Source organism: Saccharothrix sp. BKS2 (assembly GCF_047689505.1).
Classification (GTDB): domain Bacteria; phylum Actinomycetota; class Actinomycetes; order Mycobacteriales; family Pseudonocardiaceae; genus Actinosynnema; species Actinosynnema lopnurensis.
The window spans coordinates 1-57,671 of record NZ_JAUQOL010000021.1; the positions used below are offsets into that span (position 1 = coordinate 1).

The 57,671-nt window shown below is 67.2% G+C and carries 48 protein-coding genes (1 of these 48 running past the window's edge); 27 read left to right on the forward strand and 21 right to left on the reverse strand.

Going from position 1 to position 57,671, the window contains the following annotated elements:
- The 3 genes from Q5530_RS33585 to Q5530_RS33595 form a co-directional block, all read right to left on the reverse strand.
- On the reverse strand, positions 1-215 hold a 215-nt coding region (locus Q5530_RS33585), incomplete at its 3' end, for a hypothetical protein (RefSeq protein WP_415366833.1).
- Between the two features lie 372 nt (positions 216-587).
- A complete protein-coding gene (locus tag Q5530_RS33590; RefSeq protein ID WP_415366834.1) occupies positions 588-863 on the reverse strand; it encodes a hypothetical protein in 276 nt (91 codons plus the stop codon).
- Positions 864-892: 29 nt separating this feature from the next.
- Positions 893-1,042 carry a hypothetical protein gene (locus tag Q5530_RS33595; protein ID WP_415366836.1) on the reverse strand — a complete coding sequence of 50 codons (150 nt, stop codon included), beginning with the start codon at positions 1,040-1,042 and terminating at the stop codon, positions 893-895.
- A gap of 416 nt (positions 1,043-1,458) precedes the next feature.
- On the opposite strand from Q5530_RS33595, the gene Q5530_RS33600 reads away from it, so the two are divergent.
- The 5 genes from Q5530_RS33600 (at position 1,459) to Q5530_RS33620 (ending at position 6,925) form a co-directional block, all read left to right on the forward strand.
- Positions 1,459-2,106: a helix-hairpin-helix domain-containing protein gene (locus Q5530_RS33600; protein WP_415366837.1), complete on the forward strand. Its 648-nt coding sequence runs from the start codon at positions 1,459-1,461 to the stop codon at positions 2,104-2,106.
- A 143-nt stretch (positions 2,107-2,249) separates the two neighbouring features.
- On the forward strand, positions 2,250-2,909 hold the full coding sequence (locus tag Q5530_RS33605) for a Crp/Fnr family transcriptional regulator (RefSeq protein ID WP_415366924.1): 660 nt from the start codon (positions 2,250-2,252) through the stop codon (positions 2,907-2,909).
- Between the two features lie 91 nt (positions 2,910-3,000).
- Positions 3,001-3,879 carry a hypothetical protein gene (locus Q5530_RS33610; RefSeq protein WP_415366838.1) on the forward strand — a complete coding sequence of 293 codons (879 nt, stop codon included), beginning with the start codon at positions 3,001-3,003 and terminating at the stop codon, positions 3,877-3,879.
- Positions 3,876-5,795 carry a hypothetical protein gene (locus Q5530_RS33615; RefSeq protein ID WP_415366839.1) on the forward strand — a complete coding sequence of 640 codons (1,920 nt, stop codon included), beginning with the start codon at positions 3,876-3,878 and terminating at the stop codon, positions 5,793-5,795. Before Q5530_RS33610 ends, Q5530_RS33615 begins: the two co-directional genes overlap by 4 nt.
- Positions 5,792-6,925: a hypothetical protein gene (locus Q5530_RS33620; RefSeq protein ID WP_415366840.1), complete on the forward strand. Its 1,134-nt coding sequence runs from the start codon at positions 5,792-5,794 to the stop codon at positions 6,923-6,925. The genes Q5530_RS33615 and Q5530_RS33620 overlap by 4 nt, the downstream gene beginning before the upstream one ends.
- A 157-nt stretch (positions 6,926-7,082) precedes the next feature.
- Here the strand turns inward: Q5530_RS33620 and Q5530_RS33625 are convergent, their stop codons facing one another.
- Both Q5530_RS33625 and Q5530_RS33630 read right to left on the reverse strand, forming a co-directional pair.
- Positions 7,083-7,964 (reverse strand): IS3 family transposase, encoded by an 882-nt coding sequence (locus Q5530_RS33625; RefSeq protein WP_415366841.1) that lies wholly within the window; start codon positions 7,962-7,964, stop codon positions 7,083-7,085.
- Positions 7,961-8,254 carry a transposase gene (locus Q5530_RS33630; RefSeq protein WP_415366842.1) on the reverse strand — a complete coding sequence of 98 codons (294 nt, stop codon included), beginning with the start codon at positions 8,252-8,254 and terminating at the stop codon, positions 7,961-7,963. The genes Q5530_RS33625 and Q5530_RS33630 overlap by 4 nt, the downstream gene beginning before the upstream one ends.
- Positions 8,255-8,414: 160 nt before the next feature.
- Between Q5530_RS33630 and Q5530_RS33635 the strand changes: the two genes are divergently transcribed.
- The 6 genes from Q5530_RS33635 (at position 8,415) to Q5530_RS33660 (ending at position 12,455) form a co-directional block, all read left to right on the forward strand.
- Positions 8,415-8,582 carry a hypothetical protein gene (locus tag Q5530_RS33635; RefSeq protein WP_415366843.1) on the forward strand — a complete coding sequence of 56 codons (168 nt, stop codon included), beginning with the start codon at positions 8,415-8,417 and terminating at the stop codon, positions 8,580-8,582.
- A gap of 241 nt (positions 8,583-8,823) precedes the next feature.
- Positions 8,824-9,132 (forward strand): transposase, encoded by a 309-nt coding sequence (locus Q5530_RS33640; protein WP_415366844.1) that lies wholly within the window; start codon positions 8,824-8,826, stop codon positions 9,130-9,132.
- Positions 9,129-10,049, forward strand: coding sequence for an IS3 family transposase (locus Q5530_RS33645; RefSeq protein WP_415366845.1), 921 nt, complete (start codon positions 9,129-9,131; stop codon positions 10,047-10,049). Before Q5530_RS33640 ends, Q5530_RS33645 begins: the two co-directional genes overlap by 4 nt.
- 602 nt (positions 10,050-10,651) lie before the next feature.
- Entirely contained in the window at positions 10,652-10,930 is a 279-nt protein-coding gene (locus Q5530_RS33650) for a hypothetical protein (RefSeq protein WP_415366846.1), read from the forward strand.
- 236 nt (positions 10,931-11,166) lie between these two features.
- Complete coding sequence (locus Q5530_RS33655) at positions 11,167-11,664, forward strand: SigE family RNA polymerase sigma factor (protein ID WP_415366847.1); 498 nt, start codon at positions 11,167-11,169, stop codon at positions 11,662-11,664.
- Complete coding sequence (locus Q5530_RS33660; protein ID WP_415366848.1) at positions 11,661-12,455, forward strand: hypothetical protein; 795 nt, start codon at positions 11,661-11,663, stop codon at positions 12,453-12,455. Before Q5530_RS33655 ends, Q5530_RS33660 begins: the two co-directional genes overlap by 4 nt.
- A gap of 249 nt (positions 12,456-12,704) precedes the next feature.
- Here the strand turns inward: Q5530_RS33660 and Q5530_RS33665 are convergent, their stop codons facing one another.
- Positions 12,705-12,914, reverse strand: coding sequence for a hypothetical protein (locus Q5530_RS33665; protein ID WP_415366849.1), 210 nt, complete (start codon positions 12,912-12,914; stop codon positions 12,705-12,707).
- 905 nt (positions 12,915-13,819) lie between these two features.
- Between Q5530_RS33665 and Q5530_RS33670 the strand changes: the two genes are divergently transcribed.
- Entirely contained in the window at positions 13,820-15,436 is a 1,617-nt protein-coding gene (locus Q5530_RS33670) for an HsdM family class I SAM-dependent methyltransferase (protein ID WP_415366850.1), read from the forward strand.
- Here Q5530_RS33670 and Q5530_RS33675 read toward each other — a convergent pair.
- The 4 genes from Q5530_RS33675 to Q5530_RS33690 are packed head-to-tail and all read right to left on the reverse strand — an operon-like array spanning position 15,433 to position 30,814.
- The gene (locus Q5530_RS33675; RefSeq protein WP_415366851.1) at positions 15,433-17,571 is read right to left on the reverse strand and encodes a UvrD-helicase domain-containing protein; all 2,139 of its coding nucleotides are present in this window, start codon (positions 17,569-17,571) and stop codon (positions 15,433-15,435) included. The two genes, Q5530_RS33670 and Q5530_RS33675, sit on opposite strands and share 4 nt — an antisense overlap.
- Before the next feature lie 6 nt (positions 17,572-17,577).
- The gene (locus Q5530_RS33680; RefSeq protein WP_415366852.1) at positions 17,578-21,696 is read right to left on the reverse strand and encodes an Eco57I restriction-modification methylase domain-containing protein; all 4,119 of its coding nucleotides are present in this window, start codon (positions 21,694-21,696) and stop codon (positions 17,578-17,580) included.
- On the reverse strand, positions 21,696-24,578 hold the full coding sequence (locus Q5530_RS33685) for a helicase-related protein (RefSeq protein ID WP_415366853.1): 2,883 nt from the start codon (positions 24,576-24,578) through the stop codon (positions 21,696-21,698). The genes Q5530_RS33680 and Q5530_RS33685 overlap by 1 nt, the downstream gene beginning before the upstream one ends.
- 23 nt (positions 24,579-24,601) lie before the next feature.
- Complete coding sequence (locus Q5530_RS33690; RefSeq protein WP_415366854.1) at positions 24,602-30,814, reverse strand: protein kinase domain-containing protein; 6,213 nt, start codon at positions 30,812-30,814, stop codon at positions 24,602-24,604.
- Positions 30,815-31,388: 574 nt separating this feature from the next.
- Here Q5530_RS33690 and Q5530_RS33695 point away from each other — a divergent pair.
- Positions 31,389-32,786, forward strand: a complete 1,398-nt coding sequence (locus tag Q5530_RS33695) for a hypothetical protein (protein ID WP_415366855.1) — start codon at positions 31,389-31,391, stop codon at positions 32,784-32,786.
- A gap of 29 nt (positions 32,787-32,815) precedes the next feature.
- A complete protein-coding gene (locus tag Q5530_RS33700; protein WP_415366856.1) occupies positions 32,816-35,380 on the forward strand; it encodes a hypothetical protein in 2,565 nt (854 codons plus the stop codon).
- A gap of 30 nt (positions 35,381-35,410) precedes the next feature.
- Here the strand turns inward: Q5530_RS33700 and Q5530_RS33705 are convergent, their stop codons facing one another.
- Both Q5530_RS33705 and Q5530_RS33710 read right to left on the reverse strand, forming a co-directional pair.
- Complete coding sequence (locus Q5530_RS33705; protein ID WP_415366857.1) at positions 35,411-38,707, reverse strand: type ISP restriction/modification enzyme; 3,297 nt, start codon at positions 38,705-38,707, stop codon at positions 35,411-35,413.
- A gap of 710 nt (positions 38,708-39,417) precedes the next feature.
- Complete coding sequence (locus Q5530_RS33710) at positions 39,418-40,929, reverse strand: helix-turn-helix domain-containing protein (RefSeq protein ID WP_415366859.1); 1,512 nt, start codon at positions 40,927-40,929, stop codon at positions 39,418-39,420.
- A gap of 230 nt (positions 40,930-41,159) precedes the next feature.
- Here Q5530_RS33710 and Q5530_RS33715 point away from each other — a divergent pair, with 230 nt between their 5' ends.
- The 8 genes from Q5530_RS33715 to Q5530_RS33750 all read left to right on the forward strand — a co-directional run bounded on the left by Q5530_RS33715 (position 41,160) and on the right by Q5530_RS33750 (position 46,422).
- Positions 41,160-41,405, forward strand: coding sequence for a zinc finger protein (locus Q5530_RS33715; protein ID WP_415366860.1), 246 nt, complete (start codon positions 41,160-41,162; stop codon positions 41,403-41,405).
- A complete protein-coding gene (locus Q5530_RS33720; protein ID WP_415366861.1) occupies positions 41,402-42,319 on the forward strand; it encodes a helix-turn-helix domain-containing protein in 918 nt (305 codons plus the stop codon). Before Q5530_RS33715 ends, Q5530_RS33720 begins: the two co-directional genes overlap by 4 nt.
- Positions 42,320-42,344: 25 nt before the next feature.
- Positions 42,345-42,593: a transcriptional regulator gene (locus Q5530_RS33725; protein WP_415366862.1), complete on the forward strand. Its 249-nt coding sequence runs from the start codon at positions 42,345-42,347 to the stop codon at positions 42,591-42,593.
- Positions 42,594-42,977: 384 nt separating this feature from the next.
- Complete coding sequence (locus Q5530_RS33730; protein WP_415366863.1) at positions 42,978-43,598, forward strand: hypothetical protein; 621 nt, start codon at positions 42,978-42,980, stop codon at positions 43,596-43,598.
- Positions 43,599-43,832: 234 nt separating this feature from the next.
- Positions 43,833-44,075 (forward strand): helix-turn-helix domain-containing protein, encoded by a 243-nt coding sequence (locus tag Q5530_RS33735; protein WP_415366864.1) that lies wholly within the window; start codon positions 43,833-43,835, stop codon positions 44,073-44,075.
- 105 nt (positions 44,076-44,180) lie between these two features.
- The gene (locus tag Q5530_RS33740; RefSeq protein WP_415366866.1) at positions 44,181-45,365 is read left to right on the forward strand and encodes a tyrosine-type recombinase/integrase; all 1,185 of its coding nucleotides are present in this window, start codon (positions 44,181-44,183) and stop codon (positions 45,363-45,365) included.
- A 257-nt stretch (positions 45,366-45,622) separates the two neighbouring features.
- Positions 45,623-45,937, forward strand: coding sequence for a DddA-like double-stranded DNA deaminase toxin (locus tag Q5530_RS33745; RefSeq protein ID WP_415366867.1), 315 nt, complete (start codon positions 45,623-45,625; stop codon positions 45,935-45,937).
- A complete protein-coding gene (locus Q5530_RS33750; protein ID WP_415366868.1) occupies positions 45,934-46,422 on the forward strand; it encodes an Imm1 family immunity protein in 489 nt (162 codons plus the stop codon). Before Q5530_RS33745 ends, Q5530_RS33750 begins: the two co-directional genes overlap by 4 nt.
- 139 nt (positions 46,423-46,561) lie before the next feature.
- On the opposite strand, the gene Q5530_RS33755 is transcribed toward Q5530_RS33750, so the two are convergent.
- Together Q5530_RS33755 and Q5530_RS33760 are read right to left on the reverse strand one after the other, a co-directional pair.
- Entirely contained in the window at positions 46,562-47,074 is a 513-nt protein-coding gene (locus tag Q5530_RS33755; protein WP_415366869.1) for a hypothetical protein, read from the reverse strand.
- Positions 47,071-47,670 carry a NucA/NucB deoxyribonuclease domain-containing protein gene (locus Q5530_RS33760; RefSeq protein ID WP_415366870.1) on the reverse strand — a complete coding sequence of 200 codons (600 nt, stop codon included), beginning with the start codon at positions 47,668-47,670 and terminating at the stop codon, positions 47,071-47,073. Before Q5530_RS33760 ends, Q5530_RS33755 begins: the two co-directional genes overlap by 4 nt.
- 196 nt (positions 47,671-47,866) lie before the next feature.
- On the opposite strand from Q5530_RS33760, the gene Q5530_RS33765 reads away from it, so the two are divergent.
- The 4 genes from Q5530_RS33765 (at position 47,867) to Q5530_RS33780 (ending at position 48,702) form a co-directional block, all read left to right on the forward strand.
- The gene (locus Q5530_RS33765; RefSeq protein WP_415366871.1) at positions 47,867-47,989 is read left to right on the forward strand and encodes a hypothetical protein; all 123 of its coding nucleotides are present in this window, start codon (positions 47,867-47,869) and stop codon (positions 47,987-47,989) included.
- Between the two features lie 6 nt (positions 47,990-47,995).
- Entirely contained in the window at positions 47,996-48,253 is a 258-nt protein-coding gene (locus Q5530_RS33770; RefSeq protein WP_415366872.1) for a transposase family protein, read from the forward strand.
- Between the two features lie 94 nt (positions 48,254-48,347).
- Positions 48,348-48,557, forward strand: coding sequence for a hypothetical protein (locus Q5530_RS33775; RefSeq protein WP_415366873.1), 210 nt, complete (start codon positions 48,348-48,350; stop codon positions 48,555-48,557).
- 55 nt (positions 48,558-48,612) lie between these two features.
- Positions 48,613-48,702 (forward strand): Imm1 family immunity protein, encoded by a 90-nt coding sequence (locus Q5530_RS33780; RefSeq protein ID WP_415366925.1) that lies wholly within the window; start codon positions 48,613-48,615, stop codon positions 48,700-48,702.
- Between the two features lie 82 nt (positions 48,703-48,784).
- On the opposite strand, the gene Q5530_RS33785 is transcribed toward Q5530_RS33780, so the two are convergent.
- The 7 genes from Q5530_RS33785 to Q5530_RS33815 all read right to left on the reverse strand — a co-directional run bounded on the left by Q5530_RS33785 (position 48,785) and on the right by Q5530_RS33815 (position 56,354).
- Positions 48,785-49,126: a hypothetical protein gene (locus Q5530_RS33785; protein ID WP_415366874.1), complete on the reverse strand. Its 342-nt coding sequence runs from the start codon at positions 49,124-49,126 to the stop codon at positions 48,785-48,787.
- Positions 49,113-49,646 carry a hypothetical protein gene (locus Q5530_RS33790; RefSeq protein WP_415366875.1) on the reverse strand — a complete coding sequence of 178 codons (534 nt, stop codon included), beginning with the start codon at positions 49,644-49,646 and terminating at the stop codon, positions 49,113-49,115. Before Q5530_RS33790 ends, Q5530_RS33785 begins: the two co-directional genes overlap by 14 nt.
- Positions 49,615-50,436, reverse strand: a complete 822-nt coding sequence (locus Q5530_RS33795; RefSeq protein ID WP_415366876.1) for a DNA-3-methyladenine glycosylase family protein — start codon at positions 50,434-50,436, stop codon at positions 49,615-49,617. Before Q5530_RS33795 ends, Q5530_RS33790 begins: the two co-directional genes overlap by 32 nt.
- Positions 50,437-50,632: 196 nt before the next feature.
- The gene (gene fxlM / locus Q5530_RS33800) at positions 50,633-51,847 is read right to left on the reverse strand and encodes a methyltransferase, FxLD system (RefSeq protein WP_415366877.1); all 1,215 of its coding nucleotides are present in this window, start codon (positions 51,845-51,847) and stop codon (positions 50,633-50,635) included.
- Complete coding sequence (locus Q5530_RS33805) at positions 51,844-53,067, reverse strand: lanthionine synthetase C family protein (protein ID WP_415366878.1); 1,224 nt, start codon at positions 53,065-53,067, stop codon at positions 51,844-51,846. The genes fxlM and Q5530_RS33805 overlap by 4 nt, the downstream gene beginning before the upstream one ends.
- On the reverse strand, positions 53,064-56,123 hold the full coding sequence (locus Q5530_RS33810) for a lantibiotic dehydratase (protein WP_415366879.1): 3,060 nt from the start codon (positions 56,121-56,123) through the stop codon (positions 53,064-53,066). The genes Q5530_RS33805 and Q5530_RS33810 overlap by 4 nt, the downstream gene beginning before the upstream one ends.
- A gap of 69 nt (positions 56,124-56,192) precedes the next feature.
- Positions 56,193-56,354, reverse strand: a complete 162-nt coding sequence (locus tag Q5530_RS33815; RefSeq protein WP_344042613.1) for an FxLD family lanthipeptide — start codon at positions 56,352-56,354, stop codon at positions 56,193-56,195.
- Positions 56,355-56,544: 190 nt separating this feature from the next.
- Here Q5530_RS33815 and Q5530_RS33820 point away from each other — a divergent pair, with 190 nt between their 5' ends.
- On the forward strand, positions 56,545-57,671 hold the 5' portion of the coding sequence (locus tag Q5530_RS33820; RefSeq protein WP_415366880.1) for a peptide deformylase. 391 nt of this gene lie beyond the right edge of the window; only the first 1,127 of its 1,518 coding nucleotides appear in the window; the start codon lies at positions 56,545-56,547; its stop codon lies off the right edge, out of view.

Sequence of the window (57,671 nt, forward strand, 5' to 3'; positions counted from 1 at the left end):
GACTGGCGCAAACCCAGCGAGGTATTCACCGAACTCCTCGAACTGGATGCTTCCACCGCCTGAACTCGCCCTCCCCTGTGCCCGACAACCTCCCCGTCTGAACTCCCCACACCCGCCCAGACCGCGAACCGAAGCTGATCGGCGAACTTGTCGACCTCGTCGTCGGGGATATCCCGATCGATCGCCGCGCGACGGAATTGCCCGTAACGGTCCATGACGCAGCATGATCTCAGATCGGTGCGAGCGTTCTCCCGGACCGAGACCGGAACCGAACGACCTAATGCTCCACATCGGCAACCCCACGGCCACCGCACCGCTCCGGCAACCAACGGCCGGAGTCACCCCAATACGCAACTCGGCCACTGCTCCCGCCGACGTCAACTGCCCCCCCACATCGCTCCCGCACCACTGGTAGGTCGACGCGATCTGGGCGAAACCGAGTGCCGCGACCCCGAGGAGGGACGAGAAGACCAGCGCGCACGCCACCGCGAGGTCGCGCTCGTTCAGGAGTGGTCGTGACATGTCAGCGCAGCTGACTCCGGTTCTCGAACCACTCGTCGTCAGGGCCACGTGCGGTGCGGTGTCGGTCAAACCGACGATGACGTCCACGATGACACCGGCGATCCCGAGCGTGAACCCGAGGGCGATTCAGGTGTTGTTCCACATGTTGACGCCTTGAACTCGAAGCCGTCGGCGATGTCGACCAGAGCCGGACCGACGTCGTGGGCGGGCTTGCGCATCTCACCCAGCGCCTGCTTCATCCGGTTGATGCGCTCGGTGCAGGCGTTGCTCGCCTCACCGGTCCAGGCCGAAGCCTGGTTGGTCGCCGTCTCCAAACCCTTGAGGCAGCTGTCGATCGCCAACTGACGCAGTTAACCGCCGTTCGAAGCCGTCACTCAATCGTCGAACGAATGTCCCACGGAGTTTGGAACTCGTCGCCCCACACGTCGATGGCCATGACGAGGTTCATGGGTAAGTCGAAGTCATCCGCCAGCCGCTCAGCCGAGCAGTTCGCCGGGATCGGATCATCGACCTTGCGCACCTACAGCGGGTCGGTGCTCCACTCGGGTGCCAACCGGATCGAGATCACACCACCCATCGTTCCCCTCCGCCCGCATCGGTAGGCCATGTCCGTAGACTTGTCCTACACACTCCCGAGCGCCACCACCCGTCACTCCCAGTATCAGAGCTTCGCTCCGGCGAACTGTACGAGCAAGTGGCCCTTGTGGAGAGCGCGGAGCAGTCCTCACGGCAATAGCACTGCGTCCGGAATCGACACTTCCACATCGGACACCGAAAGTAACGGCCAGTTAACCGGTAGTCACATGAGCGAACCGCGTATTGGTGAAACCCTTTGGAGCCATCCTGCGATATGCCGTTGGTAGGGACCTCGTCTGCCCTGAAAGGCCCACCGTCATGAACCTTGCTCGACTCGCACGTGGCAGGTGGTACTTCGTCGTGGTGATCGCGAGCGCCGGCGTCTTCGCCGCTGTGCCCTTTGCCCACGCCGCCCACCGACTGCGAAGGCCATCACTCTGGCGGTGGACCGCGCTCTACGCAGCAGCGACCATCGCGCTGATGCTCATCATGCCGCCCTCACAGGGGCAATCCGCAGCGTCGACCACGGACGTGCGCAGCACGATCGGTGCTCTCGGCGCCATCGCGATCATGGTCGCTGCCTGCATCCAGCTCAGCGGTATCCGGCGCGACGTCTACGGGCTCCCTCAAGCCGTCCGACCGCCCGTGCAGCCGCCACAGCCCTGGGAAGCAGACCCGGCTGTCGCGGCGGCGCTGACGCTGCGGGCCAAACGAGAGGAAGCCCGCACGCTCGTCGCACGCGACCCGGCACTCGCGCGAGACCTCCGGATCGGCCGACCCGATCTGCCTCGGCAGTACGACGACGGCGGCCTGGTCGACATCAACACCGCACCACCGTCCGTCATCGCGCAGTGCTGCGGACTCGACGACCGCGCCGCCGAACAGATCGAACGCGCCCGCCAACAGCACCCATTCCCCTTCCACTCGGTCGACGAACTGCTCGTCTTCGCCGAGCTGGACGTCAGCACGTGGGACCTGATCCGCGAACGGGCGGTCGTCTACTCCTGAACACCTCACACAGCGGGTCAGCACCGAGTCGGGCCGACGGAGGAGCACCCGCGACGAGGAGGTCCGTGGCGATCGAGTGATATGCCGATGACGTAGCGCTTCCGGTCCGACACTTGCGGTATGCATCCATCGTGCGAATCGTCATGCCACGGCCCCCCAGGGGCTTCCGCAGTTTGCTCGGAGAGCGGAAGTGGGCACGCCTGCTCGAGCAGGGCGTGGATCGCGTTCACGGCCCCGGGGTCCCGCTACTACGACAGGGAGACCCTGGGACGACGGTCTTGGCGGTGGTGTCCGGACGAGTGAAGGTCTTCGGCACCGAGCGGAACGGAGGACGCGCGCTGCTCGCCTTGCGCGGCGCAGGAGACCTCTTGGGTGAGATCGCGGCGCGCTCCGCTTCACCCCGCACGGCGACCGTGGAGACGATCGATCGTTGTACGGTCCGCATGCTGTCGGCCGATCGCTTCAAGACCTTCCTCCGGGAACACGACGGCGAAGCCGCTCTCACCGACTATTCGATCGCAAAACTGTCCCAAACCGTTCCTTACCAGGTAGAACTGGTTCATTTCAGCCCCGAGCGCAAGATCGCGCGTCTGTTGCTGGAAGTCGTCGCGCTGGCCGACGAAGCATCCCCGGACCCCGAACGGGTGCCGTTCTCCCAGCAGGAGGTCGCCGACTCCCTGGGCATGGCTCGCAGCACCGTCGCGCACTACGTGCGACATCTCAAAGCCTGCGGAGCTCTGCGAGCCGGCCCGCGCCTCTCCGTGGCGAACCCGGACCACCTGAGAGCCATTGCCGGACTGTGACTCACGTCACATCCAAACTGTCCGACGGCGGACACCACTCCCGATCCACGATCACCAAGCTCCTCGCCAAGCACACAACGAGGAGGAAGACGTGGTCCACAAGGCGTCCGAACTGCCGCCCTACCGCGCTCTGCTGGTGGTGGACATCAAGGACTTCAGCGGTGTGCCGGGGCGGTACCAGGCTGACGTGACCGACCTGGTGCCGGTGGTTCTGCGGTCGGCTTTCGAACGCTGCGGCTTGACCGAGGTGTGGTCCGGGAAGCGCTTCATCATCAGCACCGGTGACGGTTGTGCGCTGGGCTTCCCGTCCACGGTGCTTCCGCTGTTGCTGACCCCGTTCCTCCAAGCCCTGCAGGACGAGTTGGACTACCGCGCCCAGGTGCACGCCGACCCGGTGCCGCTTCGGATGCGGGTCAGCGTCAACGTCGGCGCAGTCACCGATTCGGGTCGTGAGCTGATCAGCGAGGGCAGCGGGGCGTCGCGGGTGGAGACCCACCGACTGCTGGACGCCGAACCCGTGCGCGACCTGCTGGCCCGTTCCGGACCCGCTACTCGCGTTGCGGCGATCGTATCCGCCCGCGCCTTCCACGACGTCGTGGCCAGCGGCTACACCGCAGAACCCCAGGACCTCTACGTACCGGCGCCGGTGCAGGTCAAGCAGCTGGCCGACCTGGCGTACCTGAGGGTTCCGTCACCGACCGGCGACCTGCTGCACAGCGGGTTCCTTCCACGCGCCGAACCAGGTGGAAATGGCGTCGACGAGCACGTGAGCACCGAAGACCGCCCGCACGGAGCCGGTTCCACGGCCAACAACGCCCAAGACGTGCAGGGGAACCTCAACCAGAGCGGCGACCACGTCAACCAGGGGAACACCAACTACACCTTCCACGGCACGGGCAACGTCAACAGCGGTCCGGGCACCCAGTTCAACGGCGCCGATACCCGGTACTACGACAAGCGCAGGTCGTGATGACCGACATCGGCACGCCGAGGACCACCAGCTACGACTTCCACAGCACGGGCAACGTCAACAGCGGCAACGGCACGCAGATCAACCACATCCACGTCCCCCTGCGGCGACGTCGCGAGTCGCGCGTCGTCGCGGACGAGGAGATCCGCCGCTTGGCCGATCGGTTCGTCCGACCGAAGCGGTTCCCGTTCGACGTGTTCACGCGGTCCAGCACGGCCGTGCTGACCGGGCAGGACGGATCAGGTAGGCGCACCACGGCGCTGATGTTGCTGACCGACGTCGGCAAGAACGACGTGGACCGGCTGCGGGTGCTGGACGACAGGACCGACGATCCGGACAACCCCGCCTTCGACGTCGAGGAACTGCGCCCCGGTGAGCCGCTCCTGCTCGACTTGTGCGAGACGGACGAGGGCCGCGTTCGCGAACTTCAGCCGCAGCTGGAGTTCTACCGCACGGCCGTGGCCGACAAGAGGGCCCGCTTGGTCGTAGTGGTGCGCCCCGACCAGGTCGAGCACTTGGCGGAGTCCTTGGCCGCGCTCGTCGTGAGGTTCGAGCGCCCCGACGGCACCGCGGTCCTGCGGGCGCACCTGGCTCCCGACCACATCAGCCTCCCGGACCCACTACCCGCCGCGGACCGGCTGCGGGAGTACCTGCGGGATTCCGCAGTCGGCAGTATCGCGGCCCTGGCCCGGCTGACTGTCGAAGCACGTGACACGGGACGCGGCGCGAGCCTGACGGAGTGGCTGTCCGCAGCGCTGGGAGCCCGGCTCGAACGGGCTGCCCAGGCGGCGAAGCTGTTCACCGACCAACAACGGGCTTCGGTGCGAGCCCTGCTGGTGGTCGCTGCCTTCCTCCCCGGAGCACCGCTGGAAGCCATGGTCTCGGCCGAAGCTGTCTTCGGCGGAATGGTGAAGCTCCCCCGCGAGGACCTGCACGTCCTGGACGGCGCCCACCTGGCCGAGCGCATGGCACAGGTGAGCCTGCGCGTTGACGGGCGCCGCACGGTGGAGTTCACCGACCTCGCCATGGACAGTGCCCTGCGCACCCATTTCTGGACCTACTTCCCGCATCTACGGGAACGGGTGGAGCAATGGGTGCAGGCCGTCCCCTCGTTGCCGACCATGCCGTACCAGGCCGCCGCCGACCTGCTGGACCGGTTCGCCGAACTGCTGCTGGTCACAGGTCCCCCCGAGCCGCTGATGAAGTTGGCACGCAGGTGGACCGGCGACGACGCCAAGCGCAAGCCGGAGTTGGCGGCACAGGCACTGGCGATCGGACTGCGCCACGACAGGTGGTCGAAGAGGTTCAGGGATTACGTCTACCTCCGCTCCCGCGAACACAACCTGCCGGTTCCGTTCGCCCAGGTGCTGATAGCCGTGTGCGTGGACGACATCGCTCCGAACCAGCCACCACAGGCGCTGGTCCGGCTGCACCACTTCACCCGTCACAACGACAGGTCGGTGCGGTCTGCCGCGCATGACGCGCTGATCGGTTCGGTGGAGCGCTACGGGTTCCAGCGCTGGTTGCTCTACCGGTTGGTCCGAGGTGACCTGAGAGAAACCGACCGCAACATCCTGCTCGACCTCGTCGTGCCCTCACACATGGCCAACGAGCACCACATGAGGCGCAATCTGTTGAACCTGTGGCGGCGGTTGTTCAGCGTCACCACGCACGACGTCCCGACCGCGAAGTTGTGGGAGTGGATCGGCAGGGATCCGGCACTGGTGGTGGAGGCATGTGGCGGTCGGGCGGCTCTGCTCAATGAGCTCTTCGTGCTGGCCCGGACCCAAATACGGCACGCCGAGGACCCGGGGGCACTGCGCACGGCCGTCGAAAGTGCCCAAACGCTGTTGCGGCACATCAACACGGCACTGCACATCGGTGGATCGAAGGGACAGGGATGGACAGGAGCATGAAGGAGGCGGCAACGGGCGCGGCGGTCTCCCTGTTGTTGCCGATCTGTGCAGGTGCGATCTTCGGGTGGGTTGCCTGGGTCACCACCGTGGTGGTAATCGTCTTGCTCACCGCCACCGCGGTAGTGGTGCTGCGTCGTCACCAGCACCACGTCCAGCAGCGCGTGCTGGCCGAGGAGTGGCGGTATGAACGCGAACAGGAACGCGTCGAGCAGCAGGCGCCGCCGCCCGAGCCACCCCCGGCGCCCGACCCCCCTGCCACTGCGGCGATCACCCCCGTGCGCCTGCCCAGTTCGGTCGACGAAATCCCGTTCGCCTTCGCCTGCACCGTGTACTGGCTCCCACAGGGATACCGCTCCGGGACCACGCATGCGGAACCCGCAGCTCTAGCCGTCCAAGCGGTGCTCAAGAGGGCCCGCCAGGTGACCGAACTGCACCACCCGGAGGACAGCGTCGCCGCTGCGCACGTGTTGGCATCCGCACTGGGCCATCCGGCGTCCGACGGGACGAACGCGGTCACGGCGTGGGCAAAGTCGATCAAGTTGACCGTTGGCGAGGAACACCGCGCCCACCTGCAGGACTTGTCGGCTTTGCGCAGGCAGCGGCAGCTCGACGTGCTACGGATCGACAACGAGCGAATGGTGCGCTCGTACCTGGGTGAGGAGGTGCTCACCAGCGTGGGCAGCACGGTGGTGTGGTGGCTGGCCCAGGACCGGACGAGGGTCCGGGAGACAGTTGACCTGATCGGCACACTCGCCCAACTGTCGGCTGCGGCCAACGACGCGAAGGTGGACCGCGCGTTCCAACACCTGCTGCCCGAGCACATGCGGCCAACACCGGCACAACACGAAATCCCCTTTGAACCGACCAACGGCAGCTCGGCCGATTCCAACGGTCAGGCGGTGTTCGTTGTGGACAGTTCGGGCGTGGTCGACAACCACGCCGAGCCGGTGAACGGCCCAGGTGACTTGCTCCCCAATCCAGGCGACGAGCACAACACCCTGTTCGGCCACCACCTGGCAGATCTGCTGGATCGCCACGAGCACTCGGACCTCGCCGATGAAGCACGCCACCGATACGGTGTGCACGAGTGGCCTGTGGAAGGCACGCGCGAAGCGGGCACGAGCGACTAGCAACAGCGGAGCAGCGGTCGCAGTCGTAAAACCGCAGACCGCCGCTCCGCTTTCCGACCGTATCGGCCGAATCCACCTTGCGAAGCCACTGAGGCCAATAGGTCAAGAGGCTGAATGATGTGCCCCGAGAAATCCGGACTGTGCCGAACGAAGGCTATCAAGCCGCTTTCTGGTTCGCAAACCACTCATCGAGGACTTCTGAAGGCGGACGGTAGTCCAGGCCTGAATGCAGACGCCGCTTGTTGTAGAAGCCTTCGATGTACCTCACGATCTCATGTCGGGCCTCGGCGCGGGTGGCGAATGTCCGGTGATGCGTCCACTCGGTCTTGAGCTTTCCGAAGAACGACTCGGCCATCGCGTTGTCGAAACAGATGCCGGTGCGCCCGGCCGATTGCCGGACCCCATGACCGCGGAGGGTGGCGTCGAAATCGTGTGACAGATATTGACTGCCTCGGTCGGAATGGAACACGGCACCGTCGGGCAGTGGAACGCGCCGCGCCGCCATGGCCAACGCCGCGCACACCAGCGAGGCCGGATACCGGATGTCGACCGCCCAGCCGATCACGCTTTTCGAGAAACAGTCGATGACCGACGCCAGATACAGCGGTCCCTCGCCGGTGTCGATCCTGGTGATGTCGCCTACCATCTTCTCTCCCGGTCGGGCCGCGGTGAAGTCGCGTCCGACCAAGTCGGGCACGGGCCCGGCCGCCAGGGCGGCCACGGTGAGCCCGCGACGGCGTCTGACCTGCACCGGGACCAGTCCAGCCGCGCTCATCAACCGGCGCACCAGCTCGTCGTCGACCCGCACACCCCGACGCGCGAGTTCGGCGTGGACTCGTCGATAACCGTAGGTGCGACCCGATTCCGCGAACACGGCCCGGATCCGTTCGGTCAATTCCTTCCGGCGCAGCGCCCGTGCCGACGCCGGACGCGCCATCCAGTCGTAGAAGCCCGATCGGGACACCCGCAACAACCGGCACATCATGGAGACGGTGAAGTGGGCCTTCTCCGCGGCGATGAACGCGTACCGTTCGCTCACCGTTGCTCGCGCGCAAAGAAGGCCGCGGCTTTTTTCAGGAAGGCGTTCTCCTGCTCCAACTCCCGGACACGCCGCTCCAACTCCGCGGTACGCGCCCGGTCGATCGCCCCGGCCGCCTCGTCGCCGCCACCGGCATTCTTTTTCCTCTCCGTGACCACCCAGTTGCGAACGGTCTCGGCAACCAGGCCGAAATCACGGGCCACCTCGGCATAGGTACGCCCGCCTTCGATCACGGCCGCGACCACTTCGGCCCGCAACTCCGGCGAATACTTCCCCGACTTCCTTGCCACGCAACCGATCCCTTCCGAACTTCCCTCAGCCTACTTGGGGACGTGTCCGGAGAACTCGGGGCACCTCAGAGGCATTCCTGCCACACCACACGGCCAGCAAGCACCGCGTCATGGCCATCACCCGCCACCCGGCCACACCCAACTCCACGCTCTGGCCACCGTGTCCGACGCCATCGCCGCACGACGCCTGGCCGACGCGCTCAACTCACGCCTGCTCGGCCGCCGCAACCACACCCAACGGCTCGACGCCGCATTGGTCGGCATGCCCGACAACGTCATCGCCGCCATCCGGCAACCGCCGATCGATCCTCCCGAGGTCGCCCGATGAGGTCGGCCGCCCCTGGCACACCGGGTCTACAGCGATCCCATCGACGGCATCCTCCTGTTCCCCGCAACCGCCTGCACACCGGGCAAGTGCGCCAGTTGTCAGGACTGCGCCAACGACTGCCAGAACTGCGCGTTCTGCGAAGAGGCAGGGTGCAAGGACTGCATCCGGGACTTGACCCTGGGTGTTGGACACCAGACACACTTGGATCCTGACGATCCGGGTGGACAGGAGTCCCGTTCAGATGGTGATGAAGCACTACCCGCCGGAGTTCCGGGCCGAGGCGGTCGCGCTCTACCGGTCCCGACCCGGTGTGACGATCAAATCGGTGGCCCAGGACCTGGGCGTGAACCACGAGACGTTGCGCAACTGGATCCGGCTCGACGACGCACAACGCACCGGGACACCCGCGGCCGTCACCGCGAGCACCCCGGCACCGGCCTCGCCGGAGGACGAGAACGCCGCACTGCGCAAGCGGGTCCGCGAGCTGGAGGAGGAACGCGACATCCTGCGCAAGGCGGCCAAATATTTCGCGGGCGAGACGCGCTGGTGAACCGCTTCCAGTTCGTTGACGATCATCAGCGCCACCATGGCGTGAAGCGGTTGTGCCAGGTCATCGGCCTCGCCCGGTCCAGCTACTACCACTGGAAGGCCACCGCACCCGACCGGGACGCTCGCGGCGCGCACGACGCGGACCTGGCCGCCCGCATCCGCGTCATCCACCGCGAGTCGGACGGCACCTACGGCGTCCCGCGCATCACCGCCGAACTGCACGACACCGGACACCGGGTCAACCACAAGCGCGTCGCCCGGGTGATGCGCGGTATCGGCCTGGCCGGGCTGCGGCTGCGCCGCCGGCACCGCACCACCCTCGCCGACCCCACCGCGGCCAAAGTCCCGGACCTGCTCGAACGCGACTTCACCGCCGACACTCCCAACACCCGCTACGTCGGCGACATCACGTCCGACCTGACCCCGCGTACCGCGAACCTCTTGGCCACTTCAGGCTCGATGCTCGCCAACCAGTACTTCGACCGTGCCAAAAGCATCAGCGACCGCAACGCGTCCGCCGCCGAACTCGAACTCATGCCTGCAATCATGCACGGGCAGCGGGCCGAGTTCGTCCGCCGAATGGCAAGAGCGTTCGACGACCTGGTCGACGACCTGCACGACGGAGTCGAACCACGACCACACGACATGGCCGAACAGATCGCCCTGGACCTGATCATCCAAGACGCCGAGGCCATGCACACCGACGCCGACATGCTGAACACGTTTGATCAGGGCCTGCCGAACACACCGTACGACTACGACTTCGACAGCCTCTACGACCTACTGTTCGAGGACAGCGATCACATCGGCTACCTGTCCTCCAAGCGCGCTCCTGCCGCGCCCGGCGAGCTGGAGCACCTGTTCGAACAGTTCTGCTCACTGGATGAACGTGACCCGGATCGAGGATTCCGCCGCTGATCAGGACAGTCGATCGGCAACCACCTCCTCCTGGGCCAACAGCACACGGTGGCCCAGACGGTGATCAAGCGCGTAGAACTTCGCGTAGCTCTCGAGGCGCGGGACGGCCGCACCACGGTGCCGGTGTCTGCACTACCTCTTCGGGAGTCGGATGCGCTCGGTGTAGAAGGCCCCCGGAAGGCCGTCTGCTGCTCACCTGCGGCCACGTCGAAGATCCGGTGCGCTTGGTCGAGCTTCCGCTCGACGTCATGATGGGGTTCGCCGCACATGGCCATGCCGAGGGCCTCCTGCCGGGTGATCTCGCCGCGGACCTTGTCGGGCATCTGCCACGGTCCCCGCACTGCGAGGTGTGCACGCGCAGAGCGTCGCGCTGGTCGTAAGCCAGCTGGGACTTCTTGAGCAGGTAGCCCTGGACCAGGGTGTCGCCTGCTTCCTGCGCCCATTCCATGCCCCGATCGAGCCAGAACGTCGTGAGGGCCGGTTCGCGGAGTTCGCGATACAGCCACCGGTCCGCTGCCTGGGCACCGACCGACAGCAGCGGCCCCCGGAACTCGGGCTTGACGTCTCGGACGCTGCGTTCGATCGCGCCCAGGAGCCCTTGCATGATCAGCACCGCCTTCCTGGCACCGACCACGCAGTCGTGTGCCATCACACCGAATCCGCTGCTCATCACCGCAGCCACGTCATTGGACGGTGCCGACGCACCCGGCATCCGGAACCACATCAGGTCCGCAGGGATGCCCAAGGTGTGCCCAACGTATGAGCTTGGTGATCTGCTCGCCGTTCTCGATACGGCTCAACCGGGTCTGGGTGATGCCGATCCAGGCGGCTGCTGTGCCTTAAACAACATCCCGTTGACCACCCGACGGTCATGCACCTGAGGGCACCCCTTCACGCCCCCAGGCGGGCAACAATGGCTCGATCGCCTGTCACTGCTCATCGGTCGACTCATGCCCGCGCACCACGAACCAAGATCAACGCGGATCAGATGCACAGGATGCCTTGGTCCTGCTGGTACAGGTCGGGGCTCGCAGCAGTCGTTGAAGACCCGAATGCAACGTAAGGGGTCACTTCCACGTTGGGGATGCGAAATCGAGGTCGAGTCGACGATCGGGAGTTGCCGGTGGAGTTCGCCGAGTACGTGGCAAGGCAGCGTCCCGCGCTGATGCGGTTCGCCACGGTCTTGACCTGCCGGACGTGGCTGGCCGAGGACCTGGTGAGCGACGTGTTGGGCCGGGCGTTCGAGCGCTGGGAACGGATCTCGGGGATGGCCGAGCCGAACGCCTACGTGCGGCGGATGGTCGTCAACGAGTACCTGTCCTGGCGCAGGAGGCTGACCCGCACGTCACCGCGTGCCGAGGTCGAGCCGGTGGTGATCTCCGACGGCGCGGACGAGCGGGCCGAGCGGGACGCGATGATCCGCCGCCTCGCCGGCCTGCCCAGGAAGCAGCGCGCGGCCGTGGTCCTGCGCTACTACGCGGGCCTGTCCGACAGGGAGATCGCCACACAGCTGGGGTGCCGGGAACCGACCGTGCGCAGTCAGATCCACCGGGCGCTCAACGTTCTGCGCATCGACCTCACCGCCGGCACCCCCAACTTCCAGGAGACCTCATGAGTGAGCTGCGCACTCTCCACGACGCCTTCGCCGAGTTGGAGCGGCGCGCCGACGCCGCGACCGCGGGTACGGCCCCGATCGCGCGGCCACGCCGCGCCGTGCGGCTGGTACCCGTCGCGGCCACCGTCGTCGCGGTGGCGAGCCTGGTCGCGGGTGCGGTGTGGCTGGTGCCGGGCGACTCCGGCACGCACGCCGCGAGCCCGCCGACCACCTCGTCGTCGTCGACCGCACCGTCCACGACCACGGCGCGCAGCCCGGTCCCCACCTCGCCGGACGACCTGATCGCCCGGTTCAGGGTGGTGCTCGGCGACACCGCGACGTTCGAGGTGGCCCAGAAATTCGCCCTACCGCCCCCGTCCTCGGCGAACCCCCAGCCACCGGGGACAGGATCGGTCGTGGTACCGCAGGCGGTGGACCCGGACACCTCCGTCGGCGCGCTCGTCGGCGGGACCCTGACCTCCGCGGGCGTCACCGGGAGCGTCAGCCTGACGATCTACTTCAGCGATTCCGAGCCCGGCGAGTGGTGCGACCCCCGCATCGAGGACTGCGAAGTCAGCACGCTGCCCGACGGCTCCCGGCTCGCGACCGGGACCGCGCGGCCGGCTCCCGGCGCGGTGTCGCACCTAGCGTGCCTCAAGCGGCCCGACGGGACGATCGTCCTCTTGCGCGTCGGCAACCAGGAAGACCCCCAGGGCGCCGCGATCAACTCGCCGGGCGGTGAGTTCTACTCGTCGCAGCCGCCGCTGACCCTCGACCAGCTGAAGGCGATCGTCACCTCCGACAAGTGGTGACGACGTCGGTGATGGCCGGCCACCCCGGTGGCCGGCCATCGGTCATCCCTCGGCCACGAGACGATCCGGCCGCGGGGGTGAGGTCGCTGGCCCGCAGGTCGGGGAGGCGGACCGCCGCCACCCGATGTTCACTCGTCCAGCACGATCATCGACGGGACGGCCGCCCTGGGTGGCCCTGCAGGTCGCTCGCTCAGACTTGGTCGAGCGCGAACCCGGGCTGACCGTGTCCGCGGTGCCGGTGCCTGCTCCTCAAGAGCGATCCGCGGACATCTGCGTGACCGCGACATCGTTGTGCCGGTATTCGCGGGCGGCGATCCCCGTGAGGGCAACGGCGGCGCAGGCGGGCCACCGCGTAAAGATGACTTCCGCGTGCCCTCGGGCGAGGCACTTGTCGTACATCCGACCGAGGGCCCTCGCCGCCTGCCGCGAGTGCTCGTCCTTGACCTCCAACTCCGCCACGAGCGAGCACCCCCGAAGGCGGGGCGACCACTGCTTCTCCCGAAGGTTGAGCAGCTCGTCGGAAGTAACTTTCCGAGGCGCGCCGACAGCCGCACTTCGCTCTACGACCATCGTCGTCCTCCTCGTGCAGTCAGGAGTGTTGACCGACTCATCGCCAGGGCACACCGACCGTTACACCCCACATCCAGAAGACAGCGATTCCTCACGACAGCAGCGGATAGCCCGCCCGCTCGCAGAGACCCGGTCGAGAAGCCCACGACGGCCGGGCCGGCACAAATCGCGAATTGGCCTAAGGATTCGACGGCGCACCGCCTACGCGCCGAAGTCAACGTCCTGCACTAGCCTCCCGCCGACGACTTGGCCGCCGTCCCGCAAATCGGGTTGCGCGGTTCAAGACACCACCAGGGCTGATCCAGCCAGACGATCCGCCGCGCGGTCACACCCGAAACGCACGAACCGCGGCACGTCGATGAACTGCGCTCAACACCCACCAATGCATGCCAACTGTGGCGAAGTACGGTCAACAAGCTGAGCCTCACTCCGCCAGCGTGGTCCGCCCGTTTCCCTGACCAGCACAAACAGAGAAACCACACGTCAGCCGGTGCCGTTCACCGCCGTTCGAAGTCGTCGCACACCGTTCAACTCCACCGACTGCTCCAGATCTGCTCCACGCACAGCGGCGTGAATGGCGACAAAGCTCGACCGCCGAGCACGCCATCCCCATACGCGGCATGAAACTCGATCTACACCCGCAGCATCGTAGCCAACCGTCTGCCTGACTCGTGCCATGACGCAGTAGCTTGATATACGTTGACTTTGCCAACGTAACGTATAGCATCTGTGATGAGGTTGAAGTGTACGATCGTCATGTGAACACGGACTTAGCAGGTCGAACCGTGTCACTGGTGACCGCGTCCGAGATCGCCAGGCTGGCTAACGTGACACGGGCCGCGGTGTCCAACTGGCGGAAGCGGTATCCGGACTTCCCCACCCCTGCGAGCGGGGTCGGCCGCACCGCGCGATTCGCGTTACCTGACGTCAAGGCATGGCTGAGCCGCCAAGGAAAGGTAGACGAAGGTCCTTCGCCCGAAGTCCTCCTCTGGCAGGCACTGCGCGCTCAGTACGGCGACGAGCTTCTCGAAGCTCTCGCCGATGTAGCCGACGCACTCACGACCGGAAGCTCAAGCGGCCTTGAACCGGAGACCCGCACGCAGCTGCTCGACCTGGCCCGGGAGAGTTCACCGGCCGAGGCCGTCGACGCATTACTGTCAAGGGTGCTCGCGTCTCCCGTACGGGCTGGCTCGGAGCCGATGTCCTCGCCGCGCTTGGTCGCCGCCGTGCGTCGGTTCGCCGGTCCGGTGAGAGGAACGGTGTTCGATCCTGCCTGTGGGATCGGGTCACTGCTGTTCGCCTGCCGGGGAGCTGGCGAAGTCTCACTGGTAGGACAGGAAGTGGATCCGGCCGCAGCGCGCCTTGCAGAGTTCCGCGCGTCACTTGGCGGCGGACCTGAAGTCGCGATCAGGGTTGGGGATTCACTTCGCCATGACCAGTGGCCGGGTCTTCGCGCGGAGCTCGTGGTCTGCGAGGCACCGGTGAACGTCAGCGACTGGGGACGCGACGAACTCCTGTTGGACCAGCGCTGGGAGTTCGGCGTGCCGACCCGCGCGGAAAGCGAACTGGCTTGGCTCCAGCACTGCTACGCCCACGTCGCGCCGGGTGGCCGGGCGATCGTTGTCATGCCCGCCTCGGTCGCCTATCGCAAGGCTGGCCGCCGAATCCGGGCCGAGCTCGTCCGCCGCGGCGCGCTCATCCAGGTCGTCGCGCTGCCGGGCGGCATGGTCGCGTCTCATCAGCAGCCGGTGCAGCTCTGGTTGCTGACGCGGCCAGCCGACGCGGAACGTCCCAGCGGCTACATCCGCATGATCGACCTGACCGACTACGGCCCGGACGACACACTCGAACCAGACATGGCGCACGCGGTCGATGTACCCGCCATCGACCTGCTCGACGAGGAGGTCGACCTGACCCCGGCCCGCTACGTGACGGCGGCGCGGACTGATCACCTCGTCGACTACGAAGCTGCTCGTGCAGCGGTGGTCGCACGACTGGCGGAACTCAGGGGCCTGTTACCGACCGTCGCGGCAGGGCCCGGTTCGTTGGAGGGCGCGACGGTAAGGATCGCTGACCTGGCCAGGGCAGGACTTGTCGAGGTTTCCGGCGATGCCGTGACCGCCGCCGATGATCGGCTCGACACCGACTACCTGGCGGGGTTCGTGCGAAGTGCCGCGAACGCCAAACGTCCCATCAGTGGAAGCGGTACGTTCCGCGTGGACGTCCGCGGTGCGCGGATTCCCCAGATGGGCATTGCCGACCAACGCGCTTACGGCGCGGCGTTCCGCCGTCTCGACGAGTTCGAAGAGTCTGTGGCCGAACTCGCGCGGTGGGGTCGGCGCGCCGCCGAGCTGGCTCGTGATGGGCTGGCTCACGGGTCCCTGCTCCCCAGGCCGGACACCACCGACTAGCGGTTCACGGTGGAGGGCAGGAACGGGCTCGCGGCGCTGCTCCACGTGACCGCGAGAGCTTCCCTGGCCCTCGTGCACGCGACGAAGAGCAGGCATCGCTGTTTGAGCAGGTCGCTCTCGTGCTGCCGTAGGTCGATGTCGGCCGGCGTGATCTCTTTCGCGAACGGCAGGGCCTTCTCGGTCACGCCGGCCACCGCCACGCACCGGAACTCCAGTCCCTTCATCGAGTGCATGGTGGCCAGCCGGACCCCATCGACGTTGGCGCTCGGTTGGTCCTTGACCCGCACCGCCGGAATCCCCTCGACGGTGAGCTGATCGAACACCTTGTCGAGGGTCAGGTTGAACCGGGCGCACACGGCGATGTCGCCAGCCGGAACTCCCTGCTCGATCCAGTCGCGTACCCATCCAGCGATCGCCAGCGCTTCCGCCTGCTCGTTCGGGAACCCGGACAGCCGCGGCTGCCCGCCGTGCAGCAGGGACCGGTATCCAACCAGACTCTCGTTGCCCTCGCCGCTGAGCTCACCGACCGCGACGCCATCCAGCAGCCTGGCTGACCAGACGAGGATTTCGGCGGTGCTGCGGTAGTTGATCCGCAGCCTGCTACTCCGACCGGCAACCGAGATGCCGACAGCACGCAGCGAGACCCGGGAGTCGTAGATCCGCTGGTGCGGGTCGCCGGTGATGAACAGGTCGTCTGGCCCGGCCTTGACGGCGGCGCGCAGCACCCGCCACTGAGCCGGGTGCAGGTCCTGGGCCTCGTCGACAACTACGTGGTCGAAGCGGTGCTCGCCGCCGCTCAGGATGTCCGCGGCTTCGGCGCAGATCTGGAGGTGAGTGGTCTTGCCCGCGGTGCGCAACTCGGCCGTGAACGCCTCGATGACCGCCCAGATCTGTTCCCGCTGTGCGGTGCGGAGCGAAGATCCACGGCCACGACGCTCAACTTCGAGGTATTCATCCTGGGTTCGCACGTCCTGGGCGAGCACAACGTGCCGGAATTCGCTCGCGAGGAACTGTTCGGTCCACGGCAGGTTGTGTTGCCTGCGGAGGCGTCGCCATATCTGCCGTTCATCGTTGTCGGAGACGGGAGACAGCGCATGCCCGGCATGGTCGCGAACGACGCGGTTCGCGAAGGCGTCGACGGTCGTGACGTGCACCCTGGCGAGCTGCTCCTCGTTGTCGAGCAGCAACGCCAGGTTGTCGCGCAGCGCCCTGGCGAGGGCGTTGGTATAGGTAGTGAGCAGCACTCGGCGGTCCGGAGAGCGGGACAGCAGGTGCTTCACCCGGTGCAGCGCGACCACGGTCTTGCCCGTGCCGGGGCCGCCAGTCACCTGCGCGGAGCCGTTGTAGGAGACGCGGTAGGCCACCCGCCGCTGTGACGGGTGCAGGAACACCCTCCAGGCCGCAAACGGCTTGTTCAGGATCTCGGCGAGTTCGTCGGGACTGGTCACCAGCGTGATGCGCATACGGGTGTGGGTGATCGCCCTGGCCAGGCTGTCCTCCGCCTCGGGCGGTTCGCCGACGGGCCTGCGCTCGGCGACCACGTCCCGGTAGACCTCCTCGGGCGAGAACCCTTCGGCGAGGTATTGCAGCACCTCGAACTGGTCTTCCGGGAGCAGACTGCCGAACGCCTCCAACTGCGCCCGGTCGCTGATCGCCCGCGCGGCGCGGAGCACCTGGTCGTCGATGCCGAGGTCACGCAGCACCGTGTCGGAGTGCTTCGCGAAGAGCAGTACGGGTGCGCTCGCGGCAGCTTGTTCCAAGGGCGGTGTCAACTGCTCGATCGCGACGACGTTGCGGACTTCGAGCGCTCGCGTAGCCGTGTTGATGGTGTAGAGCCGTTTCGCGGCCCAGGTGTACGCGTCGTCGTGTGGAACGACATTGAGCAGCAGGAAGATGTCGCTACCGTCGTCGGGCGCAAGCACGACACCGCGCCAGAAGTCGGTGACCCGGATGGTGCGCATCCGCGGATCACGAGCCTTGTCGACGGATTCCAGGTGTAACCCCTTGTCCGCGTACAGCTCGGCGATCGGAAGCTGCTGGAACTTGGCCATGGCCTTGCGCACCCCGGCCCTGACCTGCTTGTCCAGTTGGTCGTAGGTCTCCCAGAAGCTGTTGGCGAACGCGAGCTGCGGCATCGTCGGCTACTCCGTCGGCTGGTCGTCTCGGGCAGGATGACGCGGACCGTGTCCTGGCGGCGGGATAAGCGTGGAGGTGTAGTTCTCGCCGTCGACGAGCGGGGTCGTGAGGCTGACGCCGACTGCGGCCATGCGGTCATACTCAGCGAGGATCAGCTCCTTGGTCCGATATGTGCCGTACTTGGCTTCGTCCTTGCGTTTGACGATCGGGAAAGTGTCAAGGATGTAGTCGACTTTGTCGCGCTCGATCCCATAGAGATGGAAGAACAGCGCGTCGAGCTCGGCTCTGATGACAGCGCGTCGACCTTCGTCCCATACAAACGGATCACCTTTTTCGCTTATATCGAAGGCGAATTGGCACAATTCGCGCGACGTGACAGTCAACTCCATCACCCGGGGCGCAATATAGCACCTATGCAAACGAATTTGCTGCGGAGTTAGAATTGGAATCTGTTGCAGAATGAAGATGTTGAGATGAACTCCACCCACCTTAGGACGGCAGGCATAATCCAACACAAACGACGAAGCGTTGGCGATCAACGCCGAAACATCTTTAGCATCCCTACTGCCCGGAAGCGAAACCGCAAGAGTATTTCCGACTGCACTATACGGGAATAATCCGGCTACGACAGTTCGCTCATTAGTCGAGTTGGTGACGTCGCGCCAGCCAATGAGCCAATCGCGCCTCCACCCCTTTGCAGCAAGTCGGCTGAACACTCCGAGATCCATGATTTCACGGCCATCTTTGTCCACCTTTCCGCTCGCGCTCGACACGTCATGATCAGGAACCCAGTAGCGAGGTAAAACCGCCGCATCGGGATCTTGCTTCTCCGAGAGCGTGAAATCACGTGTCGCCCCGTCGTCAGTGTAAGTAATCCAGCGGTAATCGTAGTGATGAATCATCTTCGCCTCGTACAGGGGAAGCATGCGCTGCCCTTCCTTAGTGAAGAAATTACCGGACAGTATCCAACCTTCCTGCTCCAAATCGGCCCGAGTTCGAAAGAACCGTGCATCATGAGACATGTCAAACATCCTCAAGAACGATATTCCCCAAGGATTGCTGCCACCTTGACCTTCCTCGTCAGGTTCTTCGACAAAGACGGGGACACGGCGGTAGATGTCGAGAATTATTTCGGCGTCTCGGCGGGAGCGGAAGATCGGACAGGTGCCCGTGTTGGGGTTGAGCAGGATGATCTCTTCCGGTGACAAGGTGAAAGCCTTGTCGGCCTCGTCCAACTCGGCCGGGTCGTAGAGGAAGAACGCGAACTTGGCCGCCGGTTCGCGGAGCGCCTGCCCGGCGAGCGAGAGGACGCAAAACTTCATTCGAGAGTCGACCGCCGGAAAAAGGCCCTCGCGGTTCTCGAAGTCGTATAAGGTCACGAGCGAACCGCGCAGCACTAGGTCTTTGAAGAAGTACTGGGTCCGCGCGTCGGTAGCGATCCCAGTGGGCACGATGACCCCGGCCCGGCCGTGGTCACCAGCCAGGGTGCGCACGGTCTCTGCAAACACCGCGTAGGTATTGAGGTTTCCCTTGCCCGTCAGCGGCATCCGGCCCGATCGACGCAGGAAGTGGCTCTCCGCATAAACCGCTCGCTTCGCGTCGGCATAGGCGGTGAACAATGGCAGCGTATCCGGGTCGTCTCGCAGCGCCGCGATCAACCTCTTCCGGGCGTCCGCCTTGCCTACTGCGGCGATTTCGGGCGAGCGCTGAGCAAAGAACTCCTGCTCCTTCAGCTCGACGCTGTCCCACGGCGGGTTGCCGAGAACGCAACTGAAGCCGCCCCGCCAGCCGGTCGTGGACGTCTCGTCACCCGCACCGGCGGCGAAGATCTCTGGGAACTCCAGGTGCCAGTGGAAGAACCGGTACTGGTCGCGCAGCCGGATGACCTCGTCATGGGTCTCAGGCGACGCGCCTTTCGCCGACGGGTCCTCAAGCGATCGAAAAACTTTTTCGGTGACAGCCCGTGGCCGGTCTGCGGTCTTGATCCACATGAACGCGGCACACCAGGCGTCCGCGAGGCGCAAGGCATTGACGTACTCCGGCGATTCCGCCCAGGACGTGTATGCCTTGGCCTTCCGCCGCACCTCGCGGAGCTCGTCGGAGGACTTCCCGGTGATCTGCTGGACGCTGGCGGCGAAGGCCGCGTTGGTGACCTTCACCGGGACGTCCTCGATGTCGAAGAGGGTGAACCTGCCCTCACGCTCCTCAGCGTTGATTTTCTCCAGCACCTTGGCGAACTTCTTGTCGTCGCCCTCGGTCGCGGTGAACGCGCTGTCCGGGATGCCTCCCCGCAAGAGCGCCGGTGTGGTGCCGAGCAGAGCGTTGCCGCACTTGATGTGGGCGTCGAGGAAGTCCAGTGGCTTGCCCGGCACGAGGGCTTCCAGCCACAGCGACACCTTCGCCAGCTCGACCGCCATCGGGTTGAGGTCGACGCCGTAGACGCAGCGCGCGATGACCTCGTGCAGTGCTTCGCGCACCGCTTCCGTGACGGGTTCGGGGTTGCGCTCGCGCACCGCGGCGACGCGCTTGGCGATCCGGCGGGCGGCGGCGACCAGGAAGTGCCCCGAACCGCAGGAAGGGTCGCACACCGTCAGCGACAGCAGTTCACCTACGATGGCGTCGGCCGGATCGACTTGACCGGTGGCCGAAGCCACCTGCTCGCCGCGCTTGACCGCGTCGTCGATGACCGGGTCCAGGGTGGTGTTCAACAGGCATTCGATCAGCGACGACGGCGTGTAGTAGGAGCCGGTCGTCTTGCGGGTGTTGCCCGCCAGCTCGACCAGCTCGAAGGTGCGGTCCACCGCGCTGTGCCGCGGGACGAGTTCCAGCAGTGACTCGTAGATGGACCCGAGTTCCTCGGCGTCCAGGTGCCGGTAGTCCACCGCCCTGACCCGCCGCGAGCCGACGTCGCGCACCTGCGCGAGATGCCGGACCGCTGTCAGGAGGTATTCGTTCGAGCACGCGAGGCCGTCGAGCACCGCGTCGGCGGGCGTCGGGTCGAAGATGCCACCGAGGCCCGGCAGTCCCAGCTCGGGGCGGCCGTTCTCGTCACAGAGGGCGGACAGGACGATGCGCAGCGCCTGGTAGAGGTCGTCGTGGGTGGTGCCGCGACGCCTTCTCGCGTGGGCGCGCAGTCTCGCCGTCGAGAAGTAGGCGGCGTAGCGTTCCCGGGCCTGCTCGGTGGCCTCCGGCGCGTGCAGCACGCCCCGGTCCTCGGCCACGAAGATGAACAGCAGCCGGTAGACCAGCCGCAGCAGGGCGTTGTGGAGTGCCCTGACATCGACGTTCGCCCGCAGGCCGGAGTTGGCCGGATGGCGGAGGAAGCCGGTGCCCAGTGTGGTGATCGCCTGTTGGACCCCGTCCCGGAGCTGATCGAGCGCGCGGGTGCCCGACGTGATCGCGTCGAGGCGCCACTTCTCCAGCCAGCACGACGCGGCCGGAGCGCCCTCCGCGACGGCGAAGCGCGAGACGTGCAGCAGCCGGTACAGCAGCACGAACTCGCTGAACAGCTCGCCGTCGAAGATGGCCTCCAGGTCGAACTCGACGTACGACGCCGTGGCCAGCGCGCTGGAGTCGCGCAGCAGTCGCAGTTGCCTGCCGTTGGTGAGCACGCCCCAGAGGTGCGCATCCGTCCGGTTCAGGCACTCCTGGACCAAGGACTGCGGCGGCACCGTGCCCGCGCCACCCGGTCGTTTGTCCAGTGTGAATCGCCAGGGCGCGAGGTGGATCGGGACCTGGTTCCAGCGGTGGCTGATCGCGAAGCTCTTACCGCCGTCGTCAGAGGTGATGCCGGAGGCGCCCAGAGCGGTCAGCTCACCGAAGCCGAGTTCGGCGAACAGCGGCAACAACCACTCCGCGACCGCCCGGCCGGTCGGATCGGCCGGCGTGTCCTGTTCCGGAGCGACGGGCAGGTGCTCGCGCAGCTCGGTCCAGATGGCCTTGAGGTAGTCCCAGTGGCGCTCCGCCTCGTCACGCACCGACCGCGAGCCGAGCACGCGGTAGTCGGCGGGCGCGCATCCCCTGATGTCCTTGCCTTCGGAGATCTGCAGGAGCATGTCGGCGGGCAGCAGTCCACCGATGGTGTCGACGGCGGGGAAGACCTGGTTGCGGGTTACGGCGGACATCAGGCGGCTCCTCCAGCGAGCGGCAGGTAGACGTAGGCGCCGAGGACGTCGGCCGGTTTCTGCGCCGTCACCTGCACGCCGCGGACGATTTCGCCGGACGCACTGCGGACCCGGCGGTGTGAGGCGAGCAACTCGGCGGCGAGTTCATCGCCGAAAGACGCCAGGTAGCCGGCTGTTTCCGGCAGCCCGTCGAGCACTCTGGTCATGGTGCGCCTGCTGAACACCGGATCGGTGTTCTCGTCCGCCGTCAGGTCGAGCAGCGCCCGGGCGTCATCTGCGGTGAGCCACCGGGCATTCACCGGCGCACCTTCGAAGGCGAGCAGACGGGCGTCCTCGGCAACCAGTTTCCGTTCTCCCGACCGGGACGGCAGCGTGAGGTGGAACCGGTAGCGAACGACCAACAGGGTCGTCCTGGTCTGGACGCCCTTCGTCCGGATCACCCCGCACCGGCGAGCCGGCCGAGGGCCGGAGACCTTCTCGTCGAACGCGGAGTTGAGGACGTACCCGGCGAGCGCTCCCACCACCGGATCGGTACGCACGAGGGCGGCTTCGCCGCGAGCCACCGCGGCACTGGCGCGGAACGCGACCGGCTTGTGCAGGTCACCTCCGACGACCGGGGCGAGCGCGTCCCGCAACCCCGCCGGCGTGCCGGACACATCAGCGGCGAAGTCGTCGCCGTCGGGGCGGAGCACGGCGTCGAGCGCGCCGAGCGCCTGCCGGACGAACCCACGGACCTCGCTCGCGCGGCCCAGCGCGTCCCGAACGGCCGCTACCTCCCTGGCGACCTCCTCCGGCCTGATTGTCCGTTGGGCGAACCGCGACCGGGACGCCTTCTCCCGCTCGGCCGCGGACTGCCACTGCGCCTCGACGGCGGCGGCCCGTTCGCGGATCGTCTCCACCTCGAACAGGCTTGCCTGCTCCGGACGCCGGTTGCGCAGCAACAGCCATTCCACGACCGCGTCGGTCACCCCGGACGACATCTCGTCGGGCACCGAGACCGAGATTCCCAGGTCTTTCCTGATCTGCCGGTGCTTTTTGATCAGGACTTCCAACACCTTGCCGTCGATGCCATTGTCACTGCCATACAGCGTGACGACCCGGACGACATTCGTCTTTTGACCGAAACGGTCGACGCGCCCCTCTCTCTGGTCGTGCCGAGTGGGATTCCAGGCCAAGTCATAATGCAGAACGGAATCGAAGTGGTGTTGGAGGTTCACCCCCTCGGAAAGGCAGTCCGTCGCGACCAGAACCCGCTTGGATCCAGCAGTTTCCTGCGATTGTTCGGCCAGTTCCTCGATACGCTGGATCCGCTGCTGCGGGGACAGCGTTCCGGTCACCGGGCAAACGAATGTCTTCTTGCCCAGCGCCTGCGCCAGGTGCTCTGCCACGTACTCGGCAGTCGGAATGTAACGGCAAAAGACGATCGGGCGATATCCCTTGCCTAATAACGCCTTCACCTGCTTGAGCAAGGCCGCGAGCTTCCAGTCCTCCGCAGTGCCCTCCAGGGCCGCCGCTCGGTCGGCGAGTTCTCCCAGCCGCGCTCCCGGCTCGTCCAACTCCGCGCCGGGAGCGACGTCGAGCCCTTCCAGCGCGTCGCTGTCGGCGGAGTCCCGGGTCAGTGGCGCGCCGAGCAGGTCGGCTTCCTGCGCGGTCGAGGCCGTGGCCGCCGCCGAGCGAGTCCGCAGCGTCTGCGCCGCGGCACGCGGTGAGGAGACCAGTGAGCGCAGCAGCGCGATCGCGGACCACCAGGCGATGCGGGCCTCCCGCTTGCCGCGATCACCCGCGGCGCTGACCCGTTCCCCGGCGTAGGCGATGGCGTCGTCGAGCAGCGCTCGGTATGCCGGGGACAGGTGGTAGGTCTCGTCCTTGAACTCGCGGTCCGCCGGGAACACGGTGTCCTCACGCAGGCTGTCGTCGGCCAGCCCGTCCCGAGTGGAGAGGAACTGCCGCACATCGGCTCGCTTGCGCTGGACGAAGTGGCCCGCCAGCAGGCGTCTGCCCGCGTTGGTGTCGAGTTCCGCCGTGGCCAACTCCGGCTTGACCAGGCCCAGGAGGGCGCGGAACGCGCTCTCCTTGCCGCTGTGCGGCGTCGCCGTCACCAGAAGGAGGTGGCGATCGGAATCGTTCGCGATCCGCTGAAGGAGCTCGTAGCGGAGCTGGCTCTGCGCCGAGGACACCTCGTCAGCGGTGACACACGTATGCGCCTCGTCCACGATGACCAGGTCGGGGCAGTGCTTGACGAAGTCGTCGCGATGCCGGGTCGACTTGATGAAGTCGGTGGAGACCACCACGTGCGGGTGCCGGTCGAACAGCGATTGACCGAGGTCGAGCTTGCGCTCCAGCTTGGACACGGTCGAGGCGAGGACGAGTTCGGCGTCGATGCCGAACTTGGTCCGCAGCTCCTGCTGCCACTGCTCGGCCAGTGCAGGCGAGCACAGCACGGCAAGTTTGCGCGCACTGCCTTGAGCGAGCAACTCGCTCGCGATCAAACCGGCCTCAACAGTTTTTCCAATTCCGACATCATCGGAGATCAGCATGCGCACCGTCTTCTGTCGCAGAGCCATCATCAACGGCACAAGTTGGTATGCGCGGGGCTCGACCGCGATTCCGGCGAGCGAGCGGAAAGGGCCAGCACCTGACCGGAATCCGATTCGCAGGGCGGAGCGCAACATGCCCGCCGCCAGGTCATCACCCAGGTCATCGGGAGAGGGCGGGGGGAATTCGGCGGACCGGACGTTCTCGAAAGCCGGGAAGACGGCGGCGACATCGTCGTCCGAGCCACCGAGCGGCCGCAGGACCAGCATGTCATCGGCGCTTTCCGGCAGTACCATCCAGTCACGGCCACGCGCGGAAACCAGCGAACCCGCAGTGAAGCTGCTCATCTGTATGATGTTCTCTTCCGTCGTCACATGCCCGCGATGCGCCCGAAATAGCGTTCGCACTCACTTACGATGGCAACCCAATCACCGTCATGGGGAAACCGCACCACGTCCCAGCCCGCGTCTTCCAGACGACTCGCGGCCTCCGCGTCGCGCTGGGCGACCGCGGCGTAGTCGTGCACGGGTCCGTCGACGAACACGGCCACGTTCACGCCGGGCAACCGGTAGACGTAATCGGGACGGGCAAGCGCCTCGGCGATGAACGGCTGCGCTTCGTCGGGGAGCCGCAAGCCGTTCTCCTTGAGCCAAGCGACCAATCGCTTCTCTAGCCCGCTTTCCGACTGCACCGACAGCCGATCCAACTGCTCGGTGCGAGACTCACCCCGACCCGTCGTCTCCGCACGAGCCCCGGCAAGTCGCAGGAGCAAAGCACGCACGGAATGGCGATCGATCAATCCGTGGCTACCCTGGTTACCGTACGTGAGGAGGCACTCGTAGCAACCACGCGCACAGCGCCGGTCCGGGTGCGGGCCACCGAGGTCTGTACCGTCCGAATCGAAGTGACAAATCTCTAGCGCCCTGACCGCAGCTCGCCGGAGTGCGTCGGGGTCTGATTGCAACAGGCGCAGGACACCCGCACCACCTTCCGCCGCTTCAGTGAACAAGAACCGTTCACGGGGACCGTCATCAGGCGGGAGCAATTCGCCGGCCAGCTCCGAGTCCTCCAGCTCGAACTCAGCCTCGATACCGCGCTCCAACGCGTACATCAGGGACAGTGCGACCGGCTCGTCAAGCGGGTCTGCGAGCTTGACGACCAGCACGTTGCGGCGGTCCTCGACGTAGGGTATGACCCGCTTCTTGTGGCGTTTCTCATTGCCGTCGCCGTCGACCACCGGTAGCTCGCTGGAATCCCCCGAAGCTTCGCCGGCTTCGCGTTCGTTCAGCCAGCGACCGTCCGCCGGGTCAAGCCAGAAGCCCGGTGGTTCATCCTCCCGCGCGCGCACCCGGCCGACATTGGTGATCCGCACTGTCGCGGAGTCCCCGTAGATGACCAACGCGATCAGGCCGTCGACATCCGAGACCAGGGCGTCCCTCCGGCCGGGGCGGGCGCCGTGATCGTGGAAGCGATAGGACGTCATCAGGCGGAAACCGGCCCGTCGCCGCTCTTCTTCGTCTGAGGAAATCCGTTCGCGCTTGCGGGTATAGACGGTGTGCAACTGCAAGAGGCCGGTCGTGTTCTCCCGCAGCGGCTCGTCACACATCTGGCAACGGCTGGCCGACTCCCCGATGTCGTGGTGGTAGCCGCAGGTACCGCAGCGCTTGGCGCTCGTGGTGACCAGGTCACCGCTCGCATCCGACGTCAACTGGATCCGGGTGACCTGGTACCGGCTTCCTTCGTGGTAGATCAGCGCTCCCGGGCCGAACTCGCGAATGGCCAGGAAACGCGGGCGCTGGAGGTAGTCTCCGTCGCCGTAACGGCGACCCGACGTGGGCACATAGGCCGCGAGGGGTAATCGGGGGAACGAGTAGCCCGGCAGGAACCCCTCGCTGGCGAGGTAGCGGTAAGGGTTGAAATCGGACAGCACCGACTTGCTGTCAGCGGTGTCGTTCTTGAGCAGGTTGAGTTGGGTCTCGGCCTCACGCCGGCGGGCACTGGCGATGTCGTGGTCACGTTTGGACAGCGTGTGGTCGAGAACCCGGCGGTTCTGCTCGGCTTGATCGATCAGAGCGGCCTTGAACAGCAGCCGCCACCGGTCGAACGCCGCGTTGAACCGCTCACCGGCGGCACGGACGGTCTCCTCGATCCACTGCGGATGCCACCAGGAGGTCTCGGCGAACTCGGCTCGCATCTCGCTGAACACGCGATGAGCCGCCTCGACGGTACGTCGCTGCGCTTGCGGTTCACGACGGCCCGCCTCAATGTGGTCGTGCAGCCGCAATGGGGGATCGGGCAGCCGGGTGTCCTCGTGGTAGCTGATGTCGATGATGTCGGGGATGGCCCGCCCCAGCTTCAGACCTGACTCCGCCATCCAGATGGCGTGCACGTGCGAGCGCGCCAGATCCTCGTTGGTCAGGTCCAGTCGAGGTCGGGTGATGATCCCAGCCACCATCCGGTCAGACCGACGGAAGTAGTACTGGTCGTGGCTGTTGCCAGTGGCACAGTACGTGGTGACGAGCGCAGGCTGGCCCGATCGGCCAGCCCGACCGCTGCGCTGCGCGTAGTTGGCGGGAGTCGGCGGGACGTTGCGCAGCATCACCGCGTTCAGCTCGGAGATGTCGACGCCGAGTTCCATGGTCGGCGAGCAGTAGAGCAGTTTCAGGTCGCCTCCGCGGAACGCCTCCTCTCGCTGCTCGCGGGTTTCTGGATCGACCTGCGCAGTGTGCTCCCGAGCGGACAGACCGCTGAGCGCACTGCCGGCCTCTTGATAGAGGTCGCGGAAGAACGTGTTGACCCGAGGACCGTCGCCGCTGGCATAAGTGCGGGTCAGCGGGTCGTGGGAACCGGTCTCACCCGTTCCGGCCTGCCATACCAGGGTTCTCGCCGCGACGCGGTAACCGGTGGCGCTCGATCCCGCGCCCCGCCGGAACCGCCCGGAACGTTGTGGGGCGACGTCCACTCGCTCGACGAGCCCGACTTCGGCGAGCAGCTCCAGCAGTTGCTCGATCACCTGCGCAGCGTCGTCCGCCGACAGGCCCTTGAAGTGCTCGCGGCGGAGGTACTTGCCGAACTTGCCGCGACCGGACACGAACAGGCTCGACCGGCTCATCCCCGGGCGGGAACTTCCCGGGAAGGCCGTTCCCACCTGCGGTTGGTCGCTCGTCGACAGCACCCAGGGATCGACGAGGCGCTCCTCGCTGGCGCGCTGCAGGGAATCGAAATCCTCGCGGAAGTACTGCACGTCGATGGCGAGGTTGCGGCGCAGGTGGTCGAGCAGGGTCCGGAGGATCTCCACCCGGCGGTCCGGCTCGGCGTCACGGATGCTCGGGTGCGTGCCGTCCCACTGGTCGTCCGTGTCGGCGAGCCAATCGAGATCCTCGTAGTGGATCTGGAGCAGGCCGGTCTGTTCCAGGTTCGGCATGGTGATCCGCCAGCCGCGCTGAAGATCCAGGTAGAGCCGGAAAGCGATGACGTCCTGCAACGTCTTGGCGGCACGGCTGCGCAACGCCGGAGCGAGCTTGTCGGCGCCCTTCGCGTAATCGGCGGGGGCGAGGCCGAGCGCACCGGCGACCCTCGACGCCAGCTGTTCGTGTCGGATGCCTGCCTTCCCCGCAGCCGCGACCGCGCGGTGCAGTGCCCCGCGCAGCTGCGTGATCTGCACGAAGTCGTTGAAGTGACCGGCTTGCAGTGATGCGTCCTGACGATTGTCGACGAAGGTCAACAGCTTGCGCGCCTTCTTGCTGAGCGCTTCCTCGGGAACAGCCTTGAGCGAACGCACGATCGACGCGGACACCAGCGACGTAGCCGACGATCGTCCCTCTTGGTCCAGGGTGGCCAACTTGGCGAAATCCTTGCCCCGGGTCTGCTCGTAGCTGACCGAACAGTGCAGGCAGAACAGGAACGGCGCCGGGATGAAAGCGACGGCGAGACCACGCGCCACCTCTTTGCCGTAAGGATCGACACTGACGGCGACCGGGAGCCTGGGCCGATACGACTCGCGCACGCGTTCGTCGCCGTGTTCATCGGCTTCCAGCCAGGACTCGGGAAGCCGGCGACCGTCGATCGCCTCTTCCGTGGTGCTGGGCCAGGACCGGTCTGGATCGAGGTAGAGGTAGCCGTCGCCCGCGCGTCCACCGGTCGCCGCGGTGTCCCGCCTGGGTTCGTAGCGGACGGCGCCGTTCTTGTCGGTCCGCCACACGGTCAGGTACTCCTGGCCGCACTCACGGCAGAAAGCCAGCGGCAGCAGGATCTTGCCATCCGAGCCGGGCAGCACGCGCTGGTAGTCGCGGGTCAGGTGGCGTGACGCCTTGTCTTCGAGCGTGACGTAGACAGTGTCGCCCTTGGACAAGAACTGGTGCAGCCGAAACGCGAACAGCGGACGGTCGGTGACCGGATGCCGTGCTTCCGAGCCTGCCTTGAGGGTGCTCTGGATCGCTTCCTTGCAGGCACGCACGGTGAGGCCGCTGGCTTCGGCCAGCTCGCGGGCAGCGTCCTCGATCTTGGCGGGCTTCTGCCGGACCAGCCGGCCGGTGGCGTCCTTTCGCAACCCGAAGCGCGTTTCGATCCAACAGGCGAGAGGATCGGTCACGAGGTCCGCGTACGCACGTGGCGGCCCGCCCGCCCGGAGTCGTTTCACCGGCACGGTGGCGTCTCCGGTATTGGTGGCGCGCACGAGCGTCTCTCCGATGACGTTGCCCGGGCGCACTTCGGCGCCGAAGAGCATCGTGGCCACCTCGGCTACCACGTTCCGCTGGTCTTCGAACGTGTCCTCGCTGGACATGGTGGCGGAGGTGCCGATGCACTGCAGGCGGTCGGCTTCACAGGCATCGCGAACCCGGCGAATCAGCAGTGCGACGTCAGCGCCCTGCCTGCCGCGGTAGGTGTGCAGTTCGTCGAAGACCAGGAACCGCAGCCCCTTCGCCATTTTGATCAGGGATTTCCGGTCGTCCGGCCGGGTGAGCATCAACTCCAGCATGACGTAATTGGTCAGCAGGATGTCCGGCGGGTTGTCGCGGATCTCCTTGCGGCGTTCGTCGGTCTCCTGGCCGGTGTAGCGCGCGTAGGTGACCGGCTCATGGCCTTTGCCGTAGCCGTCGAGAAGGAACTTGTCGAGCTCCTTGAGCTGGCTGTTGGCCAGAGCGTTCATCGGGTAGACGATGATCGCGCGGACCCGTCTGCGCGGGGAGCGCCCCTCTTCGGCCCGTTCCTTCAGCACTCGATCGACGATCGGAATGATGTAGGAAAGAGACTTTCCGGATCCGGTTCCCGTGGTCAGCACGTAGGACTCACCGGCATCCGCGACGTCGATCGCCTCGCGTTGGTGACGGTGCAGGGTCAGAGAACGGCCGTCACACACGGTACCGCCCTCGGTCTTGCCGGCCTGGAAGATCCGTGCGCACTCGCTGTGCAGCACCCCATCGCCGGCCAGTTCGAGTACCGTCCCGCCGGAAGCGAAGAACGGATTCAACGACAACCAGGGATCCGGCCACTGGGACTTGCTGTCCAGATCCTGCCGGACGAACTCGGCGATCTCTTCGTCACGAATGATCGTTCCGCCCTCGGTGAACGCTCGATAATCGGCGATGAGCTTCTCGTGCACCGTGAAAACGTCCATTCCGGATGTCGTCACCGGCGCACTGGACGCGATCACCGGGGCCTCGTGCCCCGCTTCGCGCCTCGCCGCGACCCAAGCGACCGGGTTGAGGGAGCCCCAGCCCGGAACCCCTTCATCTTCGCCGCCCGCCACGAGAGGCAGCAACGCCTCTCGCACAGTGACGGCGTCGGTCGGACGGCTGGCCGGACTCTTCGCCAGCAGCTTCTCGATCAACAGCACCAATGCTTCAGGCGTGTCCGAGCGTAGGAGCTTGATCGACGGAGGTTGTTGCTTCAGGTGCTTTTCGCCGAGCTCGTGCGCCGACTCGCTGTGAAACGGCGGAACACCGCTCAACAGCTCGAACAAAACGCAGCCCAGCGCGTAGAGATCGGCGGCCTGGGTAACCGAAGATGCCTCGAACTGCTCAGGTGCCATATAGCGGGCGGTGCCAACCGTGACACCGCTGCCGGTCAGCTTTCCACCCTCGGCGTCATCGATGATCCGACCCATGCCAAAATCAAGGACCTTCACCCCGCCACCCTGGACGAGCATGACATTGGCCGGCTTCAGATCACGGTGAACGATATTTTCGGCGTGGGCCGCCGAGAGCCCGTCGGCCATCTGCGCACCGATTGCCGCAACCCAATGAATCGGTAACTGCGGGCACTCGGCGATGAGGTCACGGAGCGTGCGCCCGTCCAACAGTTCCATCACCAGGTAGGGCAACCGGTCGACGCCACCTGCGATAAGCCGCGGAATATTGGGGTGATCGAGCCTGCGCATGATCCGGACTTCACGCTCGAACCGCAAAACTGTTTTCTCGTCGAAGTCGGGATCGAGCAGAGCGCCTGACAGGCCACGCAGGACGAGCTTCACAGCGACGGCATCTCGGCCCGGACCGGCCAAGTCTTCCGCGCGGTACACCTCGCCCATGTTGCCCTTGCCGATCGCAGTCGCCAACCGAAAGCGGCCTGCTACGACCTTCACCCTCGACGTCACCTTCCCACCCTCCCACGCCCCCGTCAGTCGTGAATACGACCCACTCGCTCCACATCGTCAAGGCACCCCGGTTTGTGACAACAGCACACAAGGACCGCACAATGCGCCCACAACAGTCTGTTGACAATGTCAACAGACTGAGCACCACACGGCCTGCGCGCACACGATCACAACAAAGCGATCTACCGCACGACCTCTTGAGCAGCGATCGGAGCGTCCGCCGAGCGTGAGGAAGCGACCATCGCACAGGCATTGTTGGACACGTGGCCGACCAGTGTCGTTCGCATCGACCGTATTTGGCGGCGCCCGCCCCTTCATCCAGTCTTCATACTTCTGGACTACACACCACTGTGTTGGTCGCGCCGTGAGGTGCCGCACCCTCCCTGGCCACGGTGAAACGAAGTCATGGCCATGAGCGATCACCACGAGGTGTGCGTATCGAGTTCGGATCGGGCGGAGCACTGTGATCCCCGCTGAGGTGGACGGGCCTCGGTGGTGCGAGCCCGGTCTCGACCGGCGTGGCGGTCGCTACCCGCTCTCGGTCGAAGCACCGGTGACGAGCATGGTGGACACGCTGGTACCCGGCGTGTCCACGCTGACCCGGCTGGTCCGCTACTACTCCTTGTACTGGACGCTGGCCGATCACGCGGAGAAACACGATCTCGACCCTGCGGCGTGCCAGACGCTGGTGCGCCGTACCGAGGTCGGTCTGGCTCTCACATCGATAGCTCACGACAAAGCCCTGTTCGCGCACGGCACCGATACCGTCCAATCACTGCTGAACAAGGGCTTCGCCACCGGCCTGGCGAGCCCAGGACGTTCTTCGTACTCGCCTCGTTCATGGGGCTTCTGGTCCCAGTACAACGGTCCGAGCATGGCCATGGGCACCGTCACCATCGAGGCCGGTGCACTCCGTGCCGGCAAACACCCGTGTCCCCCCTCGGTGGGCCGGATGTTCCGGCCGCTCATCGACCTCGCCACTCGCGAGGAGATGAGCGACGGCGATGTCGACCGGCTTTCCACGCTGGCGATGGAGGCTCCGGACACCCCTGACCTGCCACCATTACGCGATCTCTTCGCCGCGACACGCGACCGACGCCACCTGCCGGAGGAGTGGAGCGGTGACGACCACACGCGGCGAGCCACACTGCGCTTCCTGGCACGGGCAGTTCAGCGCATGCCCGGCAAGGCCCGCGTGGAAGCATTCCGGCATTACCTCGCCTACGGCGACACCCTCGACACCGATCCGGTCCTGATCGGCGACGAGCGAGCGCGGGCGTGGCGCGGTGTGCTGCTCCGGCACCACTCGGTCGGCGCGTGGCGCCGCATGTGGGCGGCACTCGTCCAACAGGTGCTCGACATGAGCGGAACCGCGACCAGGGACGACCTCCACGCGTGGATCAGTTCCGAGGTGTCCGACGTGACCGTTCGGGAGTTCACCAGGTCCTTGCCGCCGGCCGTGGACCGGAAGGGGTACCCGCTGCCCGCGGAGGAGCCCTTCCTCGGTGAGCCGTTCTCCCCGGAGGCCGACCTGGCCATGCTGCTGCTCGGCGCACGGCGCCTTGAGCACCTGGAGGGTCGCAGCCTCGACGCGTTCCTGGGACGTCGCCGCAGCTCATCCGGACGCGGCCAGTTCCTGGACCCCAACTGGGTCGCTTTCCGCAGGTCCGAGCACGAGGACCAGCCGCTGCCCGAACTCGCCCGTGCTTTCGTGGACGACATGATCGCGCAGTCCCGCAGGGTCGCGCTGCGCAAGCTGCGGGTCGGTGATGACGGCCGGATGATCGTGTTCAGCAAGTTGCACGAGCGCAACGGCCGGTACTTCGCCGAGCAGGCGGAGGGGGCGGGCAACGTGGGCCTGCGCATCCACCAGCTCTCGGCGATGGCCGAACAGCTCGGCCTCTTCACCGCGGACGGGGTCACCCCGCTCTGCACCGAACTGCTGGAGTTGGCCGGATGAGCCGGGCGGATCACGAGTTCCACTCCCCCTTGACCCTGCTGCGCGAATGGCGTGACCGATCGGACGGTGCTCGCTTGCGCGAAGTCCTCATCACCGGCTTCACGCACGACCTGGTCTTCCTGGAACGCCACTGCGTTCCCACCGCGCGTGCCCTGGGCGCTCGCATCACCGTTCTCGGGGACGCGGGGCAGGCCGTGCACGAGCCGGTCGACGTCCGGTACGCGGGCAGGACCTACCAGCACGGCCACGCGGCGTGCGCCGGGGCGTTCCACCCCAAGCTCGTCGTCCTGGTCGGCGATGACGACGTGTGGGCGGCGATCGGCTCGGGCAACCCCACGTGGTCCGGGTGGGGGCACAACCAGGAGCTCTGGCTGGTGCTGCGCACGTCGACGCGGCAGGGACCGGCCGCGCAACGCGACCTCGCCGCCTGGTTGGTCGATCTGCCCGAGGTGGTCGCGATGCCCACGTGGATCGCGGACGCGGTCGTTCGCGTGGGCGGCTACGTGGCCCCCGACGAGGTTGACGACTCGCTTCCGGACCTGCGGATCTTCGGCAACCTGCGACAGCCGATCCTCAGCCGGCTGCCGACGGGGCCCGTGGACGCGCTGCGGGTCAGCTCGCCGTTCTTCGACCCGCGTGGCGCGGCCCTGCGGGCGCTGGTCGACCGGTTCTCCCCCGCCGCACTGGACATGGCCCTGCAACCGACGTTGTCGCAGTACGACGCCGCTGCCCTGGCAGGGGTCGCGGCGACCGTGCCGACGGCCGGCTTCCGGTTGCTCGACGAAAGTCGCACCTATCACGGCAAGCTCGTGGAGTGGGTTGCCGACGGGGCCACCACGGCGTTGGTGGGCAGCGCGAACTGCACAGCGGCCGCGATGCTGAGCACCACTGCCGCAGGCGGCAACTGCGAACTGGTCGCTCTCGCGCCCGTCCCCGACAGCCTGCTGCCGGAGGGCACCGCGGCGATCACGATCCCGCCCAACAAGGCGCACGCATTGGCAACACAACCTCGACGCGCGGTCACGCTGGTCCTGCTGGAGGCGCGACGCCAAGAGCAGGACCTGGTCGTGGAACTGACGACCACCGCCCGCGAGCCGATCACCATCGAGTCCTCTCCTGACGGAACCCCGGGGACTTGGACGGCGTTTCACGTCTGGCGCCCCACCGGGGAGACTTCGGCAACCCTGCGGTTCCCGGCGCCGGAACAGCTCGGCGGCGCTGTGCGCGCGTGGGTGGAGGTCTCGGGTGAGCGCGTCGTGTCCTCTGCGGTGTACCTCACGGACCCCGTGCGCTGTCTGCCGCGCGAGGACGAACAGGACCGGCCCCGTCTCGTCCGTGACTACGAGCTGGACAAGACCATCACCGACCCGGCGCTGGCCGCCCGCTTCAACGCCGACCTCCTGCGCCTGCTCAGCCAGGTGTCGCAGCGGCCGCCCACCGGCACCTCCGCCCTGCGAACGCAACCGTCCGCAGTCGAAGTCGCCTCCTCCGAAGACCGCTGGGGTGCGTGGCTGCACCACGTGGAGGGGATGCTCGGTCCTTCACTGACCGGTCTCGTCTTCCCCTCCTCTCTGCGGCTGCCCGACGGCACGGTCACCAGATGGACGGTCGGAGCAGACCCGGATGACACCGAACTCGCCGACGGCGAGGACGAGGATGTCGTGGACACCGAGATCGAGCCCGACTCGGAGCACCGGACCATCCCGCCGTCCGAACACCGCAAGCTGCGGACCTGGGCGACGCGGTGGGTCAAAGCGGTGTCCCGTCCCGCCCGTCCACCGCTGGAACTGCGGATGACCGTCGTCCTCCTCTACCTGGACCTCCTCGCCGCAGGCGTGTGGGGCACGGAGGAGAGCTGGCGGACGGAGGTCCGAGACCTCGTTCACGCCCTGCTGCCCGATGACGACGAGACGGATGCGCTCCCCGGCCGCACCATCTCCTACCAGTGCTCGCTGACCGCGGTATGCCTCGCCCTGCTCTTCCAAGACGCCTCGCCGCACGGCGGAAGTGAACACGACATCATCGCCAAAGCCGCTTGGGAGGTTGCGCGCGAGTCCGTGGCGTTCGCCGACCGCCGACTCGCGGTGGAATACCTCCACCGCGCCGCCCAGGCACACGCCAGAGTGGTGTCCGAATCAGAGGTGGACGAGATCATCCACCTCGCCGAAGCAGTCGTCGACGATCCCCGAGCCGAACTCCGGGCAGCCTTCGCGCAGGCCGGGTTGCCCGCACGGCTGATGGACGGCGTCTGGGTGGTGGACGGCGAATTCCGCAACCCGCGACGCACCGCCGCCCATGCGACGACCGTGGCGGGGAAGCAGTCCGCCGTCCTCGCCCGCAATGCCGGCCGGACCGCTCTGGTTCTCCGCGACGGCGCCACGCTCTTCTTCGCCGAGTCCACCGCACCCAGGTGGCGTGTCTACCAGCTCTCGCCACTCGGCACCCCGCTGTCACTACTCGGCAACCCGGAAGGGCTCCCACCTGCGGTGAGCCAGCACCCGCTGGACTCCGCTCCGCCTCAAGTGAGCCAGCTCGCTGGTCGGTTGGAGGTCGACCTGGCGCACCTCGTGGCCGCGGTCCGCACGGTGTCGTAGCCACCAGCCCGCTGCCGTGGGATCGGACTCTTAGGAGAACAGGTCCGGCTGGGTGTCCTCCTTCGTCGGTTTCTTCGCTGCGGGCGACACCGGCAGGACGCCAGCGCTCGTCAGGTCCTCGACCGTGATCAGTGGGCTTTCGAGGATGCGGCGGAGCAACTGGTCCTGAAGCGGTTCGAGCGCCACGAGTCGTCCGAGCACGTGGATGAGGTCGAGCAGTTCGGTGGTGGCCGACGGCGTCCAGGTGGTTGGGACGATGGCGTCGAGCGGGGACTTGCGGTTGCCGGACGGGTTCTTCTTGCGGTAGCCGAACCAGTGCTTGAGCACCCTCATGCCGGCGACCTCGTAGTTCCACACCTCGGGGGCGACCGGGGCGACGCTGCCGGAGCCGACGTGCAGTGTCCTGGTGTCCTCGTCGTAGGTCATGCGGTCCGGCATGTCGGACTCGGTGTCCGGGATCGCGACCTGGATCAGTGGTCGTTCACGGGTGTTGCGCGGTGGCCCGGCCGGGCGGTCCGCGGCGGGGTCGACGAAGCGCTCGCCGTAGGTGTGCAGCCAGACGGCTTCTTCCCCGACGCGGATGGCCTCAGCCCACAGGTGCGGGTCTCGGGTCAGGGGGATGCGGACACCGGGGGTCGTCAGGTCTGCGGCGAAGTGCCGGGTGAAGCCGGGGTGGGCGGTGACGGCGGCGAGGTAGGCGATCAGGTCGGTTGCGCTGATGTGCTTGCCGAGTTGCTCCGTCAGATGGGTGAGCAGTCCTGGGGTGATGTTGGGGCGGGCTGCTTCGGCGTCTGCGTACAGGGGCAGTGCCCGGCCGCCCCTGCCCGAGTGGTGGTGCATGTCGGGCAGCAGTGAGGTGAACACGAGCGCCGGTCCGGTGTCGATCGGCTGTGCGTGCTGTTCCACGACGAAGATCTGCTCGCTGCCGAGTGCGGACCAGAGCATCGCCCTGGGCGTGGCGATCAGCCTGGAGTCGGGGATCAGCCACTGCCGGTCGAAAGCTCGGAATCCCACGCGGATCGGTGGCGGCATGTCGCCTTGTTCGTGGGCGAAGGCGACGTTGCTGTGCGGGAAGCCCGGGAGTGGCGGGTTGACCCGCCGCAGGTTGGCGTCGCGACTCTCCTGGAAGAGGACGGGTTTCGTCACCGCGGGCGCTGAGGTCAGCCGGTGCCAGCGTTGGGCGAGTGTGTCCTCGTCGGGTGCGTAGACCCAGGTGCGATTGGGCTTGACGCCGGGAGACGCCCACGGCATGAGGTCGGTCATGGCCGGCATGGACAGCCACTGGGTGCGGCTGGCCGGCTGGAACGGGTCGTGCCAGCCGTCGGAGCACTGCTGCCACTCGGGTGAGTCCGCGTGCAGGGTGCCGAGTGCCGCGACCTTGTCGGCGACGGTGCCGGTGACCGAGGTCCGGTGGATGCGCGCCGGTGTGGTGGTGTCGACCTGGCCGCGACGGACGAAGACGGCTACGCAGATGGGCTGCTGGTTGTCCCGGAAGAACCGGGTGTTGACCGGCGGTTGGTGCCCCTCCGGGGTCAGGTCGATGATCCATCCCTCGTCGGCGGTCTCTCGCAGGTAGCGGCGCATGCCGGCGAGTCCGGGGGACGTGGTGAAGCCCGCGGAGCAGACGAACGCGACGATGCCCGCGGGGTGCTGGGGGTGGGCGTCGAAGACCTTCCAGGTGGCCCAGCGCCAGAAGTAGACGTACTTGTTGTGCAGCGTGTACTCGCGGCTGCCTTGACCGGGTGTGCGGAACGCGTCGAGGCTGGGGACCGCGACCCTGCTGTCCGACTTTCCCTCGATCCACGGCGCCGTGCCGCGCACCTTGTCGACGTACGGCGGGTTGCCGATCACCACCATGACCGGCTCCTCCTGCTTGACCCGGTTCGCCCCGCGCCGCGATTTCTCCATCGCCCCGTACATGCTGCCCATCTGGAGGATCTGCACGCGGGGGTCGTCCAGGGTGTCGGCGAGGAAGCGGCGCTCCTTGGCCGGGGCTTCGGCCTGGTGCCGTTTTTTGAGGAGGCTGTGGATGCGCAGTTCGGCGACGGCGTAGGGGGCGGCCTGGTTCTCGAAGCCGATCAGGCGGTCCGAGAACTCGCGCAGGTGGGGTGCGACAGCGCCCGGTCCCTCCTCGGCTTCGACGGTGTGCGCCACGGTGTTGACGACTTCGGCGAGGAAGCTGCCGGTGCCCATCGCCGGATCGACCACGATGACGTCGCGTTCCGCGAAGCCCCTACCGCGACCGAGGTGGGAGCGCAGTACCTCGTCGACGAACCGGGTGGTGAAGACGACCAGTTCCGCAGGGGTGTAGTACACGCCGCTCTTCTTGCGCAGCTCCGGGTCGTACTCGGACAGGAAGCTCTCGTAGAGCGTCGCGTAGGAGTCGTCGGGGAACTGCGCCCAGTCGACCACCTCCAGCACTCGGAGCATGGTGGTCAGCGCGACGCTGTGCTCCTCTTCGGGTTGGTCGGTGAGGACGGTGAGGGCTCGGCCCATCAACGAGTGCTTCTTGCCCAGCAGCCTGGCGATCTCGCGGATCGCCTTGCCGTTGAAGTCCACCCCTTCCACTCGGGCGAGCAGGAGGGCGAAGGTCACCGTCTGGGAGTACTGGTCGGCGAACTCCTGGTCCGTCAAGCTCGGGAACAGGGCTTGGCGCCAGTCCATCGCGAGCCCGCTGAACGTGCCGCTGGTCGACTGGCCGGACTGCTCGCGCGCCAGTTCCGCCGTGACGTCGTCACGCAGCAGGCGGCACAGGTTGGCGATCACGCGCACCATGTCGTCCAGGGAGTGCGGTGGTTGGGGCTGCCAGAGCAGGAAGCCGGTCATCACCTGGGCGAAGTCCATGCCGACCGCGTGCAGCTTGCCGCCCGCCTGGTCAAGGCCGGGTTCGAGGCGGGCCACCCTGCCCCGGAGCTTGCCGTAGGTGTAGCGGGCGAAGCTCTCACCGTCCGTGTACAGGACGTTGGGCAACCGGCGCAGCGCCTCCCACTGCCTGAGGTCGTGCTTGGTGGGGGCGGTCCAACTCTCCGGTGTGCCGTAGCCGGGTCTCTTCAACTCGACGTACCCGATGCGGGCGTTGTCGACCTCGACCGCGTAGTCGGGGCGGACGGACAGGTCGGGCAGGCGCGTCTCGCCGATCATCGTGACCGATAGGGACAGGCTGTCGACGATCTTGGACACCATGTGTTCGAAAGGCCCGCGCAGGTGGTCCTCGGGCGACCCCTCGCGGGTGCGGAGCTTCTTGGTCACTTCGCGGCCGAACGCGGCGATGACCTTGTCGAAGTCGAGGGAGTCGGCCTCGGGACGTGGCGTTCGACGAGTGGGCATCGCCTGCTCCCGTCATGCTGGGAAAGACCAAGACATCCAGGAAAACCGACAACGAGTTTTACTGTCTGTACAGCCGACGGGTAATCCGAAAAATAGGGAAGAAGCACTGTCGGTGGACGTCAAGAGCCGTTCGATCGGACATGCCGGGCCAATACGACCGATCGAGCTACACGCTCTCGCCTTCGGGAGCACTCGTCCTCCTGCCACGTACAAGATCCCTGGCCGTACCGCCAGCGGAGCGGGGGAGGTCCGGTGACGTTCGAGGTTGTCCCTGGGGAGCGGCACTAACACGTGATAGAGGTCCAGGACTTGAGGAGTGAGCACGGTGGCCAGACGCACTACGTGTCGGTGCCGGTGCGCAACAAGGGCTACGTCGTGGGCGCCGACATGCGCAGCGCCGACAATGCGTTCGACCACGCGCGCGACGCAACGCGTGGGTCGAGACGGATCCGAACTGCCGGGAATGGGACGATGAGTGGGGCGGCCCGGGTTCGGCTGACACCAGAATGGGACACCGCCCCCTTGTGGGTGCGCAGGGACGGCGATCCGATTTCGGCGAACCACTCTGCCGAGCGGTTGGGTACGGAGTTCCCCACGACACGTGGAGACCTTTTTCGGAAGTCGAGACCGCATGGTTTCCACGCCGGTCGTCCGAAGCGCAAGCAGCACTCCACTCTAACGGGAGACAACCCGCACTGAGCCCGGAAGCATCAAACAAGAAGTGCTTCGCGCAGCTCGCGCGGTGCGGGACGGTCGCGCCACGGGCGGAGAATCCGTACCACTTCTTCGAGGGTTGCAAGGGTGCGTTGTGAATGCATGGCCTTGGCAACCTGGACTGATGTGAAGGCGACCGCGGCCGCCTCGTCGGGCTCGCCGCTCTGCGCCAGTGCAAGTGCTCGGCGTGCCCGGTGCAGGGCGGCGTCTCGTTCGGGCAGACCGCCGTCGGCCAGTACTTCGCTGTAGGTCTCCGCAGCCCGGGCGGGTTGGCCTGCCTCGATGTAGCAGCTGGCGTTGTGCGCCAGTCGGATGTGCTCGGTGTAGAAGGCCCCCAGGAGGCCGTACTGCTGCTCGTCGGCGGCCGCGTCGAAGATCTGGTGCGCTTGGTCGAGTTTGCGCTCGACGTCGTGGTGGGGTTCGCCGCACATGGCCATGCCGAGGGCTTCCTGCTGGGCGACTTCGGCGCGGACCTTGTCGGGCATCAGCCACGGTCCCCGCGCTGCGGCCTGGGCGAAGGTGAGCACGCGCAGCGCGTCACGTTGGTCGTAGGCCAGTTGGGACTTCTTGAGCAGCAGGTAGCCCTGAACCGTGGTGTCGCCTGCTTCCTGCGCCCACTCCATGCCCCGATCGAGCCAGAACGTCGTGAGGGCCGGTTCGCGGAGTTCGCGGTACAGCCAACCGCACTGGTCCGTCGCCTGGGCACCCACCGACAGCAGCGGACCCCGGAACTCGGGCTTGACGTCACAGGCGTTGCGCTCGATCGCTCCCAGGAGACCCAGCATGATCGGCATCGTCTTCTTGGCCCCGGCGACGCGGCCGTACGCCATCACGGCGCTGATCTGTCGGCTGAAGTACTCCACGACGTCGCCGTCGAGGTAGCGGCGGGCGTCGGCGAGTGCTTTGGCGAAGTGTTCGGTCTCTTCGGGGTTGAGGGCGGGCAGGGCGAAGGCGATTCCGCGGCTGAACAGGGAACGACGGCTGAGCGGACTCATGGCATCCCGATCCGAGGCTAGGGCCAAATCCGGACTCGACGTGTCACCGCGATGGGGTTCCTCGTCGAAGAGGGCACCGAGTCCGCTGCTCGTCACCGCAGCCGCGTCACCGGATGGTGCCGACGCACCCGGCATCCGGAACCACAGCAGGTCCGCGGGGATGCCCAGAACGTGCGCCCAACGTGCGAGCTTGTTGAGGTTGGTGATCTGCTCACCGTTCTCGATGCGGCTCAGCCGGGTCTGGGTGATGCCTACCCAGGCGGCCGCGGTCTGCTGCGGGATGGGGCGTCCGTGGAGGTGGCGGGTGCGGAAGGCCCGCATGACGACGCCCATGTCGCAGGTGGCTAGCGCTTGCCGCATCTCGGAGGTGTGCCAGAACTCGGGCGGCACGCGTGGCGGTTCGATCAGGTGGTTGCGCGCGGTCTTGGTGCAGGCGTGGCAGAGGGTTCCGCGGTTGTCACGAGCCAGTCGGGTGCCGCAGCGGCACCGGCGTACCTGCTCGTGCGTTGCCATCCGCCCCTGCTCCCACCCATGTTGACGCTCCGTGCAAACACGACCACGTTACGCCTATAACCGCTGGTCCGTCATGCGCCGCAGCGCATATCGGGTATGCGATTCCACGTCATGTGGCCTGCACCGCCGGACGGAACGCTTCGGCAGGGCACCGATGCCGGGTGCCGTCCGGCGACCGCGAACGAGGTGGTGACGGTGGTGGCCACAACCTGCGGAAGTGCGTTCGGGCGATGGTCGGGGTGGGCGTGATGGGCATCCGGCCGTTCCGCTGGCTGCCGCACGACGGTCGTCGGCACGCGATTCCGGATCAGCTCGCCGCCCATGAGGAGGGGCAGACGTTGTGCGGGGTGGCGGTGACGGTGCCGCACCTGCCGCTGCCTCGGTGCCCTGACTGGTGCTGGCCCACCTGTATGACCTGTGACCGCGCATGGCGTGCCCATGAGGGCATCCCGATCTACAAGCAGAAGGTGACATGAACACCGACATGACCGAACCGCGGGATGTGCCGCCGCCGCAGCCACGGACGGCAAGCGCGCACAGTCGTGAACTCGGGGAGGAGCTGCGCCGGGCGCGTTCCGGGGCGTCGGCTCGGCAATTGGCCGGCCGGTTGGGTTGGTCCATACCGAAGATCGCCAAGTTGGAGGCGGGAACGCGCGGCATCACCGAGTGGGACGCCGCCTCGCTGCTCACGGCCTGCGGCACGGACCAGGACACCCTGACTCGCATACGCCGGCTGCTGTCCCTGGATGTCCATGCCTACCTGCGGCTGCACGGCGACGCCGCGTCCGACGAGTTGGCCGGGGTCGCCGTGCACGAACGGTTGGCGGTGCGGGTGCAGTGCTACGAGCCGCTGCGTGTTCCGCCACTCCTCCAGACCGCCGGATACGTACGGGCACAGGCGACCGAGGGGGTTTCCACGCCGGTCGACCGGGCTGTTCGCGCCCGTATGGCGCGGCAGAAGGTCTTGAACAAGTTCTCCACGCCGACCTGGGTGTTCTACCTGCGGCAGGCCGTCCTGGAGACCGAGTTCGGCGGGTTGGCCGAGGCACACGAGCAGGCCGTGCACCTGGAGATGCTCAGCCGACGCGACGACGTCACCGTGCGCGTGTTGCCGAACCTGGTCGACGGCCACCCGGCCTTGGCCCACGGGGTGAGCCTGGCGGTGCTGCCCCAGCCGTCGACGCCGGTGGCGTACGTGGAACTCGACGTCGCGACCGCGTTCATCGACGACGAGACCGCCGTCCGCGCCTACCAGGAGAAGTTCGAGGTGCTGGACCGCCTCGCGCTCGACGCCCGGCAGTCGCGCTGGCTGATCGCTCAACGGGCGTCGGTGTGCATGAACCGACTGGCCGGTGAGGCCGAGAGCGACAGCCCTGCCCCTCGGGATTGACCTCCGTCTTCGGGACCGACTCACGATGTCGTACACGATCAGGCTCCGTGCCCTGGCCTTCGAGACCGCCGCACGACGGGCGGGCTTCAGTTCCGACTACGCGCTGGCCAGGGCGATGAAGATCGACCGGTCCACCGTGATGCGGGTGCGCAAGGGAGACCTCCACCCCGGTCCGGCGTTCATCGGCGGGGCGCTGAAGGCGCTCAGCCCGATGCGGTTCGACGACCTGTTCATGATCACTCAGCCGGGCGCGCCACCTTCCGACAACTGGTGAGCACACCGTCAATCTGTCACGGACAGCATTCGTTCCGGAGATCAAAAGCACGTACGGTGACTTCCGTTGGGGGTTCATATAGGGGATCACATTGGGGATCAGGTTGGGGATCCTGTTAGAACGCCACCCCCTTCACCTCGCTAAGTCCCTGGTCAAGGGCCTGTCAGGGGATCCGCTGGTATCCCAGACTCACTTGCCGACAAGCAAGTAGGCGACATCGGGGCGCGGGCGGCAGGCGTCATGACGGGGCTGGTCGGGCTCGTCATCGTTGCCGATCATTCCGTCTGATCCGAGGTTGAAGGGTCAGTCTCAGCGCGATCAGAAGCGCCCCTCAGGAACCGAGGAGTGCGTCGGGCGTCCTCACCTACGACCGAGGGGGCGGCGATGTCGAGGCGGGGATTGGTGTGGTGGCCGGTGGCCGCGACGGTGGTGCCGGTGTGCCTGCTGTTCGCCGGTGTCAGCGCGCCCGGCGGGTACTTCTTCATGCTGTCGGCCGCGTTCGTCGCCTGGTTCGCGGTGGGCGTGGCCTGGGCGGCGGGTGCGTGGCGCGTGGTGAAGCCGCTCCCGCCTCCGCGGTCGGGCGCTCGCACGTGGTGGTCGTTGCTCGTGGTGCCGGCCATCTTCGCGACCAGCTGGGCCGTGGCGTCGGGGAACGCGATCGGGCGGGTGGCGTTCGCGCTGCACCGGCCGGCCCTGGAGCGGCTGGCCGCCGAAGCCCCGACCTCCCCGCCGTGGTCGGCCAGCCTGTACTCGTTCGAGCACCTCGGCCACTGGCAAGGCTGCACGACCATGGGCACGAGCGACCCCGCCACCACCCGCGAAGCAGGACTGCTGTGGTGCCCCGGACGCTCCCCCGGCACCCACTGGGACGGTGAGGGCCTGATCCTGACCCCGATCGAGGACGACTGGTACGTCTACCACCACGGTGGCAGGTCGAACGACCCCGCCGGCACCGAGCCCTGGGGCCTGGACCTCGACCGCTTCGGACGGCGCATCGAAACCTGAGCCACAACGGCCCAAGACGGCGTCGCCGGGTACCTCCTGTCTCTCACAAGCCGCTGAGCAGCGGTGATGGGGTGCGGTACTAGTTCGGTAAGAGGTTGGTACCTGCCCGGTCAGCCTGCCTGTGTCACCCGTCCGGTGGAAGCCGTCGAGAAATTCGGTCGGCACGTGTCCCCAGGCAGCCCTTATTTCGGAGTTCTGGAGTGTCCGCGTACTCCTCTGCCTCCGGAGGGCTCCATGTCCCGACCAGATCCCGACACCCACCGCCTGCTGCACACCCCTGCCGAAGCGGCGGCCCTGCTGGCCGTCCGCGAGTCGTGGCTTCGCCGCAAGGCCGGACGACGGGAGATCCCGTGCACCTTCCTCGGTAAGCACCTGCGCTTCTCCCTTGACGACCTGGCCTCGATCGCCCAAACCGGTGCCCGCCCGGCACGTTCCCCACGACCGCCGGCCAGGCGGGGCAGGTCCTTTCGGGACTGACCGAAGTTCTTGTGCCGCAGTGCTTGCACTGCTCGGCCCACTGGAGCGTTCATCCTCCTGTCACACCGTGACCATCACACCACCGCCGACGAAAGGGCAGCGCACATGGCCTGGGTGGAGCAATCGGGAAACAACCACTGGCGCGTCCGGTTCCGCCGCGACGACGGCACCATCGGCTCCGTCCCCGGCTTCGGGAGCGAGAAAGCCGCCCAGGACCACGCCAACGACCTCGAATCCGACCAACGCCGCGGCACCTGGCTCGACCCCACCGGCGGACGCACGACCGTGGAGGAGTGGCTCACCGACTGGTGGGACGCACTCGACGTCGACACCCGCACCGAGGACAACTACCGCAGCATCGTGCGCAACCACATCGTGCCTTACTGGGGCAACACCGCTCTAGCGGACATCACCAACCTGAAGGTTCAAGCCTGGGCCAAACAGTTGCGCGCCGGACGCCTGTCACCGGTCACCGTTGCCGGGTTCGTCAAGCTGTTCTCCCAGATCCTCACCGACGCCGCCGAGGACAAGCTCATCATCGCCAACCCCATCCGGCCCCGACGACGCGGACGCCGCAACCACGTCGCCCGCATCCCCGAGAAGGTCTGGGCCCAACCCGAAGAAGTGCTGCGCATCGCCGACCAGGTCGCCGCCTTCTACGGACCGGTCGGAGCCATGCTCGTGGTCACCGCGGGCTGGACCGGTGCCCGCTGGGGCGAACTCACCGGCCTGCAACGCCACAACCTGCACCTGTTCGACGACGACACCGGCTTCCTGATCATCGACCCCCAGAACGGAGCCCTGCACGAATCCGCCGGCGGCAAGCTCTGGCTCGGCCCGCCCAAGACCGACGCCTCCGCCCGCACCATCACCCTCAACCCCTCGCTCGTTCGACTTCTGCGGGCACACCTGGACAACCACATCCACCCGCACGTGTTCACCACTCCCGAGGGCGCGCTCCAGCGCCGCAGCAACTTCAGCAAACGCGCTCTGCGCCCCGCCGCCGACGGCAACCTCAACCAACCCCGCGCCGTGCTGCGCCTCCAGCCGATCAAGCCCGGCCTGACCTTCCACGGCCTGCGCCACAGCCACAAGACCTGGATGATCGCCGACACCATCCCCGAGATCGCCCAATCACTCCGACTCGGTCACATCCTCAAAGACCCCGTCCAACGCACCTACTCCCACGTCGCCCCCGAAGTCACCACCCGACTGCTCCAGTGCCTCCAGGACCGCTGGGACAAGGCCGTCGTCGACGTCGGTGACAGCACTTGGCGCAGGATGGCGTAGCCGGTGCGGTCTTCCTCTCAAGCACCGGCTCGAACCCCAGCCCTTCAGGTGATCCCGCCTGGCACTGGCAGGTGCCACGATGCGATTGCCGTCGGGGAGGGACGAGTACGTGGCGTCATTGGGGGACGTGGCCGCCCAGTTCAAAACGACACCGGAGAAGATCTACTAACTGGCGGCGGCACTGCGGATAGCCGAGGATCTCGTCCAAGAGGTTACTGACCAGCTCAGAGCTGCCGGCGTCGGCAGTACCCACGAGTATGAGTACCGAGCTCGTCCAGAGCGGCCAAGAACTCGACGGCACACATCAGCAGGTCGCCGGCCACCTGCGCAGCATCGGCTTCCCGGCAGCCCTCAGAGGACGTGTCACGATGGGCGAGCACGTCGAGGGCAAGGTGGCCTGGCGGCAGCGCAACAGCGGAGTGGGCCACGTCGAACTCATGGTTAACAACGAAATGTGCCAGGGAATGTACTCCTGCCGCAAACTCGTCCCGTTCATCCTCCGACCAGGACAAACCTTGGTCATCCACGACCCGGTAACGTCGCGGGTCTTCCACGGAAGGAGCCCGTCGTGACCCCACTCGACATCTACTACTTCAGCGGCGACAACCGCGCCGACGAGCCTGTCACCGTGGACGATGACATCACCTTGGACGACGTCATGACAGACATCCTGGCCAACCCACAACCACACCCGACCGTGGTGTACGCCAAAAACCGACCGACGATCGGACCGGCGGAATTGCCGGACCATCAACTCAAGTTCGACCTCGACACCGAGCACCACATCGCCGCCGTCCACCTATTCGGCCCGAAAGACTTCCTACCAGCCGACCTGACAGGCAAGGCGGACGACACCACGGCATGGATCGCCCTGCCCCGGCAGGCGGACATCCAAGTCCCCACCGGCGTGACGCTCTACATCGACAGGGACATCCGCACCGCGTTCCCCGCGGAGGCCGCCTTGCCGCTGAGTGTGCTTCGCGATCTTCTGCACGAGTTCATGCGGACCGGCAAACGCCCCACATGTGTCGACTGGCAGCAGATCGACATCTTCTAGCGACAACGAGCCCCGCGTCCATTGACGGCCGTCCGGGACCGTTGGGGTTGGTACAGCGGAACCGGTCATCCTCAGCCGCTACGGCCGCCGAAAGTCGCTGGACAGAGCCGTACTCCCACCCCCGCCATCCCAGCCGTGGTCAGTCGGAGCCCCACCCCGACCAGGACTTCCTGAGCGTCGGAGGGCCGTCGGACGCGCGAGGCCAGAACTGGAGACGGTAGGTGTCCACACCCTCCACGTCGGCCCTCAACTGGTCGTAGCCGCGGCCTGCGATGCGGGCGCGGTAGGCCCCCGAGGGCACTTCGCACGAGATCGGGGGACGACCGCCCGAGCCCTGGAAGTTGAGAGTGTCGTCGGTGACGTCGAGGTCGACGTCCACGACGTTGTCCCAGTTGTCGTCGTCCGCCGCCGGCTCGGCCGTCCACGTCTCGACCCGCATGGGGGCGTTGAAGTTCCACTTGGTTGGGACGACGAGATCGACAAGGCCGGACGAGAGGCCGACGTACCGACCTGAGTTCTGCGCGTCGTCCAGAGCGCGTGGCATCGCGTTGGCCTCGTTCGGGTCAGTGCGCCACGGCGGGTCCGAGTAGATGTAGACCTGCCCGTGGTTGATCTCGACTTCGAGGTCCACTTCGTGCACGAGGTCGCTCAACCGCACGTCTCTTTCTCGATCGCGATGTCAACACCCTGGTAGTCACCCGTGGCGATCTGCTGCGGACTGGTGATGACCACGAGGCAGTCGTCTCCATCGTTGATGCCGCGCACGACCTGCTGGGCGTTGATCGTACCGCCCTGACACCGGTTCTCACGTGCGGGAACTTCCATCTCTCGCGCTCCACGCCCACCCTGCCGAGTGCCGGCGAAGGGGTATTCGTCGCACTCGCCCCCGTGCGGCCTCGAGAAGAACTTCAGGCAGACCTTCTTGCGTTTCTGCGGTTCAACCGCCGAATCCTTCGTCAGGACCCCTTCCTTACCTGATTTCCACGCCTCCGAGACGTTGCGGGTGATGAACGGCATTTTTGCCGCGTCGAGGATGATGAACTTCAGGTCCTCGCACGCCCCGTCGGCAAGGCTTTGCCATGGTGTGCACTTGTGGACCTGCGACGACGCGGACGCCGCCACCATGAAACTCACGTCGCCCTCACCTACCAGCTCAACGCCACCGGTGACGGTGCCCAGCACGCCGTCAACAACGCCCTCGATCTGCGGCCAGAACACCGCGCCAGCAGCGACGAGAACCAGTGGCATCAAGAGTCCGGTTCTTGACTTGGTTGCCATGCCTCCCCTTCACGCACTCATCCATGATGAGCGTCGCACGACTCCGGAAGGAAGGGCATCGCTTTCACTTGAACGCGACCGAGCGGCCTGCACAGGCACTCCTTCCTCGCAGGCCGACCTGCTCGCCCAGCTCAGCACCGAACCCGAACCCGACCCGCTGGCCGGAGTGGAGTACACCGGCGACCTCGCCGCCGACTCCGCGGCCCAGCTGGACGCCGTGGCCCAGGGGTTCCGCGACCGCACCAAGCGCGAGGACGAACGATTCCGGCTCGCCACGGACTCGGAGTAGTGGTGCGTGGTGTGCCCCAAGACCCGAGCGGACAAGGAAGCCTTCCTCGCCGCCGCCCGCCGCCTGCTTACCCGCCCCGACGCGGACAACCGCACCTACAACGCCCTGCTACGCGGCCTGCGCTGCCTGGGTGAACGAGGCTTCGCGCTGCTCACCGGATGCTGGCGCGCACTACGACACTTCACCACCAGCCCACGCAAGATCGACGACATCGTCAAAGCCGCCCTCGTGCTCACCCACTTCGAGCACGGACGACTCACCTGAAACTCGCTGAGAACATCTCACTGTCAACTCCGAAACCGTCCTCGACGACGTCCTGACCGATATCCTGGCCAAGTGGCAGCCGCACCCAACAGTGGTGTACGCCCAGAACCGGCCAACGGTCGGCCCTGCCGAGCTGCTCGATCACCAACTCAAATTCGACCTCGACATCCGGCACCATGTCGCCGCCGTCCACTTGTTCGGGGCGAAAGACTTCCTGCCGGCCGAGGTGGCAAGTGGTGCGGACGACACCACGGCGTGGATCGCTCTGCCCCGGCAGGCAGAAGCCCGGGTCCCAGCGGCGTGACGCTCTACATTGACAGGGACACGCGCACCGCGTTTCCTGAAGAAGCACCCTGCCGCTGAACCTGCTCCGCGAACTCCTGCACGAGTTCATGCGAACCGGCAAACGCCCCGCATGCGTCGACTGGCAGCAGACCGACATCTTCTAGGGCAACAACCGGCATAATTCCACGCCGAGCTCACGATTGTGAAGCGACGCGCGTCGGCTCTCGGTGCCGTGGCGCGTACTGGTCAGAGCGACCCGGCCCGGGACGTCCGGCTCCCCACCCGCACGGCGGGGGCGGAGGTGAACCGGACGTCGGTGCCCTCCCCCGTCACCGTGACCGACACCCGCTCCCCCACCGACACCTGCTCCACCCCGGTGTGCAGCCGGTGGCTCCAGCCGCGCACCTCCACGCCCTCGACCGCGGCGAACCGGAGGTGGAACCGGACCCAGTCGTGCTCGGGCGGCGCCTCCCACGTCCGACGGGCGGTTTCGTCCAGCGGCCCTTCGAAGGACGCGGTGACCGCTTGGTCGCGTTCGTCCCAGTGCAGGGCGTACAGCGCGAACGCCGACAGCTCAGATGTGCTCATGGTAGGTGTCGACCTCCGCTCCGGGGACCACCGTGTACAGCCGCCGGTCCAGCCTGCTGGTGAACTCGTGCGGCCCGTCGTCCACCGCGTCCGGCGGCGAGTCATGGGCGCTGACCTTGCCGAAGCGGAACTGCCCGGCGCACGTCAGCGTCAGGCGCAGCGACTCCCCGGTCACCGACACCGCCAACCTCGCCTTCGGCCGTTGCGCGAACTCAACTGACACGGTGGCCGGGAGCACCGCGCCGCCGGACAGCCGGACGTCGTCGACCGCCAGGAACCCCAGGTGCGCCTGCACGCGGCTGTAGCCGGGCACGTCCGAGGCGACCGGCAGGTCCATGCGCAGCGTGCAACCCGGGCCGCGGCGCTCGAACCGGATCGACCGCAGCACCAGCCCCGTGAAGTCCGGTCCCTGCGGGTAGAACCGGGTCAGCGACTTCTGATCATGGGGCAGAAGTCGGTCTGCGCCGGTGATCAGTGGTTCGGACAGGTCAGATGGCGACCGCTCCTGAGGTGTTGGCATGACGTACTCCCCATGCGAGTGTGAGCAGCGTCCAGGCGGACAGGTCCTTGCCCGCCAACCGCGCCCAGAGGCGGGCGAACTCCGGTTCGGTGTCGGGCCAGGTCCGCCCGGTCGGTAGACGGTCCGCCCAGGTACGCACCGCCAGATCGGCGTACGGGTACAGCGCGTAGTCATTGGTGAGATCGGCGACGGTCGCACCCGCGGTCCAAGGGCCGATGCGGGGCACACTCTGCACCTCGTCACGTAGGACGGCTGGATCGAGTTCGGCCCACTTCGCGCCGAACTCCAGCACCGCCTCGGCCGCAGCCTTCAGCGGACGGCGCTTGAACGCCATCCCCAGGGCGGTGAACTCGTCGTCCGGGAGCGCGAGGACAGCTTCCGGCGTCGGGAACAACCACGCCGGCCCGTGGGGCGTGCGGATTTCCTCGCCATACGCCTGGCAGAACACCCGGTAGAGCTTGCGCGCCTGACCCGCCCGGATCACCTGCCGGACGATTGACGTCGCCAGAGCATCCCACAGATCCGGGTTGCGCCAACGTCCCACCGTGCCGGCAGCGCGCAGCACGTCCACCACCTCATCGGTGCCGGTCAGCCCTTCCGGGTCGACGACATCGAGCATGGGAGCGCCCTCTTCGCCCTGCACCGGGTGTGCCTCCGTCCGGTTGCCACCGGTCTCTGCGGGTGTGCAGGTCAGCACCCAGGTGGAGCTTCCGGAACGGACGACGCGATAGGCGGTCTCGCCTGCCGACAGCCAAGAAGGATGGTCGGTCATCACCGAGGACACGATCACAACGAGCTCCCTATGGCGGGTTGGCAGCCACCCATGATGCCGAGACCGCTGCGTCGTTCCGGGAGATCGGCCGGTGTGGCGGATCCACGAACGAGTTGTCGGAGAGATCCGCCACGACCGTGCCTCAACCGCGCCCTCGCTCTGGTCATCGGCTCCAACGATGATGCCGCGCGAACCTACGCGTCACTGAGCATCGTCACGCGGTGACGACCAGGCGGACGAATCGCTTGTCGATCACCTGTCCGTCGGTGAGGGCGTCGTCGTGGGTGCCGGCGGGGTAGGCGGTGATGATCGATTGGGCGGTGCGGTCGTGGTCCCAGGTACGGATCACGGCGCATAGGCGTTCGGCGAGGTTCGCGCCGAGTGGGCCGTGGCCGGTGGCGCCGAGTTCGAAGCGGCGTTCGGTGGCGTCGGGTGCGGGGCCGCGCAGGGTGAGGTAGGCCAGGGAGTCGTTTTCGACCAGGGCGGGGCTGCTGTACTTGAACGCGGGGTTGCACAGGCCGGCCTCGACAGCGGCGTTGCCCGCGGCGAAGCGGCAGGTACCGGATTCGAGGCCGGTCAGGAGGGGCCAGATGAGGTCGGTGGATTCCATGGGCGCCACCGACGCACCGGACCACACGGTGACGGCTTCGCGGTCGAGAACGCCGTGAAGTGCCGCGGGGTCGATGGACTGGTCGGGATCGAAGTGGAGGTCGACATCGTCGGCGATGCGGGCCGTGCGTTCACCGTCCTGGCCGTCACCGATCATGGGGATGAAGCCGCACAGCCTGCTGTCGGCACCACGCAGCACCCCGTCCTCCTGCTTGACGAACGCGACGCTGCGGGTTTGTCCCCGCCAGGTCAGCGGCACGACGAGTCGGCCGCCCGGGGCGAGCTGGGCGGGCCAGGAGGGTGGCAGGTCCCAGGGGCCGACGGTGACGATGATCCGGTCGTAGGGGGCGTGGTCGGAGTGTCCGAGGGTGCCGTCGCCGGTGACGACGTGGACGCGGTCGTAGCCGGTGGCGTCGAGGGCGCGTCGGGTGTGTTCGGTGACGTCGGGGTGGATGTCGACGGTGGTGATCTGGCCGGTGTGGCCGACGAGTTCGGCCAGCAGGGCAGCGTTGTAGCCGGTGCCGGCGCCGATTTCGAGGACACGGTGGCCGGGTCGGACGTCGAGTTGGTCGAGCATCATGGCCACGACGGTGGGCACAGAGATGCAGCTGGCGGGCCTGCCACCGGGCTCGCCTGGCTTGATGGTGATGGACCTGTTGGCGTAGGCGTCGGGCACGGTGGCGTCGGGCACGAACAGGTGGCGGGGCACCGTGCGCAGCGCGCGTTCGACAGTGGCCGAGCGCAGGTGTCCGGCCTCGGCGATGTGGTCGACCATGCGGTCGCGCAGGTCTTCCGGCGGGGTGTCGGTGGTGGCGGTCATCCGATTCCTTCCGTGTCCGGTGTCCCGGGGGTTGGTGAGGCGATGAGCAGGCAGGCGTCCCAGGCGAAGCCGGGCGTGGGGTGTTGGGTCAGCTCGATGCCCGTGGTGCCTTCGAGCAGGCCGTCGCCGGTCGCTGGTTGTCGGGTGTGCGGGTGTTGTTGGGTGAAGCGGGTGTTCAGGTGTGGCAGCAGGGCGGCCAGTGCGCTGTCGGGTCCGGCGTCGGCCGCAGTGCGTCGGGTGGTCTGGACGAGGCCGGCCCAGCCGTGGCACAGGGAGGCGTCGCCGAGCAGAGCGAGCTGGTCGGGGTCGGTGACGCAGGTAGCCAGGGCGTGCTCGGCGGCTTGCTGCCGGTGCCGGTCGTGCAGGACCATGGCGGCGAGTTGCTGTGCGCGGGCCATTCCTGGGGTGCCGTAGCACCAGGACGGGCGCTGGGGGCCGGGTTGGTCGACCGATCCGCGGTGCCATTCCTCCGGCCGGAGCAGACCCGGCCACCACGGTCGGATCTGAGGGCCGCTGCGCCAGTGGTCCAGCCAGGAGCAGATGCGGTCGATGGCCTCGACGTGTCCGGGCACGGTGGTGCCGAGGATCGCCGCGTGGGCCAACAGCGCCAGTGGGCCGGCGATCCCGTGTGCGATCCCGAGGTTGGTGTGCCCGCCGGGCCACTGCGGGGATGGGCGGTCGTTCGGTGCGTTGAGGGTGCACCAGCCCGGCAACTGCCGGCCGTCGATGAACACGGGTTCAGTGGCCAACCGCACCAGGTAGGCCAGGACCTCCCGCACGGGTCCTTCTCGACCGCCGCGGCGCAGCAGTAGGTAGGCGCCGATCCCGGTCAGGCCGTTGATCAGGTCGAACTCGCCCAGCCGGGGCGGCAGCCCTTGGTCGATGCGCTGGTGCGCGACGGCGAGACGTCGGGCGACGAGGTCGCTGATGTGGCGGTCCAGCGTGCCGAGGGCTGTCGCGTAGGCGGGATGGGCGGCGTGGCGCAGGACGAAAGCGACGGCCGGGGCTCCGTGGAACAGCCCCGCGGTCGTATCAGCGGTGACCGGGTCGTGAGTCATCACGGTGATCCGCCGGTGGACCTCGGGCCACTGCGTGCGGCCGGCGCGGGCATCGGCGATGTGCAGCAACGCGATCCCCGCGGCTCCGGAGGCCAGCGACTGCCGCCAGAACGGTGACGGTTCGCACCGCTGTGCCGTGATCGTCTGGTTGGTGGAGGTCATCGGTGCCGCCCGCCCCGCGGTCGGGCACGTCGTGTGAACGCGGCTTGGCGGGCGAGGCGACGGCAGGCGCGTTCGCTTTCAACGTCGATGCCGAGGGCGCGGTTGTGGTGCATGTGCAGCAGCGACTCCAGCACGACGTCGGTGTCCACGTCCGATGGCAGTCGCGTGCGGTACTCGGCCAGCGCCGTCGCGCGGGCGTGCCATGCCTGGTCGGCCTGTGTGGTCCAGCCGGGTAGTCGGCGCAGCTCGTCGGTGTCGGCGGCCAGTCGTATCGCCTGGTCAGCGGTCTGCCGGTCGCGAGCGGGCGCGGTGGATGCCGGGTGGCTGGTCAGCCACTCGATCGCCAGGGCGGGGTCGCCGAGGAAGGCGTCGATGATGCCGACCATGCCCGCCACGACCAGCGCGGTGGGTGGCGCGGTCGTGGTGAGCCGTGCGTGCAGGGTCGCGGCGACGAAGCGCGAGTCGGCGGCGAATACGGTCTCGGCGGCGGTCAGGGCGGCACCGTGCCCGTAACGGCCGACTTCGGGGTGGTAGGTGTCGAACACCAACCGTCCGGTCACGCCTGCCTGTCGCATCCGCTGCGTCCACTTCCCGAGCGCTTTTGTGCACGCAGCGTAGTGATCAGGGGTGGTGTGCAGCCGCAGCCGCAGGTGATCGGTCTCGTGAGGGCTGTGGTAGCGCAGGAACCACCAGGCCGTGTCCGCGTCCAGCTCGTCCAGCAGTGCGGGCAGGTGGCCGGTGATGACGTCGTCCATCCGCTCGGGGTGGGTGTAGATCTTCGCGGTGAGCCAGGTGGAGCCGGGTGCGCCAGGGAGTTGTCCGTGGGTGTTGTTCAGTTCGGGCAGTACGCCGCGGAGAGGGTCGGGTGCGGCGGGGTGGGTGGTGACCAGCGGCAGCGCGATCTCGTGGGCGTGGTGGCCGATCCAGCCGTACTCGGCGATCGGCGTGGCTTCGTAGAGGACGGCTTGGCCGTGCTTGACGAGGTGGGTGTGCAGGAGGGTGGCGTGGGCGGGCTCGTCGAGGGACAGGCGCAGGGTGCGGTCCGCGTCGCGCAATTCGATCACCTGCGGGCAGCCCCACAGTCGCCGCCATCGGTCCAGCAGCCGCGGCCACCCTTCACGGTCCTGGCGTGGCGTGAGGTCGTCGGTGGTCAGTCGCCACTGGGCCGGGGACAGCACGGTGCGTCCGTAGCGGACCCTCGGCAGCCTCGGCAGGCGTGCGAGCGGCCCCCAGTCGAACTGGAACCAGGAGGCGCTGAACGCGCGCGGTAGTTCCGCCAGGAACCGGGCCAGGGGCGGAGGTTGCTTGTCCAGCGCGAGCGCGTGGAACACCTGGGGTTCGACGACTCGGCGGCGGGAGCGGCTGACCAGGTACAGCCGGTCGCGGGTCGCGGTGACGGCGAGGTCGTCCAGTCGGATCAGGGTCGCCTCGTCGCCGTGACCGCGGTGTTCGCCCAGCGGAATCACGTGGTCGAGGTAGGCAGGGACGCGGCAGACGTTCTCCGCAGGCGCGTAGCGGGGCCCGAAGCTCAGCTGCGCCCGCAACGCTCCGTCGGTGGCGGCCGGTAGGCCCCGGTAGGCCGACGCGAGGCCCGAGCCGGTGGCCATGGGGGTGAAGCGGCTGGTCAGCGTGCCCGCAGAGCGGGCAGGCGCGACGGTGAGGGTGAACTCGCCTTGCTCGAGTGCGGCCACGCTGTCCGCGTGCACGCGGGCCGACAGCTCCACGTGGGGCGGGATGTACCGGGCATCGAAATCCTCACTGCCCAGGTCCGTGACGTCCTGGTCGGCAAGGACGATCTCGCCGGTTCCGTCGACGGCCGCTCGCCACGCCAATGCCGCCAGCCGCTCGTCGCGCTCCGAGAACTCCGGGATCGGCGGTGGGTGCACGCTGCCCTGATAACGGGCCGGGTAGCCCAAGCCGCTGTCGGGGCAGACGACGTCCAGCAGCGGCACCAGCGTGCCGACGCCGTAGCGGTCGACGAACACGCCGTGGTAGTCACGCCATGCCGGGTCGCCGGCGGGTCGGCGGGTCATGCGCAGCAGCGCGCTCGCGGCGCGTTCCATCTCCCGCGTGACCGCGCGGGGCACACTGATGTTGCAGTCCAACAGCAGATCGGCGGCCAGCGGCGTGCGGCCCGCCGGGGACAGTGCCCGCATGCGACGGATGAGATCCGCGCGGATGCGGTCTTGGCCGGCGATCGGCGTGTTCGGATCGTTGTGCCCGGCCAGCCCGGTCAGCACCGCGTCCAGTTCACGCAGCAGAGTGACGATTTCGGGGACGCTGTCGCCACCGGCCGCGTGCAACCGTGCCAGGACGTGGGCGAACGGGTCGGTGACGGTGAACGGTGCGCGCAGCTCCGTCAGCAGGTACCCCTGCTTCACCAACACAGCGAGTGTGTGGCGGACCTTCGGTCGGTCGGTGGCGAAGTGCTCGGCCAGTTTGTCGACCAGCTCGCCGAACCGGATGGGGATCGCCGCCGCGTTCCACACGGCCGCCACCGCGCCGGTGTAGTGGATCGTCACCCGGTTGGGCCCATGTGGGATCTCCAGCCGGTCACCGCGACGCCAGGCGAGGTCGTTGACCGTCACCTCCAGGCGTTCCAGCAGGTCGGCGGCCCCTTCGACACGGGTGATGATGTCGGCCAACCACTCGGTGTTCACCCGTGCCGTCGCGCGGTGTTCCCGCCCCCACCGCGCGACCGACGCACCCGTCGCGGCCACCGGTGCCACGCCCGCGAACAACCCGAACGGGGTCGGCCTGCCGATGCTGCGCAGCACGTACCGGGCGGTGGAGACCGTCGCACCTCGGACCCGCCTGTCGGTCACCGCACGTCCCGCGCGGATGGCCTCGACCTGGTCGGCCAGGGACGGGCTGGCCTGTCGCACCGCCTCGGCCAGGCCGGGTCGGGACCACATCCGGTTCAGCCATTCCCGGCAGGCTGGGACGTCGGCCAGGTCGGGCCACTGGTCGGGCGCGTCGGTCAGCGGTGCCGCCGCAGCCCGCACGAGCGCGACACCGACGTGCCGGTACAGCGGTTTCCTACCAGCGGAACGCATCCATTCCTCCCGGCTGTTACAGAGCGGAACGGGGCCGGAGGACACCCGGCCCCGCGAGCGGTCGGGGTCTCAGACGCCCCCGGTGACGCACGCCGACGCGCACGTCGGGTCACAGCCGTCGTCGGTGCCGTTGGTGCAGGCGTTCAGCGCCGGGTCCGCGGGCATGTCGGTGATGACGCGCAGATCGAGCGCGAAGGGATCGTCGTGGGTGGGCATTTCCGTCGTCGTCATGAGCAGTGGTTCCCTTCATCGTTCCGGGTGGGTTGGCATCGACCCGACGGGCGGTGCAGCCCAGAGGCGGTCTGTCGCCACGTGTGATCGCACTCCACGACACCAGCCGGCTTGGGTGTGCCTCTAGGCTGAGCGGTGACTCACGGTGGGTTCACGCCCACTCACAGTCGGAGAAAGCGGGGGTGTTGTCGTGACCGGCGGGGCGCGTTCGACGGGCGGAGACAGCGGTGAGACCAACGCCTTCGCGGCGGAACTCACCCGTTGGCGTGACGTGCGGAGCCTGTCCCGCACCGCACTGGCGAAGCTGATGGGCTACGACCGCTCATACGTGTCCAAAGTGGAGTCCGGCCACGAGCGCCCGTCACGGGAGTTCGCGCTGCACGCCGACGCCGCACTGAAGTCCGGCGGGGCGCTGCGCACCGCGTTCCGCGAGTTCGAAGCCGGTCGTACCGGCAAGCCCCGTCCGCCGCTGCCATTCCCTACCGACCAGTCCGCAGCGGGCAGCCTGGTGGTCGACCACGACGACGCCACCCTGCACTACGACGGGCGCACCTACCGGCTCACCCAACGTCGCCACCTGGTCAACGGCGGTACCGAGCCCATCACCCGCTACCTCATCCGCATCTCCGTCGACCGCTACCCCGGCGACCCCGAACGGTCCAACCGCCTCTACAGCGAGAACCCGCTCACCTGGGACGAGATCAACCTGCACGCCTGGCACGGCCAGGACCGGTCCGAACCGATGGGCTGGAGCGCCCACCACGACCGTGACGCCTTCAAGGAAATCTGGCTGCACTTCGCCGGCGACACCGGCCACTTTCCGCTCTACCCCGGCGAGTCGACCTGGATCGAATACGAGTACACCGTCCGCGACGAGCACTGGGGCAACTGGTTCCAACGCGCCATCCGGTTGCCCACCGCGAAGCTGTCGGTCTCGCTGAACTTCCCCGCCGACCTCACCCCGGTGGTGTGGGGCCTGCACACCTCCATGACCGCCGAGGCCATGCCCTTCCCCACCGCCATCGACCGCACCACCGACCACGACCGGGTGATCTTCGCCTGGTCTTGCCAGGACCCGCCCCTGCACGCCCGCTACCGGCTCGAATGGGACTTCCGCAGCCGAACGACCACCGACACCACCCCCGCGCGCCCCAGCAAAACCATGGCCGCACTCGGCGTGGTCCAGGACGGGGATCCGCTGCTGCGTCGCACCGCCCGCCCCTTCGACCTGCCTGCTGAGGCCGAGGACGCCCGCCGGGTCATCACCGAGTTGCACTCCGCAGCCGAACGCATCGCCCACGCCCACACCTTCGGCAA

Coding starts and splice junctions, on each gene's coding strand:
- Q5530_RS33605 (WP_415366924.1), top strand. CDS start 2,250: ATGCCACGGCCCCCCAGGGGCTTCCGCAGTTTGCTCGGAGAGCGGAAG.
- Q5530_RS33620 (WP_415366840.1), top strand. CDS start 5,792: ATGAAGGAGGCGGCAACGGGCGCGGCGGTCTCCCTGTTGTTGCCGATC.
- Q5530_RS33640 (WP_415366844.1), top strand. CDS start 8,824: ATGGTGATGAAGCACTACCCGCCGGAGTTCCGGGCCGAGGCGGTCGCG.
- Q5530_RS33650 (WP_415366846.1), top strand. CDS start 10,652: ATGATCAGCACCGCCTTCCTGGCACCGACCACGCAGTCGTGTGCCATC.
- Q5530_RS33660 (WP_415366848.1), top strand. CDS start 11,661: ATGAGTGAGCTGCGCACTCTCCACGACGCCTTCGCCGAGTTGGAGCGG.
- Q5530_RS33675 (WP_415366851.1), bottom strand. CDS start 17,571: ATGCCGCAGCTCGCGTTCGCCAACAGCTTCTGGGAGACCTACGACCAA.
- Q5530_RS33680 (WP_415366852.1), bottom strand. CDS start 21,696: ATGTCCGCCGTAACCCGCAACCAGGTCTTCCCCGCCGTCGACACCATC.
- Q5530_RS33685 (WP_415366853.1), bottom strand. CDS start 24,578: ATGAGCAGCTTCACTGCGGGTTCGCTGGTTTCCGCGCGTGGCCGTGAC.
- Q5530_RS33695 (WP_415366855.1), top strand. CDS start 31,389: ATGGTGGACACGCTGGTACCCGGCGTGTCCACGCTGACCCGGCTGGTC.
- Q5530_RS33705 (WP_415366857.1), bottom strand. CDS start 38,707: ATGCCCACTCGTCGAACGCCACGTCCCGAGGCCGACTCCCTCGACTTC.
- Q5530_RS33710 (WP_415366859.1), bottom strand. CDS start 40,929: ATGGCAACGCACGAGCAGGTACGCCGGTGCCGCTGCGGCACCCGACTG.
- Q5530_RS33715 (WP_415366860.1), top strand. CDS start 41,160: ATGGTCGGGGTGGGCGTGATGGGCATCCGGCCGTTCCGCTGGCTGCCG.
- Q5530_RS33720 (WP_415366861.1), top strand. CDS start 41,402: ATGAACACCGACATGACCGAACCGCGGGATGTGCCGCCGCCGCAGCCA.
- Q5530_RS33725 (WP_415366862.1), top strand. CDS start 42,345: ATGTCGTACACGATCAGGCTCCGTGCCCTGGCCTTCGAGACCGCCGCA.
- Q5530_RS33730 (WP_415366863.1), top strand. CDS start 42,978: ATGTCGAGGCGGGGATTGGTGTGGTGGCCGGTGGCCGCGACGGTGGTG.
- Q5530_RS33735 (WP_415366864.1), top strand. CDS start 43,833: ATGTCCCGACCAGATCCCGACACCCACCGCCTGCTGCACACCCCTGCC.
- Q5530_RS33740 (WP_415366866.1), top strand. CDS start 44,181: ATGGCCTGGGTGGAGCAATCGGGAAACAACCACTGGCGCGTCCGGTTC.
- Q5530_RS33745 (WP_415366867.1), top strand. CDS start 45,623: ATGAGTACCGAGCTCGTCCAGAGCGGCCAAGAACTCGACGGCACACAT.
- Q5530_RS33760 (WP_415366870.1), bottom strand. CDS start 47,670: ATGCCACTGGTTCTCGTCGCTGCTGGCGCGGTGTTCTGGCCGCAGATC.
- Q5530_RS33785 (WP_415366874.1), bottom strand. CDS start 49,126: ATGAGCACATCTGAGCTGTCGGCGTTCGCGCTGTACGCCCTGCACTGG.
- Q5530_RS33790 (WP_415366875.1), bottom strand. CDS start 49,646: ATGCCAACACCTCAGGAGCGGTCGCCATCTGACCTGTCCGAACCACTG.
- fxlM (WP_415366877.1), bottom strand. CDS start 51,847: ATGACCGCCACCACCGACACCCCGCCGGAAGACCTGCGCGACCGCATG.
- Q5530_RS33805 (WP_415366878.1), bottom strand. CDS start 53,067: ATGACCTCCACCAACCAGACGATCACGGCACAGCGGTGCGAACCGTCA.
- Q5530_RS33810 (WP_415366879.1), bottom strand. CDS start 56,123: ATGCGTTCCGCTGGTAGGAAACCGCTGTACCGGCACGTCGGTGTCGCG.
- Q5530_RS33815 (WP_344042613.1), bottom strand. CDS start 56,354: ATGACGACGACGGAAATGCCCACCCACGACGATCCCTTCGCGCTCGAT.